The sequence below is a fragment of the Pseudomonas sp. Irchel s3h14 genome (assembly GCF_900187425.1).
GTDB lineage: Bacteria > Pseudomonadota > Gammaproteobacteria > Pseudomonadales > Pseudomonadaceae > Aquipseudomonas.
On sequence record NZ_FYDJ01000008.1, the window covers coordinates 1 to 56321 of the forward strand.

General features: G+C 59.6%; 56 protein-coding genes and 1 pseudogene (1 of these 57 running past the window's edge). 26 read left to right on the top strand and 31 right to left on the bottom strand.

Features of this window, described 5'->3' with window-relative positions:
• Positions 1 to 324: 324 nt before the first annotated feature.
• Both CKW16_RS16935 and CKW16_RS16940 read left to right on the top strand, forming a co-directional pair.
• The gene (locus CKW16_RS16935) at positions 325 to 1299 is read left to right on the top strand and encodes a D-glycerate dehydrogenase (RefSeq protein ID WP_095129385.1); all 975 of its coding nucleotides are present in this window, start codon (positions 325 to 327) and stop codon (positions 1297 to 1299) included.
• Between the two features lie 140 nt (positions 1300 to 1439).
• Positions 1440 to 1949, top strand: coding sequence for a DUF2165 family protein (locus CKW16_RS16940; protein ID WP_095129386.1), 510 nt, complete (start codon positions 1440 to 1442; stop codon positions 1947 to 1949).
• 27 nt (positions 1950 to 1976) lie between these two features.
• Here CKW16_RS16940 and CKW16_RS16945 read toward each other — a convergent pair whose 3' ends face one another.
• On the bottom strand, positions 1977 to 2879 hold the full coding sequence (locus CKW16_RS16945; RefSeq protein ID WP_095129387.1) for a DMT family transporter: 903 nt from the start codon (positions 2877 to 2879) through the stop codon (positions 1977 to 1979).
• 137 nt (positions 2880 to 3016) lie between these two features.
• On the opposite strand from CKW16_RS16945, the gene CKW16_RS16950 reads away from it, so the two are divergent.
• Complete coding sequence (locus tag CKW16_RS16950; RefSeq protein ID WP_095129388.1) at positions 3017 to 3892, top strand: AraC family transcriptional regulator; 876 nt, start codon at positions 3017 to 3019, stop codon at positions 3890 to 3892.
• Positions 3893 to 4022: 130 nt separating this feature from the next.
• Here CKW16_RS16950 and CKW16_RS16955 read toward each other — a convergent pair whose 3' ends face one another.
• From CKW16_RS16955 to CKW16_RS16980, 6 genes are all read right to left on the bottom strand, one after another.
• The gene (locus tag CKW16_RS16955) at positions 4023 to 6449 is read right to left on the bottom strand and encodes a TonB-dependent receptor (RefSeq protein WP_095129389.1); all 2427 of its coding nucleotides are present in this window, start codon (positions 6447 to 6449) and stop codon (positions 4023 to 4025) included.
• Between the two features lie 265 nt (positions 6450 to 6714).
• Positions 6715 to 7704, bottom strand: coding sequence for a FecR family protein (locus CKW16_RS16960; RefSeq protein WP_095129390.1), 990 nt, complete (start codon positions 7702 to 7704; stop codon positions 6715 to 6717).
• Positions 7701 to 8264 carry an RNA polymerase sigma factor gene (locus CKW16_RS16965; protein WP_095129391.1) on the bottom strand — a complete coding sequence of 188 codons (564 nt, stop codon included), beginning with the start codon at positions 8262 to 8264 and terminating at the stop codon, positions 7701 to 7703. Before CKW16_RS16965 ends, CKW16_RS16960 begins: the two co-directional genes overlap by 4 nt.
• Before the next feature lie 4 nt (positions 8265 to 8268).
• Positions 8269 to 8595, bottom strand: a complete 327-nt coding sequence (locus CKW16_RS16970; protein WP_095129392.1) for a DUF3325 domain-containing protein — start codon at positions 8593 to 8595, stop codon at positions 8269 to 8271.
• Positions 8596 to 10176 (bottom strand): PepSY domain-containing protein, encoded by a 1581-nt coding sequence (locus CKW16_RS16975; protein ID WP_095129393.1) that lies wholly within the window; start codon positions 10174 to 10176, stop codon positions 8596 to 8598.
• Positions 10173 to 10478 carry a DUF3649 domain-containing protein gene (locus tag CKW16_RS16980; protein ID WP_095129394.1) on the bottom strand — a complete coding sequence of 102 codons (306 nt, stop codon included), beginning with the start codon at positions 10476 to 10478 and terminating at the stop codon, positions 10173 to 10175. The genes CKW16_RS16975 and CKW16_RS16980 overlap by 4 nt, the downstream gene beginning before the upstream one ends.
• Positions 10479 to 10676: 198 nt before the next feature.
• Between CKW16_RS16980 and CKW16_RS16985 the strand changes: the two genes are divergently transcribed.
• The 3 genes from CKW16_RS16985 (at position 10677) to fecA (ending at position 14652) form a co-directional block, all read left to right on the top strand.
• Positions 10677 to 11165, top strand: a complete 489-nt coding sequence (locus tag CKW16_RS16985; RefSeq protein ID WP_095129561.1) for a sigma-70 family RNA polymerase sigma factor — start codon at positions 10677 to 10679, stop codon at positions 11163 to 11165.
• Between the two features lie 8 nt (positions 11166 to 11173).
• A complete protein-coding gene (locus CKW16_RS16990; protein WP_095129395.1) occupies positions 11174 to 12112 on the top strand; it encodes a FecR domain-containing protein in 939 nt (312 codons plus the stop codon).
• 206 nt (positions 12113 to 12318) lie between these two features.
• Positions 12319 to 14652 (top strand): TonB-dependent Fe(3+) dicitrate receptor FecA, encoded by a 2334-nt coding sequence (gene fecA, locus CKW16_RS16995; protein WP_095129396.1) that lies wholly within the window; start codon positions 12319 to 12321, stop codon positions 14650 to 14652.
• A 76-nt stretch (positions 14653 to 14728) separates the two neighbouring features.
• Here fecA and CKW16_RS17000 read toward each other — a convergent pair whose 3' ends face one another.
• Both CKW16_RS17000 and CKW16_RS17005 read right to left on the bottom strand, forming a co-directional pair.
• Positions 14729 to 15136 (bottom strand): HPF/RaiA family ribosome-associated protein, encoded by a 408-nt coding sequence (locus CKW16_RS17000; protein WP_008150614.1) that lies wholly within the window; start codon positions 15134 to 15136, stop codon positions 14729 to 14731.
• Positions 15137 to 15349: 213 nt separating this feature from the next.
• Positions 15350 to 16297 carry a LysR substrate-binding domain-containing protein gene (locus tag CKW16_RS17005; protein ID WP_046053185.1) on the bottom strand — a complete coding sequence of 316 codons (948 nt, stop codon included), beginning with the start codon at positions 16295 to 16297 and terminating at the stop codon, positions 15350 to 15352.
• Positions 16298 to 16432: 135 nt separating this feature from the next.
• Between CKW16_RS17005 and CKW16_RS17010 the strand changes: the two genes are divergently transcribed.
• The 3 genes from CKW16_RS17010 to CKW16_RS17020 all read left to right on the top strand — a co-directional run bounded on the left by CKW16_RS17010 (position 16433) and on the right by CKW16_RS17020 (position 19872).
• On the top strand, positions 16433 to 17809 hold the full coding sequence (locus CKW16_RS17010) for an L-serine ammonia-lyase (protein ID WP_095129397.1): 1377 nt from the start codon (positions 16433 to 16435) through the stop codon (positions 17807 to 17809).
• A gap of 59 nt (positions 17810 to 17868) precedes the next feature.
• Entirely contained in the window at positions 17869 to 19170 is a 1302-nt protein-coding gene (locus CKW16_RS17015; protein ID WP_095129398.1) for a serine/threonine transporter, read from the top strand.
• Between the two features lie 384 nt (positions 19171 to 19554).
• Complete coding sequence (locus CKW16_RS17020; RefSeq protein WP_008150633.1) at positions 19555 to 19872, top strand: DUF3509 domain-containing protein; 318 nt, start codon at positions 19555 to 19557, stop codon at positions 19870 to 19872.
• Here the strand turns inward: CKW16_RS17020 and CKW16_RS17025 are convergent.
• Positions 19869 to 20369, bottom strand: coding sequence for a phosphate-starvation-inducible protein PsiE (locus CKW16_RS17025; RefSeq protein WP_095129399.1), 501 nt, complete (start codon positions 20367 to 20369; stop codon positions 19869 to 19871). The two genes, CKW16_RS17020 and CKW16_RS17025, sit on opposite strands and share 4 nt — an antisense overlap.
• A gap of 278 nt (positions 20370 to 20647) precedes the next feature.
• Here CKW16_RS17025 and CKW16_RS17030 point away from each other — a divergent pair.
• Positions 20648 to 20902, top strand: a pseudogene (locus tag CKW16_RS17030) (YebG family protein); the annotation flags it as partial.
• A 162-nt stretch (positions 20903 to 21064) separates the two neighbouring features.
• Here the strand turns inward: CKW16_RS17030 and CKW16_RS17035 are convergent.
• From CKW16_RS17035 to CKW16_RS17050, 4 genes are all read right to left on the bottom strand, one after another.
• Positions 21065 to 22174 (bottom strand): dihydrolipoamide acetyltransferase family protein, encoded by a 1110-nt coding sequence (locus CKW16_RS17035; RefSeq protein WP_095129400.1) that lies wholly within the window; start codon positions 22172 to 22174, stop codon positions 21065 to 21067.
• Positions 22175 to 22190: 16 nt separating this feature from the next.
• On the bottom strand, positions 22191 to 23177 hold the full coding sequence (locus CKW16_RS17040; protein ID WP_095129401.1) for an alpha-ketoacid dehydrogenase subunit beta: 987 nt from the start codon (positions 23175 to 23177) through the stop codon (positions 22191 to 22193).
• The gene (gene pdhA / locus CKW16_RS17045; RefSeq protein WP_095129402.1) at positions 23170 to 24264 is read right to left on the bottom strand and encodes a pyruvate dehydrogenase (acetyl-transferring) E1 component subunit alpha; all 1095 of its coding nucleotides are present in this window, start codon (positions 24262 to 24264) and stop codon (positions 23170 to 23172) included. Before pdhA ends, CKW16_RS17040 begins: the two co-directional genes overlap by 8 nt.
• A gap of 115 nt (positions 24265 to 24379) precedes the next feature.
• Entirely contained in the window at positions 24380 to 25399 is a 1020-nt protein-coding gene (locus CKW16_RS17050) for a Glu/Leu/Phe/Val dehydrogenase dimerization domain-containing protein (RefSeq protein ID WP_095129403.1), read from the bottom strand.
• A gap of 183 nt (positions 25400 to 25582) precedes the next feature.
• Here CKW16_RS17050 and CKW16_RS17055 point away from each other — a divergent pair, with 183 nt between their 5' ends.
• Positions 25583 to 26386 carry a SirB1 family protein gene (locus tag CKW16_RS17055; protein WP_095129404.1) on the top strand — a complete coding sequence of 268 codons (804 nt, stop codon included), beginning with the start codon at positions 25583 to 25585 and terminating at the stop codon, positions 26384 to 26386.
• 120 nt (positions 26387 to 26506) lie between these two features.
• Here CKW16_RS17055 and maiA read toward each other — a convergent pair whose 3' ends face one another.
• Genes maiA through hmgA form a run of 3 tightly spaced genes read right to left on the bottom strand, consistent with a single transcriptional unit; the run spans position 26507 to position 29767 of the window.
• Entirely contained in the window at positions 26507 to 27142 is a 636-nt protein-coding gene (gene maiA, locus CKW16_RS17060) for a maleylacetoacetate isomerase (RefSeq protein WP_095129405.1), read from the bottom strand.
• 12 nt (positions 27143 to 27154) lie between these two features.
• Positions 27155 to 28459 (bottom strand): fumarylacetoacetase, encoded by a 1305-nt coding sequence (fahA, locus tag CKW16_RS17065; protein ID WP_095129406.1) that lies wholly within the window; start codon positions 28457 to 28459, stop codon positions 27155 to 27157.
• Positions 28460 to 28462: 3 nt separating this feature from the next.
• Positions 28463 to 29767 carry a homogentisate 1,2-dioxygenase gene (gene hmgA, locus CKW16_RS17070; protein WP_095129407.1) on the bottom strand — a complete coding sequence of 435 codons (1305 nt, stop codon included), beginning with the start codon at positions 29765 to 29767 and terminating at the stop codon, positions 28463 to 28465.
• A 164-nt stretch (positions 29768 to 29931) separates the two neighbouring features.
• Between hmgA and CKW16_RS17075 the strand changes: the two genes are divergently transcribed.
• Positions 29932 to 30732, top strand: coding sequence for an IclR family transcriptional regulator (locus CKW16_RS17075; RefSeq protein WP_095129408.1), 801 nt, complete (start codon positions 29932 to 29934; stop codon positions 30730 to 30732).
• Between the two features lie 10 nt (positions 30733 to 30742).
• Here the strand turns inward: CKW16_RS17075 and CKW16_RS17080 are convergent, their stop codons facing one another.
• From CKW16_RS17080 to CKW16_RS17090, 3 genes are all read right to left on the bottom strand, one after another.
• Positions 30743 to 33298 (bottom strand): LuxR C-terminal-related transcriptional regulator, encoded by a 2556-nt coding sequence (locus CKW16_RS17080; protein ID WP_095129409.1) that lies wholly within the window; start codon positions 33296 to 33298, stop codon positions 30743 to 30745.
• A gap of 140 nt (positions 33299 to 33438) precedes the next feature.
• Complete coding sequence (locus CKW16_RS17085; RefSeq protein ID WP_095129410.1) at positions 33439 to 34806, bottom strand: DUF1329 domain-containing protein; 1368 nt, start codon at positions 34804 to 34806, stop codon at positions 33439 to 33441.
• A 23-nt stretch (positions 34807 to 34829) separates the two neighbouring features.
• Entirely contained in the window at positions 34830 to 36623 is a 1794-nt protein-coding gene (locus tag CKW16_RS17090; RefSeq protein ID WP_095129411.1) for a DUF1302 domain-containing protein, read from the bottom strand.
• A 667-nt stretch (positions 36624 to 37290) separates the two neighbouring features.
• Between CKW16_RS17090 and CKW16_RS17095 the strand changes: the two genes are divergently transcribed.
• Positions 37291 to 38058 carry an N-acetylmuramoyl-L-alanine amidase gene (locus CKW16_RS17095; protein ID WP_095129412.1) on the top strand — a complete coding sequence of 256 codons (768 nt, stop codon included), beginning with the start codon at positions 37291 to 37293 and terminating at the stop codon, positions 38056 to 38058.
• Positions 38059 to 38134: 76 nt separating this feature from the next.
• On the opposite strand, the gene CKW16_RS17100 is transcribed toward CKW16_RS17095, so the two are convergent.
• The 5 genes from CKW16_RS17100 to CKW16_RS17120 form a co-directional block, all read right to left on the bottom strand.
• The gene (locus tag CKW16_RS17100) at positions 38135 to 39046 is read right to left on the bottom strand and encodes an SDR family oxidoreductase (RefSeq protein ID WP_046052916.1); all 912 of its coding nucleotides are present in this window, start codon (positions 39044 to 39046) and stop codon (positions 38135 to 38137) included.
• Between the two features lie 112 nt (positions 39047 to 39158).
• Positions 39159 to 40061, bottom strand: coding sequence for an alpha/beta fold hydrolase (locus tag CKW16_RS17105; RefSeq protein WP_095129413.1), 903 nt, complete (start codon positions 40059 to 40061; stop codon positions 39159 to 39161).
• A complete protein-coding gene (locus CKW16_RS17110; RefSeq protein ID WP_095129414.1) occupies positions 40061 to 40843 on the bottom strand; it encodes a class II aldolase/adducin family protein in 783 nt (260 codons plus the stop codon). The genes CKW16_RS17105 and CKW16_RS17110 overlap by 1 nt, the downstream gene beginning before the upstream one ends.
• A 131-nt stretch (positions 40844 to 40974) precedes the next feature.
• Positions 40975 to 41661: an LrgB family protein gene (locus CKW16_RS17115; protein WP_095129415.1), complete on the bottom strand. Its 687-nt coding sequence runs from the start codon at positions 41659 to 41661 to the stop codon at positions 40975 to 40977.
• Positions 41651 to 42037, bottom strand: a complete 387-nt coding sequence (locus tag CKW16_RS17120; protein ID WP_095129416.1) for a CidA/LrgA family protein — start codon at positions 42035 to 42037, stop codon at positions 41651 to 41653. The genes CKW16_RS17115 and CKW16_RS17120 overlap by 11 nt, the downstream gene beginning before the upstream one ends.
• 96 nt (positions 42038 to 42133) lie before the next feature.
• Here CKW16_RS17120 and CKW16_RS17125 point away from each other — a divergent pair, with 96 nt between their 5' ends.
• Positions 42134 to 43030, top strand: a complete 897-nt coding sequence (locus CKW16_RS17125; protein ID WP_095129417.1) for a LysR family transcriptional regulator — start codon at positions 42134 to 42136, stop codon at positions 43028 to 43030.
• On the opposite strand, the gene CKW16_RS17130 is transcribed toward CKW16_RS17125, so the two are convergent.
• The gene (locus CKW16_RS17130) at positions 43011 to 43466 is read right to left on the bottom strand and encodes a flavodoxin (RefSeq protein WP_095129418.1); all 456 of its coding nucleotides are present in this window, start codon (positions 43464 to 43466) and stop codon (positions 43011 to 43013) included. The genes CKW16_RS17125 and CKW16_RS17130 overlap by 20 nt on opposite strands.
• 154 nt (positions 43467 to 43620) lie before the next feature.
• Between CKW16_RS17130 and CKW16_RS17135 the strand changes: the two genes are divergently transcribed.
• Positions 43621 to 44097 (top strand): PAS domain-containing protein, encoded by a 477-nt coding sequence (locus CKW16_RS17135; RefSeq protein ID WP_095129419.1) that lies wholly within the window; start codon positions 43621 to 43623, stop codon positions 44095 to 44097.
• A 54-nt stretch (positions 44098 to 44151) separates the two neighbouring features.
• The gene (locus CKW16_RS17140) at positions 44152 to 44757 is read left to right on the top strand and encodes a hypothetical protein (protein ID WP_095129420.1); all 606 of its coding nucleotides are present in this window, start codon (positions 44152 to 44154) and stop codon (positions 44755 to 44757) included.
• 1 nt (position 44758) lies between these two features.
• On the opposite strand, the gene CKW16_RS17145 is transcribed toward CKW16_RS17140, so the two are convergent.
• Positions 44759 to 45718 (bottom strand): MerR family transcriptional regulator, encoded by a 960-nt coding sequence (locus CKW16_RS17145; RefSeq protein WP_095129421.1) that lies wholly within the window; start codon positions 45716 to 45718, stop codon positions 44759 to 44761.
• Between the two features lie 211 nt (positions 45719 to 45929).
• Between CKW16_RS17145 and CKW16_RS17150 the strand changes: the two genes are divergently transcribed.
• The 7 genes from CKW16_RS17150 to CKW16_RS17180 all read left to right on the top strand — a co-directional run bounded on the left by CKW16_RS17150 (position 45930) and on the right by CKW16_RS17180 (position 50411).
• Positions 45930 to 46508 (top strand): antibiotic biosynthesis monooxygenase, encoded by a 579-nt coding sequence (locus CKW16_RS17150; RefSeq protein ID WP_095129422.1) that lies wholly within the window; start codon positions 45930 to 45932, stop codon positions 46506 to 46508.
• Between the two features lie 151 nt (positions 46509 to 46659).
• Positions 46660 to 47370, top strand: a complete 711-nt coding sequence (gene folM, locus CKW16_RS17155) for a dihydromonapterin reductase (RefSeq protein WP_095129423.1) — start codon at positions 46660 to 46662, stop codon at positions 47368 to 47370.
• Positions 47371 to 47392: 22 nt separating this feature from the next.
• A complete protein-coding gene (gene folE / locus CKW16_RS17160; protein ID WP_095129424.1) occupies positions 47393 to 47968 on the top strand; it encodes a GTP cyclohydrolase I FolE in 576 nt (191 codons plus the stop codon).
• Positions 47969 to 47970: 2 nt separating this feature from the next.
• Complete coding sequence (folX, locus tag CKW16_RS17165) at positions 47971 to 48342, top strand: dihydroneopterin triphosphate 2'-epimerase (protein ID WP_008150698.1); 372 nt, start codon at positions 47971 to 47973, stop codon at positions 48340 to 48342.
• A 67-nt stretch (positions 48343 to 48409) separates the two neighbouring features.
• Positions 48410 to 48706: a DUF1244 domain-containing protein gene (locus CKW16_RS17170; RefSeq protein WP_095129425.1), complete on the top strand. Its 297-nt coding sequence runs from the start codon at positions 48410 to 48412 to the stop codon at positions 48704 to 48706.
• Complete coding sequence (locus CKW16_RS17175) at positions 48699 to 49037, top strand: HopJ type III effector protein (protein WP_095129426.1); 339 nt, start codon at positions 48699 to 48701, stop codon at positions 49035 to 49037. Before CKW16_RS17170 ends, CKW16_RS17175 begins: the two co-directional genes overlap by 8 nt.
• Before the next feature lie 123 nt (positions 49038 to 49160).
• On the top strand, positions 49161 to 50411 hold the full coding sequence (locus CKW16_RS17180; protein ID WP_095129427.1) for an aspartate aminotransferase family protein: 1251 nt from the start codon (positions 49161 to 49163) through the stop codon (positions 50409 to 50411).
• 67 nt (positions 50412 to 50478) lie between these two features.
• Here CKW16_RS17180 and trxB read toward each other — a convergent pair whose 3' ends face one another.
• Complete coding sequence (gene trxB, locus CKW16_RS17185) at positions 50479 to 51435, bottom strand: thioredoxin-disulfide reductase (protein ID WP_008150707.1); 957 nt, start codon at positions 51433 to 51435, stop codon at positions 50479 to 50481.
• 315 nt (positions 51436 to 51750) lie between these two features.
• On the opposite strand from trxB, the gene cysZ reads away from it, so the two are divergent.
• Both cysZ and CKW16_RS17200 read left to right on the top strand, forming a co-directional pair.
• Positions 51751 to 52503 carry a sulfate transporter CysZ gene (gene cysZ, locus CKW16_RS17195; RefSeq protein ID WP_095129429.1) on the top strand — a complete coding sequence of 251 codons (753 nt, stop codon included), beginning with the start codon at positions 51751 to 51753 and terminating at the stop codon, positions 52501 to 52503.
• A gap of 40 nt (positions 52504 to 52543) precedes the next feature.
• Positions 52544 to 53767 (top strand): glycosyltransferase family 1 protein, encoded by a 1224-nt coding sequence (locus CKW16_RS17200; protein ID WP_095129430.1) that lies wholly within the window; start codon positions 52544 to 52546, stop codon positions 53765 to 53767.
• Here CKW16_RS17200 and CKW16_RS17205 read toward each other — a convergent pair.
• From CKW16_RS17205 to CKW16_RS17215, 3 genes are all read right to left on the bottom strand, one after another.
• Complete coding sequence (locus CKW16_RS17205) at positions 53736 to 54839, bottom strand: NADH:flavin oxidoreductase (RefSeq protein WP_095129431.1); 1104 nt, start codon at positions 54837 to 54839, stop codon at positions 53736 to 53738. The two genes, CKW16_RS17200 and CKW16_RS17205, sit on opposite strands and share 32 nt — an antisense overlap.
• Before the next feature lie 207 nt (positions 54840 to 55046).
• Positions 55047 to 55529 (bottom strand): glutathione peroxidase, encoded by a 483-nt coding sequence (locus CKW16_RS17210; protein WP_095129432.1) that lies wholly within the window; start codon positions 55527 to 55529, stop codon positions 55047 to 55049.
• Between the two features lie 125 nt (positions 55530 to 55654).
• Positions 55655 to 56140: a peptidylprolyl isomerase gene (locus CKW16_RS17215; protein ID WP_007901600.1), complete on the bottom strand. Its 486-nt coding sequence runs from the start codon at positions 56138 to 56140 to the stop codon at positions 55655 to 55657.
• Here CKW16_RS17215 and CKW16_RS17220 point away from each other — a divergent pair.
• Positions 56109 to 56321: the 5' portion of a DUF3565 domain-containing protein gene (locus CKW16_RS17220; protein WP_095129562.1), read on the top strand. The gene runs 126 nt beyond the window's last position; only the first 213 of its 339 coding nucleotides appear in the window; it begins with the start codon at positions 56109 to 56111; its stop codon lies off the right edge, out of view. The genes CKW16_RS17215 and CKW16_RS17220 overlap by 32 nt on opposite strands.

Below are 56321 nucleotides of genomic sequence, written 5' to 3' on the forward strand. Positions count from 1 at the left end.
GGAGTACTCGGACACGGAACTGGAAGCTCGCAGATGCGGTGTATTTAAACCCGGAACGCCCTGAAATTAGGGGCGCAACGGGCTAACAACTGTAGGAGCAAGGCGACAGGTACCTTGACACGTACCGGTTTGAAAAAAAAGTGAGTCGCCGTAAGGGCGAAACCCTAAGTGGCCGTTACCGCAGAAACGGATATACACCCGATCAACCACCAACATGGTCGGCCCAAAGGCCGCCAAGGACAAAAGAGCCCAACGGCCTCGCCCAAATCCAAAGAAGAATGTTAGCGTGCTTGGCATTCTCCAAGCCCGACGAGCCCTCACCCCATGAAAAAGACCGTCCTCGCCTTCAGCCGCGTCACCCCCGAAATGGTCGAACGCCTGAAACAAGACTTCGACGTCATCGTCCCGAACCCGAAAAACGGCGACATCAACGCCCAATTCAACGAAGCCCTGCCGCATGCTCACGGCCTGATCGGCGTCGGTCGCAAACTCGGTCGCGCACAACTGGAGAACGCCGCCAAACTCGAAGTCGTTTCCAGCGTCTCGGTCGGCTACGACAACTACGACGTCGCCTACTTCAACGAACGCGGGATCATGCTCACCAACACCCCCGACGTCCTCACCGAAAGCACCGCCGACCTGGCCTTCGCCCTGCTCATGAGCAGCGCCCGCCGCGTCGCCGAACTGGACGCCTGGACCAAGGCCGGCCAGTGGCAAGCCACCGTCGGCGCGCCATTGTTCGGTTGCGATGTGCACGGCAAAACCCTGGGCATCGTCGGCATGGGCAACATCGGCGCGGCCATTGCCCGTCGCGGGCGGCTGGGCTTCAACATGCCGATCCTCTACAGCGGCAACAGCCGCAAGGCCGAGCTGGAGCAAGAGCTCGGTGCACAGTTCCGCAGCCTTGATCAACTGCTGGCCGAAGCCGATTTTGTCTGCCTGGTGGTACCGCTCAGCGAAAAAACCAGACACCTGATCAGCCATCGCGAACTGGCGTTGATGAAGCCAAGCGCGATTCTGGTGAACATTGCCCGCGGTCCGGTGGTGGACGAACCTGCCCTGATCGAAGCCCTGCAAAACAACCGGATTCGCGGCGCCGGGCTGGACGTTTATGAGAAAGAACCGCTGGCCGAGTCACCCCTGTTCCAACTGAAAAACGCGGTGACATTGCCGCACATCGGCTCGGCGACTCATGAAACCCGCGAAGCCATGGCCAACCGTGCCTTGGCTAACTTGCGCAGCGCCTTGCTGGGAGAGCGACCGCAAGATCTGGTGAACCCACACGTCTGGAAAGGCTAACTAAAACGGGCAGGCGTTTTAATCGCCTGCCCGTGATCTACACACTTTGCAATTCAGTTCACTGCTACAAAAAATACACTCACTATAGACTCCCCTTACTTAGCCAACCCTACGAACCTAAGTTATGGAGAGCACCTACATTGAACGACCTTACAACAGACAAACTCATTAGATACAGCAAAGTAATTCTAATGGCTTACATAAGCTTCTTTGGCTTAATGGTGATGTACAGCAACTTTACCGACTACCCGTCCAATTACGAATACGTCAGCCATATTCTCAGCATGGACACCACCCGAGAAAACCTGAACCTGAGCTACAGAGCAATCACTTCACCGATACTCCACCACCGCATTTATTGGTTCATCATCACTCTGGAAGTTGTTTACACGGCTTTCTGCTTGCTGGGCACTTACCATCTTTATCGAAACATCAATGCACCTGCCGCCGTTTTTCACGAAGCGAAGAAGTTTGCGATCGTCGGACTATTGATCGGATTTTTTGTCTACTACATCTGCCTGCAAGTGATCGGCACCGAATGGTTCAACATGGATGAATCTGCAATCTGGAACGCCAAGGATTGGGCTCGGCACATCGTGGACTTCATGTTTCCACTGCTGATTTACATCGCGCTCAAAATCGAACGCTGAAGTTTCAGCGCTCGATTACCCAGACCTTCACGCCAGCTTGCCGCTCCCCTGCACCATCGGCGCCCTGGGCTTACGAAACACCAGCACATTGCCCAGCATCACCAGTACCAAACCCATCAATGCGGGCGCGGTCCATTGGTAGCCTTCGGCAAACGCCGACACGTTCAGCGCCACGACGGGGAACAGTACGGTGCAATAGGCTGCGCGCTCCGGCCCCATCCGCCCGACCAACGTCAGGTAGGCAGTGAAACCGATCACCGAACCCGGAATCACCAGGTACAGCAGAGAGCCGATGTAGCGCGCATTCCATTCCATGTCGAACGGAATGCCTTTGACCAGGCACCACGCCGACAGCATGGCCGCGCCATAGGCCATGCCCCAGGCGTTGGTGGTCAGCGGTTTCAGTCCCGCCTTCTGCTGCAAACTCGACAGCATATTACCGGCCGAGAAGCACAGGGTGCCGAGCAACGCCAAGCCCAGCCCGAGCAAGGTTTGTGGGCTCGCGGTGTGGCCCGCCACCTCAGGCCAGAACAACAGGCCAAGCCCAAGCAGCCCCAGCGCACCGCCCATCAGCACATTGCGAGCGACTTTCTGCCCGAAGAACACGCGTGCATTGAGTGCGTTCCACAATGTGGCCGTGGAAAACACCACCGCGACCAGACCACTGGGAATCCACTGGCTGGCGGTCAGAAAACACATGAAATTGATGCAGAACAGGCACAGCCCCTGCGCCAGGCAAATCAGATGCCCGCGACGGTTCATCACTTGCAGGCGGCGACTCAGCAGCAGCATGACGAACAGCACCAACGCCGCGAGACCGAAGCGATAGACGATCGACACCGGAATCGCCACCACGCCCAGTTGCCATTTCAAGGCAATCCAGGTGGTGCCCCAGATCAGCACGGTCAGCAAATACAACGACAGGTTCATGGCAAAGCTCCTCAATAGGGGCTCAGTGTCCTGCGCCAAGCCTCGTCGCGCTTGCATAAACTTGCGCTTTTGTCGGGCCACAGGCTGGCAGCCGAACGGCTACGGAGTAGGATGCAAGGCGTCGGAGAGAAGCCATCATGCCTGCACTGGAAACCCTGCAAGTCTTTCAAGCCCTCAACCGCTCGCCCAATGCTCGCCTCGAGCACAGCGCCGAGCTCGGTGACGGCATGGCTGCAGCCTTGTGGAGCAATCATCACGACGCCCAGGATTACGAAGCGCCGAGTCATCACACCCTGTCCTGCTACATCGCCGGCGGCACCGGGACCTTTCGCCGCGACCAGCCCGGCACCAAGGGCGGCCCCGACAAGCTGTGCATCCTGCCGGCCGAGCATCAATCGGGCTGGGTGATCAACGGCGACATTCGTCTGGCCCATGTGTATTTCAGTCCCGAACAATTCGCCCTCGGCTGCGTCACGCTGCTGGACCGCGAACCTCGCGAACTGCAGTTGCGCGAAGCCACCTTTCTGGACGACCCGGCACAAGCCCGGCGCTTTCGGCAAATGCTCACACTCAACTGGGACGAACCCGGCGATCGCGTGCTCACCAGCAGCCTGGCCCATGAAATGCTCAGCCACGTTTTACTCGGCCAGGTCGGGATGCGTGAGGGGTTGCGGCTCAAGGGTGGATTGGCTGCGCATCAGCGGCGGCAGTTGGTGGAGTTCATCGACAACCAATTGGCCGAGGCCATCAGCCTGGGGCAGTTGGCTGCTTTGTGTGCGCTATCCGAATACCACTTTGCGCGGATGTTTCGCGAGAGCTTTGGGTTGCCGCCGCATCAGTATGTGCTGTCGCGGCGACTGAGCCGGGCGCGGGAGTTGTTGCGTTCGTCGTCGCAGCCGTTGGGGGAAATTGCATTGGCGTGCGGGTTTGCCAGTGCGAGTCATTTCACCAATCGGTTTCGTCAGGCGTTGGGGGGAACGCCCGGCGAATATCGGCAGGCGTTTTTGCGGTAGGCCCGAAGATTATCGGTGCCTGGGATGCCGCCATCGCGAGCAAGCTCGGCTCCCACAAGGATAGATGTCGTTCACTCGATCCCCTGTAGGAGCCGAGCTTGCTCGCGATGAACGATGACTCGGTTTCCAATCAGAATTCCAGCGTGCTTGAAAGCGACACCTGCCGCGAATCCCCCATCGACACAAAGAACCGGCTCGCCGCCGAGGTGTAGTAGGTGCGGTCAAACAGGTTCTTCACGTTGAGCTGGAACTTGACCTTCTGCCCTTCGACTTTGGTGTCGTACGTGGCGAACGCATCGGCCACGGTGTAGCTCGGCAGGTCGAAATCGTTCACAGCATTACCCGCTCGCTCACCGACATACCGCGCCCCCGCGCCGACCCGCAGCTGATCGCCACCGACGATGGTGCCGAAGTCATAAACCGCCGACAGCGAACCACTATTCTTCGCTACGTTTTGCAGTTTTTTGCCTTTGTAGGTCGGGTCTTCGGTGACTTCGGCATCGGTGTAGGCATAGCTGCCGATCATGCTCCAGCGATCACTCAACTGACCACTCAGGTCCACTTCCAGACCACGGGAACGCACTTCGCCGGCGGCGCTGTAGATCGTGACCGGACCTTCGGAGTTGGCCACCAGCACGTTGCGTTTTTTGATATCGAACAGCGCGACGTTACCGGTGACGCGGCCCGGCATGTCGAGCTTGGCGCCGATTTCCCAGGACTTGGCTTCTTCCGGCGCGACGCTGCCGTCCAGCACGGTGCTGCTGCCGCTCAACGGCGCGATGGTCGAGTTGGGTTTGAACGACTCGGTGTAGCTGCCGTAGAACGACAGTTCATCGGTGTAGCGATACACCAGGCCGGCGCGAGGCACCCACTTCTGGCCGTTGCTGTCGGTGTTGGCCTGGAACGGCACGCCTTTGCCGGCGTACTGGTCGTATTCCTGGAAGCGCGCGCCAGCGACGAAAATCCATTGATCGGTCAGGTGGATCGAGTCTTGGAGGAATACCGAATCGCTGCGCAGTTTATCGGTCTGCGCACTGTCGGCCGGGCTGACGGTGGTGCCGGCGACTTCGCGGCCGTAGACCGGGTTGACGTAACTGAAGGTGCTCAGGCTTTTCTGGCGGATCAGGTCTTCGCGGTAGATCTTGCGGTATTCGTCATCAACGCCGAACACCAGGTCGTGCTTCATCCCCGCGAGCTGGACATTGCCTTCAAGGCTGGCGGTGGTGAAGCGGTCGGTGCTGATCGCGTTCTGGGTGCCGTCCATGCTGCGGGTCAACGTGCCCTTCTTGGTGTCGATGGCGGTGATGCGCACCTGGCTGGCGTCGTAGGTTTCGCGGTTCCAGCTGTAGCCGAAGTGGGCTTTCCAATTGTCGTTGAGCTCGTGATCGGCCTCGAAGTGATACAGGTCCGAGCGGCCTTCCATGTTGTTGAACGGCTCGTCGAGACGACGCTCGCGGGAGATGTCCAGCGGATGATTGTCACGCGGATCGATGATCGTGCCACGGTCGAACGGGGTCAGAAACTCGCGGTGTTCGTAGGAGAACAGCAGCTTGGTGCTTTCACCGAACCAGGCTAGGGACGGTGCTACCAATGTCTCGCGATGGGTGCCGAAATTGCGCCAGTAGTCTTCGTCTTCGTGGTCCAGCACCATGCGATAGGCCAACCCGGATTCGCCGAGCGCGCCGGTGCTGTCTAGGCCGCCACCACTGCCGTTTTTGCCGTCGCCATAGGTCGAGCCACGCAGGGTCAGGGCGTTGTACTGCTCAAGCTCGGGCTTTTTGCTGACCATATTCACCACGCCGCCCGGGTCCTGGATGCCGTAAAGCAAGGAGGCCGGGCCCTTGAGGACTTCGACCCGGTCCACGGTCGCATTCATGCCACGGCCCTGCACGATCGGCATGCCGTCGCGCATGATCGAGCCGTTGCGGTTGTCGCCGAAGCCGCGAGTCATCACCGAGTCCTGAGTGCTCGCCAATGTGTTGCCTTGAGTAATGCCGCTGACGTTGGCCAGCGCATCATCCAGATTGCGCGGCGCCTGATCGCGAATGACCTGTGCCGGAACCACGTTGACGGTCTGGGGGATTTCCTGGAGCAAGGCCGATGAGCGCATCACCGAACTGGTGGGCGGTGGTTGATAGCTCATGGATTGATCGGCCACCGAGGTGATGGTGGTCGCGCCCAGGTTCAAGGCGCCATCGGTAGGCAACGGCTCCAGCACCAACGTGTGGCCGTCGGTACGGCGGAAGGTAAAACCCGAACCGCTGAGCAAACGCTGCATTGCTTGCTCGGCACTCATCTGTCCGCTGAGCGCTGGAGCGTTGATGCCGTAAGGCGCCTCATCGGTGTAGACCACGCTGATGCCAGTGATCCGGCTGAAGTCGCTCAAGGCCTGGGGCAGCGGTTTGGCGGCCATTGCGAAGCTGAACTGCGCACTCTGTCGGGCACTGCCGGCCTCAGCCGCCACCACACTCAACGGCAGCAATGCCAACGCCGAAAAGCTCAGGGCACACGTACCCAACCATTGTTTGACCGAACCCGATTTCGCCCTGGACTTCATTGCTCATGACCTGTGTAGAACCGCTACGGATGCGAATGACTCGCAGTTTCAGTCACTACACGGATGGCGTCGGTATTTACCTCACCAGAATTCTGAAAATATTTTCAAAACACCTCGATCGTTCCCACGCTCTGCGTGGGAATGCCGCCATGGACGCTCTGCGTCCGCAGTTGATGTGACGCAGAGCGTCACGGGATGCATTCCCACGCAGAGCGTGGGAACGATCAGTTGGAAGAATGTGGTGTTTGATCTGACGCCATCCGCCTCAACGCAAAATAATCAGATGCCCCAGAACCTGGTGCTGCTCAAATCCCAAGACTCCCTGCAACGAACTCAACACCGCTTGCGGGTCCTTGCTTGGAAAGCTGCCACTGACTCGCCGCGCCGCGAGTTCATCGTTGAGCAGCACAATCCGTCCCGGGTAATAACGCCCAAGGTCTTGCACCACGTCGGCAAGCGTCGCCTTGTAATAATTGAGCCAACCCTGACGCCATGCCAATTGCGCTTCGCTGTCGACCGCGTGGAGTTTTTCCGCCGCCCCCTCGCCATAGGCCACCTGCTGGCCAGCGGTGAGGATTTGTTGTGGGGCGTGCTTGTCCGCCGTCACACCAACCCGCCCGGACAACACCGTAACCTGCGCGCCGTGCGGTTGCAGACGCACTTCGAACTGAGTCCCCAGCACCCGCGCCTGACCCTTTTCAGCGTCCACCACAAACGGCTCGCCGGTGTGGGTCACGCTGAAAAATCCGGCGCCGCGCCGCAGCTGAACGTGCCGCTCGCCACGACTGAAATCCACCGCAATCGCGCTGTCAGCATCCAGCGTGACTTGCGACTGATCCGCCAGCGTGACAGTGCGAATCTCACCCGACGCCGACACATAGTCCGCGCCCAGATCATCAACCCAGCGCGACGGTTGCCAGCCAGCACCGAAGCCGATCATCAGCACCAGACACGCGGCCATCGCCAACGCCCCGGACCAACGCCGAACGCTGGTACGGCGCGAGCGATTCATGGCGTTGAGGTAACCCTGCAAGGCAAACGCGTCTTCATCGGCCAGTGTTCGGGCCGGTGTTTCGGTCAACTCCCACACCACTTGCGCCTGGGCGTAAGCCTCTGCATGGGCAGGGTCGGCCTGTAGCCAATGGCTGAAGGTGGCCTGATCGCCGCTGCTGGGCTGGTCATGCAACAGACTCAGCCAGGCGAAGGCCGCCTGCTCCTGAGCGGGCGTCGGGGTGACGCGTTCGGTGTTGTTCACGGTGCTTTCCCTGGCGTGCGCGGTTCGGGTTCCCGCAGGCTGGCCTTGCAAGCCTCGAGGGCGCGCATCATATGTTTTTCCACAGCGCTTTGGGACAAACCCATGGCCTTGGCGATTTCGGCGTATTTACGCCCGTGAATACGGTTGAGCAAAAAAATCTGCCGCGTGCGCTCCGGCAGCGCGCGCAACGCCGCTTCGACGTGACGCAAGTCGTTGCCCGCCTCCAACGCTGCTTGCGGTTCGCTGCCGTGGCTGTCCGGTTGGTCCGGCATCCAGCCCTCGTTGACCCGCACCCGCGTGCCTTCGCTGCGCAAATGGTCGATGGCGATGTTGCCGGCGCAGCGCAACAGGTAAGTGCTGAGCTCTTCGACCTGCACCAGCGGCCGACGCCAGAAACGCAGGAACAAGTCCTGCACCAGGTCCGCGGCCGTCGCTCGACAACCGACACGACGGCTCACCAGCGCTTCCATTTGCGAACGCTGGGAAAGGAACACCTGCAGGAAATGCGCACGCGCACCGCGATGTTCATCGTCATGGGATTCCGGGGGGCTGGTGATCATCAGGTCAGCCCTGCGCAAACGCGGCGACGGGGCTGGCGAGCACGCTCAACCCGGCCAACGCCAAGGCCAGGCGCGGGCGATACGGCATCAACAACACCAGCACCAGAGCGCTGAGCATCAACACTGCAAACCACTCCACCAATCCAAGGCCCCAACCCGTCGACGACACCGCAGCCCACAGCGATAACGCCAGCAACAGCCAGCCACCAAGTTTCATCCCCTGGCGGCGACGGGCCGAGGGCTTGCGCCCCAACAGTTCGGCGTGATGCCGATCCATGGATAAACACAGCGCGGTGAAACCGCCGTAGCACAGCAGCAAGGCCAAGAACATTCAGTGCGCCTCTTGCGCAAGCGCTATCGATTTCGCCCGCGGCCGGGTGACGATTCCAGCCTGCCCCGCGCGCTGCATTTTCCACGCAGCCCACGCGAAAAACAGACCACTGCCCAGGCACGTCAGATCGAAACCGGCCATGACCCAATCACCCTGCATCAGGGTCACGCCCAAGTGATTAGGCGTGGTCAGCGCGTTCAGCAGCGGCACCGCACAGAACAGCAACGCCGCCAGCGCCAACTGTTCGACCCACGCGGCGCGACCACGGCGAACCGTGGCGTGCAACACACTCAAGCCCCAGACAATGAAGAAGCTGTTCACTTCCCAATCCGCCCGACCGGCCATCCCGACCGGCAACAATCGATTGACCCAGAAGAACGCCGCCACTGCGACCATCAACCCCGACATGCTGGCGATGTTCAGGACTTCCACCAGTCGCAATTCAAACGGCATCACACCGCTCTTCGCATGCTTGAGCTGACGCTTGCCGAGCCAGATCACCAGCCCGGTACCGATCATCGCAGTGCCCGCCAAACCACAAATGAAGTACAGCCAGCGCAACACCGGACCGGCGAAATGGCCCATGTGCAAGCCATAGAAACTGCCGGCAATCGCCATGGGCAGTGCTTGCTTCGGCGTTGTGCTGAGTAGCTGCCCGGTCAAGCCGTTGAATGTCAACGCGCTACCAAAGTCGTGGACCACTTGGTCGGCGCCGTCACGCGCAAGAATGACCGAGGCATTCGCATCGCCTGGATTGTTCACCGTCAGCCGCCCGGCCCGCCCGCCCGACCATTGCTCGCTGGCCCGTTCCAGCAGCGGTGCCAACGGTGCCAACTGGCCCGGTTCACCGGCAAGTTCGGGGACACTGGAAGCAGGAAACACCTCATCGTAAAACGTATCGAAGTCACCGCCATAAGAGGCGACGATGCTCGCCGGCATCACCATCGACATGAAAATCACCAGGCTGCTGTAAGTGATCATCAAATGAAATGGCAACACCAGAACGCCCACCGCGTTGTGCCCGTCGAGCCAGGAGCGCTGACCCTTGCGCGGGCGGAAGGTGAAGAAGTCCTTGAAGATTTTCTTGTGGGTGATGATCCCGCTGATCAGCGCGACGAACATCACCATCGCTGCGATGGTCGACAGCCAGCGCCCCCACGGATAGGGCATCTGCAGCTGAAAGTGGAAGCGGTAAAAGAACTCGCCACCGCGTGTGTCCCGGCCCTGCACTTCTGCGCCGGTTTGCGGGTCGAGGAGTTTTTCGGTGAATTGACCACGCGTGCCGGGCTTGGCCGGTGCTTGCTGCCACCTCACCGACAGTCCGGGTTCGCGAGCATCCGGTAAATCGATGAGCCATCGCGAGGCACCCGCGGCGTGCTGCTCGAGATAATGTTGGGCCAGGGTCAGACTGGCTTCGGAGGACACTGCACGGGCGGGAATTTCCGGTTGCATCCAGTGGCTGATCTCATCCTTGAAATAGGCGAGCGTGCCGGTCAGGAAAATCGCGAACAGCAGCCAGCCGAAGATCAACCCGGCCCAGGTGTGCAGCCAGGCCATGGCCTGTCGAAAGCCCTCTTTCATGAGTGGCCCATCCAGTAGGCCAGCCCCGACACCGCCGCCAAAACCACGCTCGGCACGATCAATCCGAACCAGGCTTGCCACGCACTGCGACAGGCAAAGCACCAGAGTACGGCGACCAGATAGACCAGAAACGAGGTCATCATCCCGGTGACCACCGCTTCGCCGCGAGCCATGGGCAGCCACATCGTCAGGCTGACACTGGCCAATGCTGCGACGAGGTACCCCCCCAGCACGGCGGCCAGCACTCGAGAAGTGACGGCCAGTCGGTAGGAAACGGGGAGCGCGGTGATTTTGCCTTTCATGTTTCGACCTTGAAACGGGTGAGGCCTCGTGAACGCCACGGGACCAACAAGGCCGCAATATTAATGATAAATATTCTCATATGCAAAAGAGTCCGATGAGATCGTCAATACAGTCGATTGCCGGATACGGGTACCCACCACTACAATGCGAACAATTCTTGTTCTCTAAAGCATCCGAATGCGCTCGGAGTGGTCCCGTTGCAGCCAGCCAATACCGTCGAAGTCCTCTACCACGCCCATCACAACTGGCTCACAGGTTGGTTGCGGCGCAAGCTCGGCTGCCCGGACAACGCCGCGGATTTGGCCCAAGACACCTTCATGCGGGTGCTGACTGCACGGGAAACACCGCAGATCATCGAGCCGCGAGCCTTCCTGACGACGATCGCCAAGCGCGTGCTGTTCAACCATTACCGCCGTCAGGATCTGGAACATGCCTACCTCGATGCGTTGGCGCAGATGCCGGAAGTCGTGGCGCCGTCAGAGGAAGAACGGGCAATCATCCTGCAAACCCTGATGGAGCTGGACCAGTTGCTCGATGGCCTGCCGCGCCTGGTCAAGCGCGCGTTTCTGCTGGCGCAGGTCGATGGCCTGACTTATCCACAGATCGCCGCCGAGCTGGGGATTTCCATCGCCACGGTCAAACGTCATCTGAACAAAGCGGCCATGCGCTGCTATTTCGCCCTGTGAATAACTCAATGAACACCCCCCCAAACTTTTCATCCCAGGTCGCCGAACAGGCGGTGCATTGGTTGATGGAAATGCAGCAAGGGTCGTTGACCCCACGCCAGCAACTCGCCTGGCAGCGATGGCACGATGCGCACAGTGAACATCAACGGGCTTGGGAACATATCCAGCGGGTCAATCAGCGCTTGCGCGGTTTGTCTTCGCCATTGGCCCACGCCGCCCTCAACGCGCCAAAATCCGCCAGCCGTCGTCAGGCGCTGAAACTGCTGCTGATTCTCGGTGCCGGTTGCGCAGTCACGTGGGGGATGCGTGAGCACAACCCACTGCCCCCGTTATTGGCCGATTACCGCAGCCCGGTCGGCCAGCGACGCAAGGTGCCGCTCGGTGATGGCAATCAGTTACAGCTCAATACCGCCAGCGCCGTGGATGTGCGCGTTGGAGGTCAACAACGGCTGATCCGCTTGCTCGAAGGCGAGATGCTGCTCACTGCCGCCCAAGCGTTTGAGGTTCATACCGCCCAAGGCCTGTTGAAGACTCAAGGGGCGCGTATGAACGTGCGGCAGTTTGCCGATCACACCCAGGTTGCGGTGTTCGAAGGCAGCGTTGAACTGACGCCCGACGGTGGTTCACCGCTGATACTGCAAAGCGCCCGACAGTTGAGCTTTGGCGCAAAAGGCATCGCAAACGCTGTGCCGCTGGACGCCAACAGCGGCGCCTGGGTCGACGGCATGCTGGTGGCCGCGCACATGCGCCTCGGCGATTTCCTCGACGAACTCGGTCGCTATCGCCGCGGGCAACTCAATTGCGATGCGAAGGTCGCGGATTTGCTGATCTCCGGGACGTATCCACTGGATGACAGCGAACGGATTCTTGAACTGCTGGAAATCAGCATGCCGGTGAAAGTGAAGCGGTTTACCCGGTATTGGGTGAGCGTTGAGGCACGTGCGTAAGTATCGTAATGATCGTTCCCACGCTCTGCGTGGGAATGCAGCCCGTGACGCTCCGCGTCACATCCAGAGTCGAACGCGGAGCGTCCGTTGAGGCATTCCCACGCAGAGCGTGGGAACGATAATTTAAAACCAGTGAGCCGTTTTTCAGATCTGGCGTGACAGAGAAGGAAAGCCACCTTGATTCCACCTTCTCAGGATCGTCGTCCATGCAACCCACCCGCCTCACCCCGCTGGCCCGCACCTTGCGCCAACTCTTGCTGGGCGCCAGCCTGAGTTTCGGCGCTGTAGCGCTGGCACACGCTGCTGACGCCAAGCCGTATCACATCGCACCGTCCTCGCTGGAAAACGCCCTCAACCGGTTCGGCCGTGAAGCCGGTGTGCTGATTTCCTTTGGCTCGCAAGTTACCAGCGGTGTGCAGAGTCGCGGTCTGGAAGGCAACTACACCCCCGAGCAAGGTTTGAACGCCTTGCTCGAAGGCACCGGCCTGCAAGCCCGCGCCGAAGGTGACAATGCCTTCAGCCTGCAACCGGTGGGCGATACCGCGTTGGAACTGGACACGTCCAAAGTCGTTGGCGACTGGCTCGGCGATGCGGCGCAAATCAACGTCTTCGAGCATCCCGGCGCGCGTGACGTGATCCGCCGTGAAGAGTTCGAACGCCAGGGCGCGACTCAGGCCAAGGACGTGCTTAACCGCATTCCCGGCGTGAATGCGCCGGACAATAACGGCACCGGCAGCCATGACATGGCGCTGAACTTCGGCATTCGTGGGCTCAATCCGCGGCTGGCCTCACGCTCGACGGTATTGATGGATGGCATTCCGGTGCCCTTCGCACCTTATGGTCAACCGCAGTTGTCGTTTGCACCGATCAGCATGGGCAACATGGACGCGGTGGACGTGGTGCGCGGCGGCGGTGCCGTACGTTACGGGCCGCAGAACGTCGGCGGCGTGGTCAACTTCGTGACCCGGGCGATTCCCGATGAGCCGACGGTCAAGGGTGGCTTTCAGACCGAAACCAGCCCTTCCTCCAGCCACGACGGGTTCAAGACCACCGGCAACCTGCTGGCCGGCGGCACTGCCGACAACGGTCTGGGCGGTGCGCTGTTGTATTCCGGCACGCGCGGTGGCGACTGGCGTGAACACAGCGACACCGAAATCGACGACCTGATCCTCAAGGGTAAATACCAGCTCGACGACGCCAACAGCTTCAACGCGATGGCCCAGTATTACGAAGGCAAGGCCGACATGCCCGGAGGCCTGAACGTCGCCGATTACGACGCAAATCCTTACCAGTCGACGCGTCCGAAAGACCAGTTCTGGGGCCGACGGACGATGTTCAACGTCGGCTATCGCTATCAGGAAGATCGCCGGGAATTCACCGCCAATACCTTCTTCACCAAGACGTTGCGTAGCGGCTATCTGGATCAGGGCACCTTCCTCTCGCTGTCGCCTCGCGAGTATTGGGTGCGCGGCCTGGAAACCCGTTTTGCCCAGGGCTTCGATGTCGGCGCGACCAGCCATGAAGTGGGCGTCGGCTATCGCTACATCAACGAAGCCGGCCACGAATTGCGCTATCGCACGCCGATCGCCAGCAACGAATACCCGACCACCGACAGCCGCAACGACCGCGACACCCGTGGCGGCACCGAGGCCAATGCGTTCTTCGTCGACGACCGGATCGACATCGGCAAGTGGACCTTCACCCCGGGCATCCGCTACGAGATGATCGAATCGCAACAAACCAACAACCTGACAAACGTGAAGTACAAGGGCGACTACAACACGGCGCTGCCGGCGTTGAACGTGCTCTATCACGTGACCGACACCTGGAACCTCTACGCCAATACCGAAGGCTCGTTCGGCAGCGTGCAATACAGCCAGATGCCTAATCGGGTGACCAGTGGTGAAGTGAAACCGGAGAAGGCGCGTACCTGGGAACTGGGCACCCGTTATGACAATGGTGCGCTGCGGGCAGAGATCGGCGCGTTCCTGATCAACTTCGACAACCAGTACGAAAGCAACCAGACCAACGACTCGGTGATCGCCCGTGGCGAGACTCGTCATCAGGGTATCGAAACCAGCGTCAACTATGCCCTCGATGATTTGAGCCCTTCATTGGCTGGTTTCGATGTTTATGCCACTTACGCCTATGTGGACGCGACCATCCGCGAAGACGGGCCGAACAAGGGCAATCGTGTGCCCTTCTCCTCGAAACACAAAGGCACGATTGGCGTGGGTTATACCGAAGGCGCGTGGAAGCTGAACCTGGACAGCAGCTATCAGAGCGACCAGTTTGCCGACAACGCCAATACCTCGGCTGAAAGTGCTGATGGCAGCACCGGCAAGATTCCTGGGTACATGCTGTTCAGCAGCCGCGCGGCGTATGACTTCGGGCCGAAGTTATCAGACTTGAATGTAGCGGTGGGGGTGAAGAACATCTTCAACCATCAGTACTTTACCCGTTCGTTTGATGACAACAACAAGGGTAAGTATGTGGGGGAGCCAAGGACGGTTTATGTGCAGACGTCTGTAGCGTTCTGACTTCAGCCCAAACCAAAACGGGCCTGCATAAGCAGACCCGTTTGTCAGTGGTGGAAGGTAAAAATCGAATCAAATATCAGCCATTTTGCGCAGCCTGTTCGTTCTCGAGAAACTCGTCTTCCAGCAGCGCATCGGCTGCGACTCTCTCGAACGGCACCACAGCGGCACGTGGTTTGCCCCGCAGTTTGCCGAACAGGTGCTCAAGCGCATGTTCAAGTTTTTCAGCCGCACCGTCGATCGCCAGTTCCAGGTTTGCGGCTTTATGAGTGACAGAAATCGGTTGGTGGCCTTTTGGCCGCGCTTCCAGCTGACAGCGCATGTCATGGGGACCGGGCTTGTCGCCGTTCTCGTCCCGCAGATGAACCTCGACGCGTGTCAGGTCCTCTTCATAACGTTCGAGCGTGCTCTCAATGGTAGTACGTACCCACTCCTCCAGTCGGATGCTGCTTTGAATATGGTTATCGCTGTTGACTTGGATTTGCATAGTTCATCCCTTATTTCAGCTAGCTCGCGAGAGGCCCTTCGGCTGGCCCTTGGGCGTCATCACCGTGACCTCTGACTTACACAATCGGTCTGCTCGCAGAACAATTCAACCCCTAAAAAAAGATAAATTTTCATACGCAAAAAAAGCCGGACAAGGAGCAAAAGCGCTGTTAAGGTCGGGAGTTGGGTCGCCTGACTCTTTTGTCACAATTGCTCACATCTGCCGCTCCGCCAGTGGGTGCAGGCTTCGAAATATCCCCGCCTCTTCCACCAGCCAGTCATGCACCGCACGCACGCCCGGATGGCTCAACGCCCCTGGCGCATAGAGCAGCACGTAACGCTTGTGATTGGGCACCGCCAAGCCAAACGGCACGATCAACGTCCCCCGCTCCAACTCATCGTTAAGCAACGTTCGTCGCGCAATCGCCACGCCCATTCCGGCAATCGCCGCTTCGATGGTCAGGTGATTGCGATTGAAGGTGTGCCCACGCCGCACGTCCGCGCCTTCGAAGCCGATTGCGTTGAGGTAGAACTCCCACTCTGCATACTCGTAGCTGCCGCGCCAGGCGGTAATGTCGTGCAGCAACGGGAAATGCATCAGGTCCGACGGACCATGCAGAGGCGGCCGGCCACGCAGCAGGCTTGGGGCACAGACCGGGAATATCTGTTCGTCGAGCAAGGTTGTGGATAACAAACCGGGATAGCTGCCGTCATTCAGGTCGATGGCTAAATCGAAGTCGCCTTCGTGCAATGGCACGCTGCTGTCCTCGGCCACCAGCCGTAATTGAATGTCCGGAAAGCGCTGCTGCAAACGCGGCAACCTTGGGGTCAACCATTTGCTCAGGAACGATGGGATCGAGCGCACCCGTAAAATCCCGCTGATCATTCCGGCGTCCAGTCGTCGCAATTCCGCATCAATGCTGCCGTAAGCCTCGTTGACCGTGATGGCCAGTCGCTGGCCCTCGGCGCTCAGTTCCACACCGCGAGCGCGACGGTGGAAAAGTCGAAACCCAAGCCGTTCTTCCAGCTGTCGGATTTGCTGACTGACCGCACCCGGCGTGATGTGCAGCTCTTCGGCGCATCGGGTGAACGACAAGTGCCGCGCGGCACAGGAAAACACGTGCAGCCAGACGTAAGTCTGGGCGTGCAATTGGCGACTCATTGTTTAGTCCTGCTAAAGGCTGTCTTAGGAAGTTTCGTTGGTCACGTAGGACCGAGGTAGGCAGTATCGCCGACATTGCGCTTGTCCTACAAAAATGGCAGCGATTTCTCTTCCATTGCTTGTATAGGCTTTAGCATGGCTATCAGTGTTTTCGATCTCTTTAAAGTCGGCATCGGTCCGTCCAGTTCCCATACCGTCGGCCCGATGCGCGCCGCCGCGACCTTCGCCCAAGCCCTGATTGACCAACAATTGCTGGCCGACGTACGGCGCGTAGAAATCCGACTTTATGGCTCGCTGTCGGCGACCGGCGTCGGTCACGCCACCGACCGCGCCTGTGTCATGGGCCTGATGGGCGAGTGGCCGGACAGCATCGATCCCACGTCCATCGACAGCCGAATCCAGACCCTGCGCGAAACCGGTGAACTGTCCCTTGCCGGCAAATCGACCATCGCCTTCAACTGGCAACGCGATCTCCTGCTGCTCGACGAGAGCCTGCCCTACCACCCCAATGCGATGTCTCTGACAGCCTTTGGCGAAACTGGTGAGCTATCGGAGCAAACGTACTACTCGATTGGCGGCGGTTTCATCATCGAAGCAGCCGAAGCCGAGTCCGGCATCGCGCCCACCAGCGATGTGGTGCTGCCGTACGATTTCTCCAGCGCCGCCGAATTACTCAAGCTCTGCAACCTGCACGGCCTGCGCGTTTCCGAGTTGATGATGGCCAATGAACTGGCCTGGCGCAGCGAAGCCGAAATCCGTCAGGGCCTGCTGCACATTTGGTCGGTGATGCGCGAATGCGTCGAGCAAGGCCTGCGTCACGAAGGCATCCTGCCCGGCGGTCTGAATGTTCCCCGTCGCGCGGCGAAACTGCACCGCAGCCTGCTGGAAATCGGCAAGCCGAATGTCATCACCTCCACGCTGTCGGCAATGGAGTGGGTGAACCTGTTTGCCCTCGCCGTGAACGAAGAAAACGCAGCGGGCGGGCGCATGGTCACGGCGCCGACCAACGGCGCGGCGGGGATCATTCCGGCGGTGCTGCACTACTACATGAAATTCAATCCGGACGCGTCGGACGATGACGTGGTGGCGTTCTTTTTGGGCGCTGCGGCTGTAGGCATTCTCTGCAAGAAAAACGCCTCTATCTCCGGTGCCGAAGTTGGCTGTCAGGGCGAAGTCGGCTCCGCCTGCGCCATGGCCGCTGCCGGTCTGGCGGACATACTCGGCGCCACGCCCGAGCAACTGGAAAACGCCGCCGAAATCGGCCTGGAACACAACCTCGGCCTGACCTGCGACCCGGTCGGCGGTCTGGTGCAGGTGCCGTGCATCGAGCGCAACGCAATTGCTGCCGTGAAGGCGATCAACGCCACGCAAATGGCCCTGCGCGGCGACGGCAAACACTTCATTTCCCTGGACCGGGTGATCCGCACCATGCGCGATACCGGCGCCGACATGCACGACAAATACAAAGAGACTTCACGGGGCGGCCTGGCTGTTAGCTGGGTGGAGTGCTGAGGAGCACTCCCTGACCGTCCGCACGTGAGCCCGAGCAATAACAATAACGAGGCCAAACGATGACCGATGTACGTACACCTGCTGCCGATAATCCTGCTGTAGACCTGACACGCAATAGCGAAATAACCCACAAAGGCTGGAGTAAACACGACACCACCTGGATGCTTGGCCTTTATGGCACGGCCATCGGCGCCGGCACGCTATTCCTGCCGATCAACGCCGGCGTGGGCGGTTTCTGGCCGCTGCTGATCCTGGCAGTACTGGCGTTTCCGATGACCTTCTTCGCCCACCGAGGCCTGACCCGCTTCGTGCTGTCCGGGCGCTCCGGGGACATCACCGAAGTGGTGGAAGAACACTTCGGCATCGGTGCCGGCAAGCTGATCACGCTGCTGTATTTCTTCGCGATCTTCCCGATTCTGCTGGTGTACAGCGTGGCGCTGACCAACACCTTGAGCAGCTTCATGGAGCATCAGTTGCACATCGCCCCGCCACCGCGGGCGATTCTGTCGCTGGCGCTGATCCTCGGTCTGATGGCCATCGTCCGTTGCGGTCAGGGTGTCATCGTCAAATGCATGAGCGTGCTGGTTTATCCGTTTGTTGCAGCCTTGCTGCTGCTCGGTTTGAGCCTGATCCCGAACTGGAATGGAGCGTTCTTTGCCACCGACAGTGAAGGCATGCCGATGCCCCTGTTCTTCAAGACCTTGTGGCTGGCAATCCCGGTGATGGTGTTCTCGTTCAACCATTCGCCGATCATCTCCGCCTTCTCCGTCGATCAGAAACAGCGTTACGGCGAGCAGGCCGAACGCAAAAGCAGCGGCATCCTCGCCATCGCCCACGCGATGATGGTGGTGACGGTGATGTTCTTCTGCTTCAGCTGCGTGCTGGCGCTGTCCCCGGCTGATTTGGCGGCGGCGAAGGCGCAGAACATCTCGATCCTGTCGTACCTGGCCAACCACTTCCAGACCCCGGTCATCGCATACGCTGCGCCGCTGATTGCGCTGGTGGCGATCACCAAGTCCTTCCTCGGCCATTACATCGGCGCCAGCGAAGGCTTTCAGGGGCTGATCGTGAAAAGCCTGCGCGGCCGTGGCCGGGTGATGTCGGCGAGCTGGCTGAACCGTGTGACCGCGCTGTTCATGATCCTCAGCTGCTGGGCCGTGGCGACGTTCAACCCGAGCATCCTCGGCATGATCGAAACCCTCGGCGGGCCAATCATCGCGTGCCTGCTGTTCCTGATGCCGATGTACGCCATCCGCCGCGTGCCGGCCTTGCGCCAGTACTCGGGTCAGGCCTCGAACGTGTTCGTGGTGTTGATCGGTTTGATTGCACTGTCTGCGATCATCTACTCATTCATGCCCTGAAACGGGCAGGCAAAAAGAAGGCGGGCTGTAGCAGCTGGCGAAGCCTGCGTTCGGCTGCGCAGCAGTCGCCAACCTGAAAACTCGGTTTTACTGAGGCACTGCATCGCCTGATTTCACGACTGCTGCGCAGCCGAACGCAGGCTTCGCCAGCTGCTACACGGATTGCGTTGGGGCTTGAATACTTAGCATTAGCCACGGCGCCCGCCTCTGTTTTGCCGAGATCATTGTTCGACAGTTTTCCCGGCATGGCCCTTGCTAAGTCCTATCTGAGGCAAAAGGACGTTTGAAAACCTCAGCGAGCGACGTGCCGGTGGTCTGGTGTTGCGAACTAATCCCGATCACGGCGGGTCAACAACTGCACGTTCAATCAGGCGGTAACGCATCATGGACAACCCTTTTCAGCTCATTACCGATGCTTTTGCAGCGGATTATCAGATCAACCTGAGCATTCAGGGTCTGGATGGCAGCATCATGCTGACCCTGTCCAACAGCGGTCACGTGGTCGCCAAACGGATGATCAGCGCCGAACAACGCAATGACCCCCAGCGCCTCAAACGCCTGGTGCAAAGCATTCAGTTCGGGATTGCTATCGAACAGGGCCACAGCGCCGTGGCCATCCTAGAAGCCATGACCGACGGCGACAATCACAACCTGCCGCCGCCACGCGTCAAGGGCCACAGCCGGCCGGCCATGAGGCTTTAAATCTCGCCCTTCTCGACTTCGGGATGCTCACCGGAACCCGCACCGATCTTGCGTTGCGGGTGTTCGATCTTCACCGAAGGGAATTGCGACGAAGCGTAACGCACCACCAGAATCGCAAACGCCAGCAGCAGAATCCCGCCGCACAGGTAGATGATGCCAATATCCGGCGGGTTGTGGTGCGAGACGTTGGAGATCAGCAGCCGCGTCAGCGCAGTGATCGCCACGTAGATCAGGAAACGCACCGGCATGTGATTGGTCTTGAAATAAATCCCGACCATCGCCCCCAGTTCCAGGTAGATGAACAGCAGCAAGATGTCATCGATCTTGATGTGCCCTTCTTCGATCATCCCCAGAAATTCCATCACCGCCGCCCACGCGGTGACGGCACCGATGGCGAACAGTGCCAGGTAGTGGAAGGACTCGACGAACAGGTTGCCCAGGGACTCGGCCAGTTGGTGCACGTTCTGCCGCAGGTTCTCGGCCCAGTTGATTTTCACGATGATTCTTCCTTAGCTCGGTTCGAGCGGATGATGCGGGTTTGACGTGACGGTTGTTCTGCATGCAGAAAAAAGGCCAGAGGCGCCTGCCACATGATGGCGAGGTGCTCTAAAACACGCTCCGTGGCGTTTGGTCGCACCTGCACCTCACAAACCCTGATTTCGGTCTACATTAAAAAGCCACTACCCAAAGCGCAGGGATTCGCTTATCCTTTTCGCTGTATATAAATACAGTGGTCGAATAAGACAACTTAATGTGAAGGCATGTGAGGTGGTGAATGGCCGTCGAAGTGGTATACCGCAGCAGCCGAGATCTGGAGCGCTTGTTCATGGATAAAGCCGAAGCTGACCGTCATGACAAAATGCTCGAACTGGCCGAGTTGCTGGCTGAAGTGTTGCAAAAAGCCGTTCCGTCCCTGACCGAGCAGCAAGTGGAAGAAGCCGGGATCTACATGGCGAAGAACCGCGATGTGTTCGCCAAGGCGTTCAAGAGCCAGCCGGACGCGTTGTCCGAATTGCTCAATGCGCCGGCTGAAGTCGTTGAAAAGGCTGCACCCGTTGAGGCACCTGCACCTGTTGAAGTCGCTGAGCCGACCAAGCCGGCCAAAGCCCCCAAGGCTGCCAAGTAAGCAACGCCCGAATTGAATAGGCCCTGAGTCAAATGACTCAGGGCCTTTTTCATGCCTGCGAAAAACCTAAGCTTCGGGTTGCTCCAGCGCCTCGACCAGCGCCTTGAAGAAACGCGCCGCCTCGCCGCCCGTCACCACGCGATGGTCGAAGGTCAGGGACAGCGGCAGGACCGGATGCACCACCACCGCGCCATCGACCGCCACCGGTTCGTCGCGGATCGCGCCAGCGGCGAGGATCGCCACTTGCGGCGGCACCACCACCGGGTTGGCGTAACGACCAAACAAGGTACCGAAATTCGACAACGTCAGGGTCGCCCCCATCATTTCCTTGGGCGGAATCGATCGCGCCTGCACGTCGGCCCTTAATCGCATGACACCTTCCTTCAACTCAGCCGGGGTGCGATGACCGACATCGCGCAGCACTGGCACGAACAAGCCGTCCGGGGTGTCCACGGCGATGCCCAGATCAAGCCGTTCGTGTTGTTTGAGCGACAGGTTTTTGCCGTCGAAGGCGCTGTTGAGCACCGGTTCCACGGCGCACGCGGCCGCCATCGCTTTGGCGAGACGAATCAGCGGTTCGCGGGCCTGCCCCCAGCGATGCAGGTCGGCGTCACCGAAAATCGTCACGGGCACGACTTCGGCGTGGGACCGGGCCATGTTCAGCGCAATGCTGCGCCGAACACCGCGCAACCGTTCGCCGCCGAAGCGATCCAGTTCAGTTTGAGCCGCGTTTTCCACATCCGTGCGGGTGATCAGCCCCTCGTGGCCAGAGCCCGTCAACCCGCTCAAGTCCACGCCGAGCTGCCGAGCCAGTTGCCGCACGGCCGGTGTGGCGCGAGTCGCCAGGTGTTCTCGGGTCGAGGGGGCTGCCCCGATGAAAAACGAGTCCTCCTGACTGCTGCCGCCACCTTCGAGTCGCCCCACTACGGTGCCCGCATCGGCTTCGCCTTCGTAACCGAGCAAGGGTTCACCGACGTGAATAATGTCGCCCTCGCCGCCGTGGAGTTTTGCCACCACGCCGTCGTAGGGGGCGGGGATATCCACCAGCGCCTTGGCGGTTTCTACCGACACCAGCAGTTGATCGGCCTTGACGGTATCGCCGACCGCGACGTGCCAGCGGACGATTTCCGCCTCCTGCAAACCCTCGCCCAGATCTGGCAGTTTGAAATATTTCATCGCAGCCTCCTTGGGTTCAGGCGAAGTGCAGAACGTTGTCGCAGGCCTGAAGAATGTCCTCGACGTTCGGCATGTAGAGCGATTCCAGTCGATACAGCGGCGGTGGAATGTCCGGCGCGGTAACTCGCTGGATCGGTGCCTGCAAGTCCAGCAACACCCGCTCGTAGAGACTCGCGGCGATTTCCGCACCGACGCCGCAGGAGCGCGGCGCTTCATGAACGATCACGCAACGACCGGTCTTGCGCACCGATGCTTCCAGCGTGTCGAGGTCCAGCGGCTTGATACTTGCGACATCGATCACCTCCGCCGAGACGCCCCGCTCGGCCAATGCGGTGGCGGCTTGCAGGGTTTCCATCACGCTGGCGCCCCAGCTGATCAAAGTGATGTCGCTGCCTTCGCGCAGGGTGAAACAGCTGTCCAGCGGCAGGCGTTTACCGTCATCCACCAGCGTTTGCGGGTTCATGCGATAGAGCCGGGTCGGCTCGAGAAACACTACCGGGTCCGGGTCATCGATGGCCGCCAGCAACAAACCATAAGCCCGGGCCGGCGATGACGGAATTACCACCCGCAGACCTGGAATGTGCGCGAACAATGCTTCAGTGCTTTCGCTGTGATGTTCCGGCGCGCGAATCCCTGCGCCCATCGGCGTGCGCATCACCATCGGGCAGGTGATCCGCCCGCGCGTGCGATTGCGCATGCGGCTGGCGTGGGACACCAGGTGTTCCATGGCGGCGTAGATGAAACCCATGAACTGGATTTCCACCACCGGTTTCAGGCCCTGCGCGGCCATGCCGACCACCAGTCCACCGAGCATGGTTTCAGCCAGCGGCGAGTCAATTACTCGCTTGAAGCCGAAGCTGTCACGCAACCCTTGAGTGGCGCGAAACACGCCGCCGTTCACTCCGACATCTTCACCGAGGACGATGACGTTCTCGTCTTCGCTCATCGCCCGATGCAGCGCGAGATTCACTGCGTCCAGCAACGTGACTTTGCCGTTACTCATGGCTCGAATCTCCCGCGCGGCGCGCCGCCCGTTCGAGCAACTCTTCACGCTGCCCGGCGAGGGACTCCGGCCATCGGGCGTAGACGTGATCCATGATCGATTCGGGCGCCTGAATACCCGCCGCTTCGAAGTTATCCACAGCACGCTGCACCAAGCCCTGGCATTCGCTGATCAGCGTCTGTTCGCGGCCTTCGTCCCACACGCCCTGGCCGACCATGAAACGTTGCAGGCGTTTGATCGGTTCTTCGAGCCAGGCCTGCTTGACCTCGTCCGCCGGCCGGTAGCGTGTGGCATCGTCGGCGGTGGTGTGGTCGCCGAGGCGATAGCTCAGGCATTCCAGCAACACCGGGCCTTTACCGTGACGCGCCCGTTCAAGGGCTGCTTGTACTCGGTCGTAAACCGCGAGCATGTCATTGCCGTCGACCTGCTCTCCATGGAACCCGGCACCGATCGCCTTCTGTGCCAGCGTCGGGGCGCCGCACTGAATCCGTCGTGGCACCGAGATCGCCCATTGGTTGTTATTGACCACGAACACCACCGGCAACTGCCAGGCACCGGCGACGTTGAGGGCTTCGAGGAAATCGCCTTTGCTGGTGGCGCCGTCGCCGCAGGTGGTGACGGCGACCCGATGTTCGCCGCGAATTTTGAATGCACTGGCAACGCCGCAAGCATGCAAGGCCTGGGTGGCAATCGGCACACAGATCGGAAAGTCCTGAACCGCCGCCGGTTCGGCAAAGTCGCTGCCGCGCTCGTCGCCGCCCCAGTACAGGAGGATTTCCTCCATGCGCACCCCTCGCATCAACTGCACGGCGGTGTCACGGTAATACGGAATCAGCACGTCTTCGGTGTGCATCACGCTGCCGACGGCGACGCCGATAGCTTCCTGGCCCAACGTCGGCGCATAAGTGCCGATGCGCCCGGTGCGTTGCAGGGCGACGGCTTTCTGATCGAAAAGGCGGGTCAGGACCATCTGCCGATAGAGGCGCGTCAACAGATTGAAATCGTCGGCCCAAGAGGGAAGTTCGCCGAGCAATTGACCTTCGGGGGATAAAAAACGGGTGTAAGGCAGCTCAACCTTGTGAGGCATCACAGGGGCTCCTGGCACGCCGCGTCAGCGTGCGTCAGTCAAGCCTGACGCTTGTGGCGCCAGGCCTTGGGAGCGAGTCTGCCGGATAGGCCCTCACTCCTTCATCGGTTCAAGCTCATCGATACAGCACTTTCTCCGCCAACTCGTCAGCCACTCGGGCCGGCGAGCGTTTTTCCGCTTGGGCATGGGCGAAGACTTCGGTCAGCCGAGAGCTGATTTTCGACAGGTGTGCGGTGATGGTCGACAGCTCTTCGCCGCGATGTTTGAGCGAAACGTAGATCAGCCCGCCGGAATTGATCACGTAATCCGGCGCATACAGAATGCCTCGCCGCTCCAATTGATCAGCGACTTCCAGATGGGTCAGTTGGTTGTTCGCCGAGCCGGCCACCGCCGCGCAGCGCAATTGCGTCACGCTGTGGCTGTTGAGCACGCCACCGAGGCCGCAGGGCGCGAGAATGTCGCATGGGGTGCTGAGCAGCGCTTCGTTGGCGATCGGGTGAGCGCCGAGTTGCTCCATGGCCAATTGCACTTTGCCGTGATCGATGTCGCTGACCAGCAGTTCGGCACCGGCGGCGTGCAGTTGTTCGGCGAGGGCATAGCCAACGTTGCCGAGCCCTTGAATCGCCACTCGCAGGCCTTCGAGGTTATCGCTGCCCAGTCGGGCCATGGCGGTGGCACGAATGCCGGTGAACACGCCCATCGCCGCGTGCGGTGCAGGGTCGCCCGCGGCGGTGGTGCTGGTGACGTGCTGGGTCTGTTGGGCGATGCAATCCATGTCCGCCACCGAGGTGCCACTGTCGATGGCGGTGATGTAGCGGCCGTCGAGCTGATTGATGCAACGCCCGAAGGCTTCGAATAGCGCGGCGCGGTTTTCCACATGAACCGGGCGAACAATCACCGCAACGCCGCCGCCCTGGGCCAGGCCGGCCAACGCCGCCTTGTAACTCATGCCTTGGGCAAGGCGCACCGCATCCTCGACAGCGGACTCGTCGCTCGGATAGGCAAGGTAACGACACCCGCCCAGGGCAGGCCCCAGACGGCTGTTATGAATGGCAATGACCGCCTTCAACCCGGTGACCGAGTCAACGCTCAGATGCAGGGATTCAAGGCGAGTGCTTTGCATGAGAGCGAACATCGTAGGGCTCCCGAATTGCTACTTGTAGTCGCCAGTATAGGCTTGCGCCCGAAAATTGCAGAAGCGCACGGGAATAAGCGCCGCCGCCATGCAGACTTTCGGACATAACCTGAAACCACCTATGTTCGGCACTGGACGAATGCCGGAGACGGGGCTAAAACGAGGCATTACCCGGAGATTCTGATGACCCCCCGCCAACGTTTTTTCGACTGTCTGCAACGTTCACCGCCCGCGCTGTTCGAGGCGGCGCTGTGGATTGCCGCCGAACACGACAGTGAGGTCAATCCCGAGGCGGTGCTGAACGATTTCAAGGACCTGCAACAACGGGTCAGTTATGGCTTGCCGATGTTGCCGGTCAGCGAGTTGGCCCAACCGTTGTTACGGCGTATGAATGACCTGGGATTCGCTCAGGACGATTCCACGCCATTGCGTCCGCAAGTCGCGCTGGTCAATAAAGTGCTGGAACGCAAACGTGGGCAGCCACTAAGTCTGGGATTGATTGCCCTGGAACTGGCCAAAGGTCTGGAAATCCCCATGGTTGGTGTCAACTTCCCCGGGCATTTCCTGCTACGGGTACCGGGCGCCGATCACTTGCTCGACCCATGCGGCGGGCGTCGTTTGTACCCCAACGACTGTCGGGAATTGCTGCAACGCCAGTACGGCCCGAACCTGAAGCTTGGCGCCGAGCATTTGCTCACCGCCGAGCCGGTGCAAATGCTGCAGCGGCTGTCGCGCAACCTGCGTCAGTTACACCTTTCCAACGATGACTACATCGGCGCCCTGATCGACGCCGAACGTGTGCTGGAACTGGGCAACGCCAGTGCCTCCGACTACCTGGCCCGGGCCAGCCTCTATCAACGACTGGATTGCCCGAACGCCGAGCGCTTCGACCTGGAGCATGCCCTGCTGCTCAGTGACGATCCGATCCAGCGGATTCGCCTGACTGAGCGATTAGGGCACCTGCCGCCCAATTCAATCGTCCACTAACCACACATCCCCTTGTGGGAGCGGGCTTGCTCGCGAAAGCGATGTGTCAGCTGCATTGATGTTGACTGACCCACCCTCTTCGCGAGCAAGCCCGCTCCCACATTGGTTCGGTGTGAGGCTTTACGGTGTGTCTGGCTGATTCGCCGGATGCGCCTTGATGAATGCCGGATGCGTCGCCGCCAACGCCGCCACTCGACGAATCCGCGGATACGCCTCAAGTGAAATGCCGAAGCGCTCGGCCGCGTACAACTGCGGGATCAGGTAAACATCCGCCAGCCCAGGCGTCGGACCAAAGCAATAACCCTCATCGCCGATCAACTGCTCCACCGTCGCCAACCCTTGGCTGATCCAGTGCCCGATCCATTCCACCACCTGCGGTTCATCGTGGCCCAACTGACGCAGTTTGTTGAGCACGCTGACGTTGTGCAGCGGATGCACGTCGCAACCAATCACCGCCGCCACACCACGCTCATGGGCGCGGGCAGCGAAGTCTTTGGAGAGCAGCGGCACCTGTGGATAACGTTCCTCCAGGTATTCGATGATCGCCGGCGACTGGATCAACAGCTCACCTTCGTCAGTGCGCAAGGCCGGTACTCGGCCTTGCGCATTGATGCTCAGATACGGCGGCTGTCGATGTTCGCCACCTGGCGGTGCGATCAGATTGATCGGCAGCGCCTGGTAATCCAGCCCCTTGAGCGCCAACGCGATACGCACCCGAAAGGACGAAGTCGAACGGTAATAGGTATAGAGCTCCATGACCCGATCCTCTTAGCGTGCCGGCAGCACTTTGCCTCGGCATTCGCCGAAACCGATGGAGGCAAAACCCTCGCGGTTGCAACGGGCGCGCAGGATGATTTCGTCGCCGTCCTCAAGGAACTTACGCACCTCGCCAGACGCGAGTTCGATCGGCTTTTTACCGCCCTCGGTAATTTCCAGCAGGCTACCGAACTGACCGTTTTCCGGGCCCGACAAGGTGCCCGAACCGAACAGGTCACCGGCCTGCAACTGGCAGCCGTTGACGCTGTGGTGCGCGACCATTTGCGCCACGGTCCAGTACATATGTTTGGTGTTGCTGAGGGTCAGGCGATGGGCCGGCAGTTTTTGCTCGCGCAGGCCTTCGGTGAGCAGCAGCACTTCCAGTTCGATGTCGAAACCACCGGCGGCTTGATCACGCTTGTCGAACAGGTACGGCAGCGGCTGCGGATCGCCTTCCGGACGTGCCGGCTGAGCACGACGGAACGGTTCCAGCGCTTCGGCCGTCACGACCCACGGCGAGATGCTGGTGATAAAGCTTTTCGACAGGAACGGCCCCAGCGGCTGGTATTCCCAAGCCTGAATGTCGCGCGCTGACCAGTCGTTGAGCAGGCAGAAACCGGCGATGTGATCGGCGGCGTCACCGATGGCGATCGAGTCGCCCATCTCGTTGCCCTGACCGATCCAGATGCCCAGTTCCAGCTCATAGTCCAGACGTGCGCACGGACCAAAAGTTGGCTCGGTCTGGCCGGCTGGCAACGTCTGGCCTTTCGGACGGCGAACATCGGTGCCCGACGGGCGAATGGTCGAAGCGCGGCCGTGATAACCAATCGGCACGTACTTATAGTTCGGCAGCAACGGGTTGTCCGGACGGAACAGTTTGCCGACGTTCTGCGCGTGCTCGATGCCGACGTAGAAGTCGGTGTAATCGTTGATTTTCGCTGGCAGGTGCATCTCGCAATTCGCCGCCAGTGGCAGCAGTTTTGCGCCTTGGGCTTCAATCTTGCCGTGCAGCGTGCTGCCTTCTTTGAACAGTTCCAGCAGGCGTTCGCGCAGGGCAACGCGAGCGTCACGACCCAGCTCGAAGAACGCGTTCAACTGACCGCCACGGGTGGCTTCGACTGCAGTTTTTGCGACGCCATCGAACAGGCCGGCATCGAGTGCAGCTTCCAGATCAAAGATATGTTCGCCAATGGCCACGCCACTGCGCGGTGCCGAACCCTTCACGCTGAACACGCCCAGCGGCAGGTTCTGCAGAGGGAAATCAGCATGGCCGTTGGCGGAGGCAACCCAGCTACGAGTGATGGAAGTCTGAGTCATGGGTTATCTCCGGGTCGGGTCGAAAGTGGCGGGCAGCGTGGCCCAGCAGGCATCGTAGTTGATTTGCAGTTGCGGGCAATCCAGGGCGAAACGGCTCGGGCGCAGCACCTGGCTGGTCTCGAACATGAAGGCCATGGTGTTGTCGATTTTCGCTGGCGCAAGTTCGGCGTTGATCGCCTTGGTGCAGGTTTCGCCATCCGGCCCGTGGGCGCTCATGCAACTGTGCAAGGACGCACCGCCGGGCACGAAGCCTTCGGCCTTGGCGTCGTACTCGCCCTTGATCAGGCCCATGAATTCGTTCATCAGATTGCGATGGAACCACGGTGGACGGAAGGTTTTCTCGGCGACCATCCAGCGTGGCGGGAAGATCACGAAGTCCAGATTGGCCAGACCGTGGACGCTGGTCGGCGACGTCAGGACGGTGAAGATCGACGGATCCGGGTGATCGAAACTGACCGTGCCGATGGTGTTGAAGCGGCGCAGGTCATATTTGTACGGCACGTTATTGCCGTGCCAGGCGACCACGTTCAGCGGCGAATGATCGAGCTCGCAGCCCCACAACTGGCCGAGGAATTTCTGTATCAGGGTGGTCGGTTGCTTGAGGTTTTCGTAATGCGCAACCGGGGTCAGGAAGTCCCGTGCGTTGGCCAGGCCGTTGCTGCCGATCGGTCCGAGGTCCGGCAGACGCAGCGGCGCGCCATGGTTCTCGGCAATGTAACCGCGAGCTTGCGGGTCGAGCAGTTCGACGCGGAATTTCAGACCGCGTGGCAGTACGGCGATTTCCAGCGGTTCCAGTTCAAGCACGCCCAATTCGGTCGCAATGCGCAAGCGTCCCAACTCGGGCACCAGCAACAGTTCGCCGTCAGCGTTGAAAAACACGCGCTCCATGGAGCGGTTGGCCCGGTAGCTGTAGATGCTGATCCCGGCCGGTTTTTCCGCGCCCGAGTTGGCGGCCATGCTCACCAGCCCGTCGATGAAATCGGTTGGCTCGCTCGGGATGTCCAGCGGATTCCAGCGCAGCCGATTGGGGGTCACTTCACCCAATGGGCCGCCGGTCAGTTGCCGATCCAGTTTGACGAACGCCGGGTGATTGGCCGACGGCTGAATGCGGTACATCCAGGTGCGCCGCGCTTCACTGCGAGCCATGGTGAACGCCGTGCCGGAGAACAATTCGGTGTAGAGACCGTAAGGCGCTTTTTGCGGGGAGTTCTGGCCGACGGGCAGTGCGCCGGGCAACGCTTCGCTGCTGAATTCGTTGCCGAAGCCGGACTGATAAGCCAGCTCGGGCGCCGTTGAATCGAGGTTCATGGAGCCTCCTGAACAGGGAGTAGGCATGGCCCGTTGCTCCGTTGAAGAGGTCTCGGCACGCCTGGGTTATTTTTATCGTAATTCGATTACGCTTAACGTAATTTGATTGGTATTGACCGTCAAGCTATAAAGACGCCCATTCGTCCCGGGATCAGACCGCCTCCATGGAAACGCCGCGCAGCAACGATAAACAGAAAGTCCGCTCGGCCGAGGTCGGCACCGACATCCTCAAGGCCCTGGCCGAGTTATCGCCATCGACTTCATTGTCGCGCCTGGCCGAACACGTGCAGATGCCGGCGAGCAAGGTTCACCGCTATTTGCAGGCGCTGATTGCCAGCGGTTTTGCTGAACAGAATGCGGCCACCAACCATTACGGTCTGGGGCGCGAAGCCTTGCGCGTCGGACTCGCCGCACTCAACAATATGGACGTGCTGAAAGTCGGCGCCCTGCCCCTGGCCGAATTGCGTGACGATCTGAATGAAACCTGCTTTATAGCGGTGTGGGGCAACCAGGGCGCGACGGTGGTTCACATCGAGCCGGCGGTGCGCGCGGTGACGGTGGTGACTCAGTTGGGTTCGGTGTTGCCGTTGCTCAGTTCTTCAACAGGGCTGGTGTTCGGCGCCTATCTGCCGAAGCGTGAAACCGTGGACTTGCGTGAGCAAGAATTGCAGAGCGGTTCAACCCATGCGCTGGCGGATGATCAGGCCTATAAGGCGTTGTGCGAACAGATCCGCGAACGCGGTCTGCATCATGTGCATGGTTTGCTGATGCCGGGGGTCGATGCGTTGTCGGCGCCGGTGTTCAATGCTGTCGGGAATGTTGCGGCGGTGATGACCATTGTCGGCCCGACTTCATTGTTTCACGCCGATGAAAACGGCCCGGCGGCGCAGCGATTGCTGGCGGCGACGCGGGCCGTTAGTTGGCGGATGGGGTATCAATCGACGATCCCGAGCGACAAAACATAAATGCGCTGATTTATCCCAGCAGCCCCATCCCCTTGGCCTTCGCGACAGCCTGGGTCCTGCGTTCAACGCCTAACTTCCCGTGAATGCGCCGGGCATGCGTTTTGACGGTGTGTAGCGAAATGAACAGCTGTTCGGCTATTTGTTGATTGGAATTACCCAGCGCAATCAACTTGAGCACTTCAACTTCGCGCTGACTGAGCGGGTTGTTATCACCCGCATGCTCAATGCTTTCATGACAAGGTTCGGCAACGCCCAGAGCCGGCATCAAATCCGGCTGACGCAGTTGCAGTTCACGAAGAGCCTGCCGAACGCCACAGCGATCGACCAGCTTCAAGCCCCCGAGTAAAGACGCCTTGGCGCCAACCGAATCGCCGTTCAGCCATGCAACTTCAGCCCCAGCGAACAGCATTTCGACCTCCAGTGCCTGCATGGCCGACCGTTGCGACTGTTCGAGCACGAGTGTGAGTTGGCTCATCGGGTCTTTGGCCCGGTGCAGATAAACCTGCGCCAACACCAGCAAGTATTCAATTCGCGCGATCAACATCAATGTCGCCGGCGGTGCCTGCCGCGCCAGCGGCCCACGGTAGTGGCGCAATACCCGGCTGAGCGCTTCATGGACCAGTTCGGGGCGGCCCTGCTGTAGCCAGATTTGACTGCTGATTTGCAACAGGACACCGCGGTAAACGGTGTCGGGAATCTGTCGCTGCTGCATCAAGCGTTCGGCGTCGCGCAGATGGACAAACGCTTGAGCATAGTCGCGCTGATTGGCCGCCACCTGAGCCAAGCCGAGGAAACCATAAAGCACCCGTTTGTCGTGGCTGCGCAGACAGATCTGCAGCCCGGCTTCGAAATACTCGGCGGCCTGCGCATCCCGGCCCTGACACAAACTCAAACGCCCACGGTGCAAGGCAATTCGCCCGAGCAGGGGCTCGGCGATCTGCTGCTGTTGAGTGAGCATGCCATGGATATTGGCGAGCAAACTATCGGCACGTTGAGGTGCCCCGCGTTGCTCCAGTAATTGCGCGTGATCGAGTTCCAGCAGCCCTTCGAACACCAGCGAGCCTTGTGCTCGCGCCAGGCACAACGCATCGCGGTTGATCGCCTGCGCCACATCGAGCTCACCCCGCAGCAAGGCCTGTTGCGTCAAACCCGACAGGCACATCAAGCGCACAGGCCAGAGGTCAGGACCGAGCACGGTCAGCGCCTCGAGAAAGTGCGCGCGTGAACCCTCCATGCGCCCCTGCAAATGCAGTAGCCAGCCTTGCTGGGCCTGCCAGCGTGCAATCAATTGCCGCTGAAGGAACGCCGACGGCTGAGGGGTGAATCGAGACAGATGTTCGATGCAATCGGCCGCCTGCTCGAATCGTCCGGCAAACAGCAAGGCTGCGGTGATCAACCCGACCAGTTGCGACGACCCGAGCATCAGCTCCTCGCCCTGTTGCTCATGCAAACGCAACAACAGCACGACCGTCTGTTCCTCGAACAGGTGCTCGAAACTGAAATGCTGCAACAGGCTGACCGCGACCTCGAACTCTTCAGCCAGCAGCGCTTGTTCGAAGGCGGCTTTCCAATCGAGTTCGGCGGCAAACCACTGGCAGGCACGACGATGCCAGGAACGTCCCGCCGGCCATTGCTCATCGCGCATCAACTGAGTGAGCGGTGGGAAAATCTGCAGCCAGTCTGCGGATTCCTTCCACGGTTCGATAAAACAGCCCAACTCCTGCAGCGTCCTCAAACATTGCGCACCCTCACCCGCGCCAAACAGGTGATCGCACAGCCTTGCATTGAATCGCGGTAAATGGGCGAGTACGCGCCAGGCTTCCGTCAGCTCCGGGGTCAGCGTGGTGAACAGCTCGTGCTCCAGGTAATCGAGCAAGGTGTTCGTTCGGCCTTGTAGCGTGTTGTTGTGTGACCAGTCGCATTTTTGCAGCAGCGCAATCCGTACGCCAGCGCACCAGCCACCACTGCGCTGGATGATCTTGCCGGCGACAGTATTGGCCTCGGCCGGTGCCAAATGTCGCAACAGCCGGGCGATCTCACTTTGATTGAAAGCCAGCGTGGAGTGCTCGCACTCATACAATTCATCATCAAGCAGCAAGCGTGGCCAGTTGCATTGCGGCCGACGGCGGGTGCCCAGCCACCAGGTCAGCATCGGGCTGCTGACCGCCAGCATGCGATCCAGCAGCAGGTCTAATTCGGGGTTCGGGACGCGGCAATAGTCATCGAGAAACAGCCAGGTTGGCGTCTGCAATAGTGACAGATACCCCAGCAACTCGGATTCACCTGACGTAGCCAGCCCCAGCGTCTCTGCCAGACGATGACGAAAATCCATCGCGCTCAACACCGTGCCAGACAATGGCAACCAGAGCGCGCGGCACTGCGGCGGGGCCTGCAACAGGCATTCGGCGAGCAGCGCTGTCTTGCCACTGCCGGCCGGCGCGCAGAGTAATTTCACCCGGGCCGTGGAGCCCAGTAACGGCTCGGTCAAGCGAGCCCGTGACTGGTGATGAGAGGACAGACGGGGCAGGAATCCAGAACGGTCCAGACACGGGATCATGGCGGTCATTGCGGCGTGCCTTTTTATAATTGTCCGGCAACCCTAGCCCTCTCTAACCCGCTTGTTGAGAAGTATTCAGCACGCTGATTGGCAGCCATAAAAAAGGCGACCACCCGGTCGCCTTTTGTACTGCCAATGTATCAAAACCCTTACCGAACGCCCTCGGCGCGCAGGGCCGATGGGGTGTAGTCGGCGGCCTTGGCTTCGAAGCCAAATTCGAAACTGTGCTTCTCTTCGTTCTTCATTCCCAGGGCAATGTATCGGCCGGCAATGATGTCGTAGAGCGCTTCGAGGGTGTAGGCCGGAGTCTGGTGATCGTAGTAGTACTGAGCGTGACCCTCGGCCACTCGCCACAGCTGACCGCGACCGTCGTAATGGTCTGCCAGCGCCACTTGCCAGCTGTCTTCGTCGAGGTACATGTGGCGTTTGGCGTAGATGTGCCGCTCGCTCGGTTTGACCGTACCGATCACTTCCCAGACCCGGTGCAACTCATAACGGGTCAGGTCCTGATTGATGTGCCCGGCTTTCACAATGTCATCGTACTTGAGGCTCGGCGAGTCGAGTTTGTAGCTGTTGTAAGGGATGTACATTTCCTTCTTGCCGACCAGTTTCCAGTCGTAGCGATCCGGTGCGCCGGAGAACATGTCGAAGTTGTCGGACGTGCGCAGACCGTCAGCGGCAGTACCCGGCCCGTCATAAGCCACTTGCGGTGCGCGACGCACACGGCGTTGGCCGGCGTTGTAGATCCAAGCCAGACGCGGCTCTTTCACCTGATCGAGGGTTTCGTGCACCAGCAGCACGTTACCCGCCAGACGCGCAGGTGCCGTTACCGATTGCTTGAAGAAAGTCAGCACGTTGGCGGCTTTTTCCGGGTCCAGTTCCTTCATCAATTGTGGTACGGCGATCTCTTCCTCGAAGCGGATCGGCGTGTAGCTGCCGTTCGTTTGCGGGGTCACCTGAGTGATGATGCGTCGCAGGTTGCCGCCGTGATAGCGGGTGATGTGGTTCCACAGCACCTCGACGCCGGCCTTCGGAATCGGGAAGGCGTAGTAGCGGTTGCCGGTGAAGTTGGCCAGACCGTTACCGTCGTTGATGCTGTTCACATTCAGCGCGCTGCGCTTGGCCGACTCGTAGATTTCCGGCGGCAGGGCCACGGTGCGATGGGTCGGGTAGACCGGGATCTTGTAGGTTTCCGGGTAGCGTTTGAACATCGCCACCTGACCTTCCGACAACTTGTCTTTGTACTTGTCGACCGTCGCGGCCGTGATGGTAAACAGTGGCTTCTCGCTGGCGAACGGGTCAGCCAGGAAACCTTTACTGTCCACTGCGCCAGCGTTTTTCGGGATGCCGCCAGTCCAGGCCGGGATCGAGCCATCGGCGTTGCCGGCCTTCTCGGCGCCCAGCGGCGTGAGGCTGGTGCCAAGCTTGTTGGCTTCTTCAGGCGAGACCGCCGCCATCACGTTGGCAGCCAGCAGACTCAAGGCCAGGGCGCCGCATTGCAGAATCATCTTGCGCATTAAAATCATCCTTCTCAGCCAGATCAGAAGTTCACGCCAAAGCTCAGCGCCAGGAAGTCGCGGTCTTCCAGGGTGTTGTAGTCACCGCCGAAGAAATCGGTGTAACTGAGGCTCGCGGTATAGGTGTTGCGGTAGTCGGCATCGACGCCGACGCTGACCGCCTTGGCGCCTTCGTTGAACAGCCCGTTGGGGCCGTAGCCGGCAACGTCGTGGGACCAGGACAGGTTGGGCTTGAGGTTGATCCCGCCGATCACGTTGGCGTAATCGAGAATCGCCCGGGCGCGGTAGCCCCAGGAGGTCGAGGTGACGAAGCCGTCGGTATCGCCGCGAAAACCGTACTGGCCATAGACAGAGTCACGGCCGTAGCGCAATTCGGATCGCGACTCCAGGCCACCGACGTGCACCACCGCCGCTTCGCCAACCAGGGTCAGCCGTTGGGCGCCCAGCACTTGGTCGAAGAAGTGGGTCAGGGTGCTCTGGACCTGCGTCACTTCCTTGCGGCGGTAGCCTTTGTTGTCGGCACCTGGCGTGGTCGCGATAGGCGATGCGGCGCCGCCTGCGATCGGGTTGAGCAAGGCCAGGGTCAGGTCGTTGGTGTTGACTTGCACCGGAGCGTTGGGGCGATAGCTGATCTCGCCGGTCCACGCCGTGCCGGTAGGCAAGGTGGTGGAAAAGCTCGCGCCGTAAAGACGAATGTCTTCCGGGTATTCAAGGTAATACTGACCGCGTCCGAGCATCACACTCTGAGCCAGTGCCGACCCGGTACCGGGCGCGATTCTGTTGGCGGCACCGACGATGGCCGGGATCCGTGCCAGCGTTGTCAGGCCGGCAGTGGTGGTGCCGACCGTCGGGCTACGGCTGTGATAGTTCATGAAGTACAGACCGTACTCGGTGTCATCGCCGAGCCAGCGCAGCGCTGTCCCCCACTGCCCGGAGTCGCGGGCATCGCGGTCACCACTGCGCTGGACGATCACACCTTCCTTACTGACTTCGAAGCCTTGGCCAAACGCTGCAGCGATCGGTTGCAACGGTGCAATCGCCGGGCTGGCAACCGTGTAATTCTTGTTGCAGCCGTCAGCCACCACGTCGTTGCCGAAGAAGGTGCCGCAGTTGTCGACGACGGTCTGGTCCCACTCCAGTTGATAGAAACCTTCCACCGAGAGTTGGTCGGTCAGGCTTTGGGAGGCGAACAGCATGTTCACCGGAATCAGACCTTCCTTGATTTCGGCGCCAGGACGGCGGAACGCTGAAACGTCGATCGGGTTGATGCTGTTGATCGAGTTGCCGATGAAGGTACTTTCACCCCAACTCACCACCTGCTTGCCGGCGCGCACAGTGCCCGGCAACTCGGCGATGGAATAGTTGTGATAGACGAAGGCGTCGAGCAACTGCGCCCCGGAGGACTTGGCACCTTCTTTACGACCACTGTCACTGATCGGTTTGAACTCACGGTCCTCGTCCTTGAGTTCGAAGTCGTACCAGTACTTGCCACGCACGAACACACCGGTGTCACCGTACTTCAATTCAAGGTCATGAATACCCTTGAAGATCTTGGAGAAGGTTTCGCCCTTCTTGAAGTTCAGCCGCCCGTCATCCCCGGTCGAAGACTGGCCGGTCCCACCATTGACGATGCCCACCAGAGATTTGTCGGCATCGCGCATGCCCCAGCTCGCGCCGACGGACAGCGAAGAGTCAAAAGTCCCCTCGATTTCCCCGATGTTGAATGAAACAGCCTGCGCCTGGGCGCAGCAACCCAAGGCAACCGCAGCGGCGAGCGCTTGCGGCGTGAAGATGGCGCGCATTGTTGTTTTTGTCATGCGTCTTCCCCGGTGAGTGACAGAAGGCCCCACCCTACTGCCGCACGTTGGGAGCGATAAGCGCACCAAGGAGGTATTCGCGATGTACCTCCAAAGGATGAATACCCGCATGGGACGGCGTTTTGCGCAGGTCATGGATGGGCTGGATGGGGGGTTATCAACGCAGCGCATGGCGTGTGGGCGGGGCTTGGGGCGACTGTTACTCATGCTGCAACAGTTCATGTCATGAATCGCTATTTTTCCTTTTGGCTCAGGGCCTTATTCTTGCCGGGCTTTCACGGCAAACGGCCGGAAAGCAGGAAGCAATGGCGGTGTCTAGTCCACGCCATTAGCGACAGATTTCGGATGAATTGAAGATTTTCGACTCATCGCCCCGTGTTCACTGACGTTGATTTATTGCTCCTTGATCAATCGTCTTACTTTGGCCGCTGCGTTTGCAGCGGCCTTTTTTATGGGCGGTGGTTTTGTGACGATGGTGAAGAGTTGAATGAAGTAAAAGTTGGTACCAACTACTTAATCCAATCTAATTTTTTTACCTACACACCTATCGGAAAGCGACTACATAGTTCTGTAATCACGCGAAGCGCCCTCGCGATTAAGGTTAAAAACAAGTCAGCCGTTCTTTTGCACGCTGACTCTTACCTAATTAATTGCGAGCAATCTTTTCATGAAACCTATTGACCACAACAAGTACCGCGCCACTAAAAGTTTAAACACCCGCGTACGTCTGCTGATCTTTCACTACACAGCCGGTAACTTCTCCAGTTCGGTCAATGCACTCACCGGCCCGAATGTCAGCGCCCACTATCTGGTTCCCGACATTACCGATCCGAGCTACTTGAAAGCAGGTTATACCGGGCAGGAAGTTTTCAATCTCGTCGACGAAACCAAGCGCGCGTGGCACGCGGGAGTGAGTCACTGGGGCAATCGAAGCAATCTGAACGACACGTCTATCGGCGTTGAAATCGTCAACCTTGCAACGTTTAGCCAAGGGGTTTTCAACTTTCCGCCGTATCAGCCAGAACAAATTGCCGCCATTGAAGAGCTGGCGCTGAACATCCTTGAACGCTACCCGGATATCAGCCCGACCCTTGTTCTGGGACACTCGGATATTGCGGTCGGCCGCAAGAGTGACCCAGGGCCGAAATTCCCCTGGCATGCCCTTTACTTGAAAGGCGTCGGTGCCTGGTTCGACGATGCCACCCGAGACACCTATCTGCAGCAATACTGCGAGACCGGCATTCCAGCCCGAAGCGAATTGCTCAAACTGTTCAAGACTTACGGGTATGACGTTTCCGGCGCGTCAACTGAACAAGGCTTCACACACCTTGTTCGGGCTTTTCAGTTGCACTTTCGCCCGGAAACTTACGACGGCATCATGGATGCGCAAACAGCAGCGAATCTGGCGGCATTGGTTCACAAGTATTTTCCTTGATCGCCGCTGCAAACCAGATTTCGGTACCGAATATTAAGAACCAGCAAGGTCAAGAACGATGACCTTGCTGGCTTCATTAAATCGAATACTTCTGCAAATTCGCCATCATTTCCTTCAGCGCTTCAAGGTTGTCCTGCGGATGCGCCGCTCCTTCGAAATCGCAGATCTGCTGCCAATGCGCCGCCACATCTTCGGGGGAGAAACCAACCCGAGGATCAAATCCCGCGCCGAGACTTCGTTCCCAGCGCACCTTGCCCATCCAGCCGCCACCGACTTCAAACAGCCCGGAGGTTTCCTGGCAGTTCTCACTGGCGAGGTACACCACCAGCGGGCTGACCAGTTCCGGTTTGAGTTGTTCAAAGACTTGCGGCGGGATCAGGCCTTCGGTCATGCGGGTGCCGCCGGTGGGGGCGATGGCGTTGACCAGGATGTTGTTCTTGCGGCCTTCGATGGCCAGGGTGCGGGTCAGGCCGTAGAGGCCGAGTTTGGCCATGCCGTAGTTGGACTGACCGAAGTTGCCGTAAATGCCCGAGGTCGAAGCGGTGAAGATGACGCGGCCGTAGTTTTGCTCGCGCAGGTGCGGCCAGGCGGCGCGGGTGACTTTGTAGGCGCCTTCGACGTGGACGCGGTAAACCAGGTCCCAGTCGCCGTCTTCCATTTTGTGGAAGGTTTTGTCCCGCAGGATCCCGGCGTTGTTGACCACTACATCGACACGACCGAAGGTGTCCAAGGCGTTCTGAACGATTTTGTCGCCGTCGGTGACGGAGTCATGGTTGGCCTCGGCGATGCCACCGGCCTCGCGGATTTCGGCCACTACCCGATCGGCTGCCGAAGCGTTTGCACCTTCGCCCTGAGCCGAGCCGCCGAGATCGTTGACCAGCACTTTGGCGCCCTGTTTGGCGAACAGCAGCGCGTGGGCCCGGCCCAGGCCGCCGCCTGCACCCGTGATGATCACGACTTTATCTTCGAAACGCACAGACTCATTCATTGGGGGGACTCCAGCAGGCCAGGGGACAATGAGTCCGAGTGTCAGGCACGGCGATGCGGGTCACAATGAACTGGGGTGAGGCTGAATGGTGCGCGATAAGGCAGGGGGATAATCAGGAACAGGCGGCCTTGCGCGGCGGTGAAACCAGCTGATCGCGAAACTCCAGATAGTGCTTGAGTACCTGCCCCGGCGCCTCGGTTTGCGGGTAGTGGCCAATTCCGGGCAACAAGACCGTGTCCGGGTTCGGGATCAGTTCCCGATAGCGCTCGACCATGTGCGCGCCCGAGATCGGATCGACCTCACCATCGATCACCCGCAACGGTACTTCACCACGCTGCATCGCGCTGACCCAACGCTCGCGCTGGGCACGCCGCTCAGGGATGTAGGCGATCAATTTGTGAATGATCCGTGGCCCTTGATTGCTCTCGATCAAGCTCCAGAAATCATCCATCTCGCTCTCGGTGGGGCGACTTTGCGGACCGAAGATCTGCCGGAAACTCTTCACCAGACGGTCACGGGAAAAGGCTCGCCCGATCATCCAGCCCAAGGGGCTGAGCAGGAGTTTTTGCATCAGGATCGGGCGATGGGTTTCGGGAAAGAGGCCGCCATTAAGGAACACACAACTGGCGATATGGATGCGTGCTTCGTAATGCCGGGCCAACAGTTCCTGGGCCACGCTGTCACCATAATCGTGGGCCAACAGGTGCACCGGCTGCTCGACCTTCACGTGCGCCAGCAAAGCCTGTTGCAGATCGGCCTGCTCCAGCAGGCTGTATTCGTGGTCCACCGGTTTGGCTGAGTCACCAAAGCCGAGCATGTCGCAGGCAATCACCCGATAGCGCTGGGTCAGCGGCTGCCACAGGAAATGCCAGTCCCAACTGGCGGTCGGGAAGCCATGAATGAGCAACAGTGGCTCACCCTGCCCCGCAGTCCAGTAACGGATGGTCTGGCCACGGAATACGAACGTCTGGCCGCGTTTGCGCCAGACACACAAGGGGATCTCGGCGAGTGCCATTAAAGTTTATAACCCGCATCTTGTTTATCGAGTTTGCGCAGCAGCGCTGGCCAGGCCAGTGCGCCGCCCATCCCTTGAGCACTTTTGGTGACGCCGGCGATCATTGCCTTCGCGCCTGCCAGAATCTGCGGCTCGATGGCGATCAACTCGGCGCCACCGTTCTGCGCCAGCACCTGGATATCGCAGGCGCGCTGGAAGGTAAACATCATCAGGAACGTGTCGGCGATGGTCGCGCCGCAGGTCAGCAGACCGTGGTTGTGCAGCATCAGGAAATTGTTTTCGCCGAGGTCGGCTTGCAGTCGCGCTTTCTCTTCATGGTTAAGCGCAACACCTTCGTAGGCGTGATAAGCCAGGCTGGACAAGACAAACAATGATTGTTGGCTGATCGGCAAAATGCCTTGTTTCTGCGCCGACACCGCGACACCCGCCGCCGTATGGGTGTGCAGCACGCAGACGACATCGTGACGAACCTCGTGCACCGCGCTGTGGATGGTGTAACCCGCCGGATTGATCTCGTAAGGGCTGTCCATCAGCTTGTTGCCGGCCTGATCGACCTTGACCAGGCTGGACGCGGTAATCTCGTGGAACATCAGCCCGAACGGGTTGATCAGAAAGTCTTCGGTACCGGGGACCTTGGCCGAGATGTGGGTAAAAATCAGGTCATCCCAGCCATGCAGGGCGACCAGACGATAGCAGGCGGCAAGATCGACGCGGGTCTGCCACTCGGCGACACTGACCTGGTCTTTGACACTGTGTGGCGATTGGACGGGGGTTACGCTCACGACAAGGAACTCCTGTTCTTATTATTTTGCTCACGTGAACCAGTCTAGTCAGCCTCCGGGGATCGTGTAGTTGCATTGGCAGCCAGCTTGATGGCCTAGCGAGTCAGTACGCCAACGAACGTGGATCCATGTCAAAGTACTGCCGCCAACAAGGGTGCGGCGAACAGATTCAGCAGCCCCGTCAGAACCATGACTAACCCCGCCACCGAGCCCTCTTCACCCCCCACTTTATGCGCCCGACTGACCCCGGCACCGTGCGCGCCGACGCCAAACAAGGCCCCTCGAGCCAAGGCGCTGCGCAGGGGCAACCACTTGAGCAGAATGCCGCCGAGCATCGCCCCGAACACCCCGGTGAACATCACAAACACCGCCGTCAGTTCCGGTACGCCGCCCAGGTCCTGGGCCAGCGGCATGGCAAAAGGCGTGGTGATCGAACGTGGCACCAGCGACATCGTCACCGAACTGTCCAGCGCCAGCGCTTTGGCCAACCCGAACGAACTGCCAATGGACGCCGCGCTGCCCGCCAGCATCCCAAGCAACAACGCCGACCAATGCCGCATCAGCATCTGCCGCTGCTGCCAGATCGGCACTGCAAAAGCGACGGTAACCGGCCCCAGCACCAGCATCAGCCAGTGGGTGTTGCTCGAATATTCCGCGTACGCGGTGTGCAGCGGCACGGCGAGTGCCAACAACAGGGCCGGGACCAGAATCAGTGGCGACAGTACATAGCGCCCAGTGCGACGGTAAATCCAGCGGCTGAATAAATAGGCCAGCAGCGTGAAGGCCAGCCAGAACATCGGCATCAGCTCAAGCTTCACGAGACCTCCTCAACCGCACCACCAGTTCCACGGTAAATGCAGTCACCAGCATCACCATCAGCGTGCTGACGCCGATCACCAGCAAAATTCGCCAACCGTCGCTTCGCAGCAGACCGCCGTAATCGAGCAGGCTCATCAGCGCCGGAATGAAGAACAACAGCATCTCGGCCATCAACAGGCCGGCGCCCATTTGTAGCGCTGCCGGTTTGACCACTCCCAAAGCGAACGCCAGCAGCAACAGCACCATGCCGATGACACCACCGGGAATCGGCCAGGAAAACCACACGGCCATCTGGCAGCCGAGCAGATAGATGGCCAGCAGCACGGCCAATTCGGTCGCCAGTCGAGCCAGGCTTTTTAAGGTTGATGCGTTCATGTCTTCGGTCCTCGCAGGTGCTCATTTTAAGGAGCGGGCTGCCATAGCCGAAGCGAATTGTTAGACTCGAAGCCATTCCAAAATGGAATCAGGCAGATGGAATTCAAACAGCTACGCAGCTTCGTCGAGGTCATGCATCAGGGTGGTTTTACTCAGGCCGCCAAGACCTTGCACATCAGTCAATCGGCGGTGAGCAAGCAGGTCGCTCAGCTGGAACAGAGCCTCGGCACTGCGCTGCTCGAACGGCAGGGTTCGCAGCTGCGCCTGACCGCCGCCGGCAGCGTGGTCCTGCAACGGGCCGAAGGCATGTTGCGGCTGCGCAACGAACTGCTCAGTGAGCTGGATGACTTGAGCCAACTGGCCCGCGGGGAATTGCGTCTGGGTTTGCCGCTACTGGGCAGCGACGCGCTGTTCGCCGGACTGTTCGCCGAGTACCGGCGACGCTATCCCAACATCAGCATTCAATTGCTTGAGGGCGGTAGCCTGAACATCGAACAGGCCGTTTTGAGTGGGGAGCTGGAACTGGGTGGCAGCCTGTTGACGAAGGACCCGCAGTTCGCCTTCCAGCCATTCTGCGATGAACCGCTGGACGCCCTGCTGCCGGCCGATCATCCGCTGGCGTCGAAGACTGTGATTGGTCTGGAGGAGTTGGCCGACACGCCATTCCTGCTGTATCAGCGCAGCTTCGTACTCAACGACCGCTTGCTGCAAGCCTGCCAGCAGCTGGGGTTTACGCCGAAGGAAGGCGGTCGGAGCGGCCAGGCTGACTTTCTTGCAGCGCTGGTGGCCGCCGGTCAAGGTGTGGTGCTGTTGCCGCGCGTGGTGGCTCGCGGGCTGGTGCGGCCAGGCGTGGTGCGCCTGACCTTGAACGCGCCGAGCTATCTACGCTGGGATATCGCCTTCATCTGGCGTCAGGGCGCGTACCTGTCAAAAGCCGCGCAAGCCTGGCTCGCCCTGCTGCGCGAGCGGCCGGTCAGCCCCGCAGAGTGCTGACCAACTCCGCCAGCCAAGGCTCGGCATCGGTTTCCGGCGTCACGCTTTCACTGGCGTCCAGACGCAGCATGGGCAGGACTTCGCGCAGGCCCAGTTCGCCGAACAATTCACGCATTTGCTCGCCACCGCCGCAAAACGTGTCGCCGTAACTCGCATCACCCAGGCCAATCACGGCGCCCGGCAAGCCACGCCAGGCAGCTGGTAACTGGTCGCGAATGGCGAAATACAACGGTTGCAGGTTGTCAGGCAACTCGCCCATGCCGGTGGTCGAGGTCACCGCCAGGAAGGCTTCGGGACCAAAAGCCTGAACATCGGCGAGGGTCGCACGCGGGTTGTGCCAGGTTTCGAAACCCGCAGCTTTTAAAATATTTGCGGCGTGGCGGGCGACTTCTTCAGCCGTGCCGTACACCGAGCCGGAAAGGATGGCGACTTTCATCAATCTGATCCTGAAGCTGAGTAAAAAGACGGGGGATATTAACAGCCGTGACAAAAAAGCTGCGATTGACTCTCAATTAACGCTGCTGACCAGTAGAAAGTTGTCAGTGTTCTTTTAGAATGCATCTCACAATCAAATTGGAAAGGACTCTCCGATGATTAACGCCCAACTGCTGCAAATGGTGATCAACGCTTCCAACGACGGCATCGTGATTGCCGAAAAGGAAGGCGAGCAGGACAACATCCTGATTTACGTCAATCCGGCATTCGAACGCCTGACGGGTTACACCAGCGAAGAAATCCTCTACCAGGATTGCCGTTTTCTTCAGTCAGGGGACCGCGACCAGGAAGCTCTCCCGTTGATTCGCGAGGCGTTGAGCAGTGGCGGTTCCTGCCGGGAAATCCTCAGGAATTATCGCAAGGACGGCACGCCGTTCTGGAACGAGCTGTCCCTATCGACTGTGAATAACCCGGATGACGGACAGACTTATTTCATCGGTGTGCAGAAAGACGTCACCCTTCAGGTCAAGGCGCAGCAGCGAGTCGCGCAGTTGGAGGCGCAATTGGCTAAGGTCCAGACCGAGCTTGCCGCACTAAAAGCGACGAACGGCGAAAACCAAACCAAGAATTGAATGTCATTAACTACAATCACCGGTGACTTTGTAAATTTTTCTGTCGAGCAGATCATGCAACGCGACGCACTCCTGACCCAGGATGAGCTGGATTTTATCCAGAAAATGCAACACAACCCGCAACTCAATGTGCGGGATGCGACGTCGAGCCTGCTCGTCAACGGCGGTTCACAGATTCGTGACCTGCTCACGCGCCTTGCCGCTCATGAGCAAGTCACCATTCAGGCCAACTTCGAAAATCAGCAAATGACCTTCCCGCTGCATTTGGTGGAAGACGAATTTCACGCAATGCATTTACGCCTCGGCGTCCCCAGCATCTATGAAGACGGACCGATGGTCCGGCCATGGCGCCTGGTACTCGAAGAACCGGTAGCGCTGGAAAATGCCAATGGCCAGCCCGGTACCCTGTGGGTGCACGAAGTGTCGTTCAAAGGGGTCTTGCTGGAAGTTCGCAACAGGACCAAACCGCCCAAACATTTCGCCTTGTGGTTCAGCCCGTCTGGCTACGAGCGCATCGCGTTGCGCGGCACCTTCGAGAAAGAAACCGAGAGCGGCTTCTTTGCCTATCAGTTGAATCAGGGTGACAGGGACGAAACCGAGCGTCTGCGCCAATACATCCTCCAGCAACATCGGCTGACGCATCCGGCCATGCATCTCTGATTCAAGTGTCCAGGTTGCCTGCCAGGAACTGTTTCAAACGCTGACGGATGACCATTCCTTCGTTACCCAGACATCCAATCGACGATCCAGCCAGGCTCTCCTGCACCAGATCGGACGCATCCCCCGTCAGCATCAACTGACAATCCAGGCTCAAGGCCAGGCGCTTCAATCGCCGTGGCAACTCGGGCGCAGGCGCGTGATTGGAAACCAGCACCAGCGCCTTCGGTTTGACTCTTTCGCAGACCAAGGCCAATTCATCGAATGGCTGACCGATAGCCAACACTTGAATAGCCGAATCGACACTGCTCAGAAACAGTGCCGTTACCAGCACTTCGAGTTCACGACACTGATCGTTGAGGGCGCAGACAATTACCCGTCGAGGCTGCAGGACACGCACCAGCAGCAGGCGTTGCAACACTCGAGAACGCAAAAAACCATCCAGGAAAAACCACTCGCTGGCCTGACCGAACGTTTCTTGGCGCTGCAGCAATTGCTTCCAGAGTGGAAGCAGAATGTCCTGAAACACGACAGTCAGGGGATAACTGGAAAAGATCTGTCCATAGACCTGCTCCAGTTGAACCTCGTCAAAGGCATTCACAACTGCCTGAACTTGTTGCTGCCATTGCGTGTAGTCAGCTTGCACGAGTTCATTCGGGATGATGTGCGACAGCGCCTGAAGCGGTGCAATCCTGGCCAGGATCTTGCCAACTTTACTGACAGCAACGCCGCGTTCGATCCAGCCAAGGATGCTGTGGACCTGATCGATATCGGTCATGGAATACAGTCGATGCCCACTTTCGGTGCGCGCGGGCTGTATCAGCCCATAGCGGCGTTCCCATGCACGTAGCGTGACCGGGTTGACCCCTGTCAGGCGCGCCACTTCGCGTATCGGAAACAGTTCTTCCTGCTCGAGTGGAAGACAGGGCTGCAATCCAGGAACAACGTCAGTCAGGACAGGCATTTTATAATTCTACGTCCATGTATAAATTGGATCCCATTCTACCTCCCCTCCCCCCATACCATTCAAGATGCTGATGGCGACAAATATCACTGACGTTCCAGGCAGAATCAGGAATAATCCTTGCTTGTTCCAAGACGCAGCCCACCACCCCGGCGCTGCGCCTGGCGAAACTCCCATCCGGAGCGACGCAATTGTCATACGGAGATACACAATGTCTACCTCACCCGTCACGCTGATGGTTGCGCGCCGCGTCGCCGATGGGCGTTATCAAGACCTGATCGCCTGGTTACGCGAAGGCGAACAACTGGCCACCGATTTTCCCGGTTATCTCGGCTCTGGCGTGCTCGCTCCGCCGCCCGACGATGACGAATTCCAGATTATTTTCCGCTTCGCCGACGAGCAGACTTTGCACGCCTGGGAGCATTCCGCCTCGCGCACCGCCTGGCTGGCACGCGGCAGTGACTTGTTTGCCCATCCAACAGAACATCGTGTCAGCGGCATCGAAGGCTGGTTCGGCGCGACCGGCCAGCGCCCACCACGCTGGAAACAGGCCGTGGCGATCTGGTTGGCATTCTTTCCGGTTTCCCTGCTGTTCAACGTTGTCCTCGAGCCGTTGCTGAGCGACATGGGCCTGCTGAGCCGGGTGTTCATCAGTACCTTGTGCCTGACCCCGCTGATGGTCTACTTCTTCATTCCACTGTCGACCCGCCTGCTGGCCAGCTGGCTGAACAGCGCGACACCACGGCCATTGCCCGCTACACCCTCCCCCCAAAATCACCGATCTCTGTAGGAGCGAGGCTTGCCCGCGAATGGGGCAACGCGGTCCGTCTGTCAAACCGCGTCATCGTTCTTCGCGGGCAAGCCTCGCTCCTACAAAGGCCCATAGGTGAACAACTCCTGTCGCTGGTATAGTTTTGCTCTTACCGCGACGCGAGCCGTTCATGACCTCTTTCGTAGCCCCGATCCTCATCACCGGTGCCGGCCAACGTGTTGGCCTGCACTGCGCGCAGCGTTTGCTCGAGGATGGCCAGCCGGTGATCTTCAGCTACCGCAGTGAACGCCCCGGCGTGCAAACCCTGCGCGACCTGGGGGCGACCGCGGTATTTGCCGACTTCTCCACTGAAGCCGGAATCTTCGCGTTCATCAGCGAACTGAAAAACCACACCGACAGCCTGCGGGCGATTGTCCATAACGCCTCCGAATGGCTGGCCGAAACCCCGGACACCGACGCCACTGCCTTCACCCGCATGTTCAACGTCCACATGCTGGCGCCCTACCTGATCAATCTGCATTGTGCCGACTTGCTGCAACGCTCAAGCCCCGCCGACATCGTGCACATCAGCGACGACGTGACCCGCAGGGGCAGCAGCAAGCACATTGGCTACTGCGCCAGCAAAGCCGGGCTCGACAGCCTCACCTTGTCCTTCGCCGCGAAATACGCGCCGACAATCAAGGTCAACGGTATCGCGCCAGCCCTGCTAATGTTCAACCCCGACGACGACGCGGCGTACCGCGCCAAGGCACTGGCCAAGTCCGCGCTGGGTATCGAACCTGGCTGCGAAGTGATCTACCAGAGCCTGCGTTATTTGCTCGACAACCCTTATGTCACCGGCACGACCCTGACCGTCAACGGCGGACGGCACATCAAATAAGCGGCCCCCGCGAGGATGTTCCATGACGTTATCCCTGCCCCAGAACGCCCTGTCCCAGAGCTATCGCGAGATCCTCATCGGCCTCGGTGAAAACCCCGACCGCGAGGGTCTGCAAGACACCCCGGCTCGCGCGGCAAAAGCCATGCAGTACCTCTGCCATGGTTATGAGCAAAGTGTCGAAGAGATCGTCAACGGCGCACTGTTCGCTTCCGACAACGATGAAATGATCATCGTCGACAACATCGAGCTGTACTCGCTCTGCGAACATCACATGCTGCCCTTCATCGGCAAGGCGCATGTGGCTTATATTCCAACGGGCAAGGTGCTGGGCCTGTCGAAGATTGCGCGACTGGTGGACATGTTCGCCCGTCGCCTGCAAATCCAGGAAAACCTCACCCGGCAAATCGCCGAAGCGGTACAGCAAGTGACCGGTGCGGCAGGCGTCGCGGTGGTCATCGAAGCCAAGCACATGTGCATGATGATGCGCGGCGTCGAGAAACAGAATTCGACCATGAACACCTCGGTGATGCTCGGCGCCTTCCGCGATTCGAGCAACACCCGCCAGGAGTTCCTGCAATTGATTGGACGGAGCAAGTAGCAATGCCACAACTTCAACCAGGAACGGCACGCATCCGGGTCAAGAATCTGTGCCTGCGGACCTTCATCGGGATCAACGAGGATGAAATCCTCAACAAGCAGGATGTGCAGATCAACCTGACCATCCTGTATGCCGCTCAGGAAGCGGTGCGTGACAACGACATCGATCACGCGCTGAACTACCGCACCATCACCAAGGCGATCATCGCCCACGTGGAGGGTAATCGCTTCGCCCTGCTCGAGCGCCTGACTCAGGAAATTCTCGATCTGGTCATGGCCAACGAGTCGGTGTTGTACGCCGAAGTCGAAGTCGACAAGCCCCACGCCCTGCGATTCGCCGAGTCGGTGTCTATTACGCTTGCAGCAAGCCGCTGACCGCGTCTGGCGCATTGCTCGTCAGACTTTTATCATCCGCGCACGATTTGATTGCACAGAGCCCGCCATGAACGATCAACAACGCCTGGAACTCGAAGCCGCCGCCTTTCGCCGGCTGGTCGCCCACCTGGACAGCCGCAAGGATGTGCAGAACATCGACCTGATGAACCTCTCCGGTTTCTGCCGTAACTGCTTGTCCAAGTGGTACAAGGCCGCTGCCGACGAACGCCAGATCGAGGTCAGCCTCGATGATGCCCGCGAAGTGGTTTACGGCATGCCGTACGCCGAGTGGAAAGCCCAATACCAGCAAGAAGCCAACGCCGAACAACAAGCGGCGTTCGCCAAAGGAAAACCCAATGAGTGATTTGAACACCCTGCGCGCCAGCCTCAAGAGCGGCGAACACGTTTTTGCCGACACCCTGGCCTTCATCGCCGCCGGCTACGACTATCAGCCTCAGGCTTTCAACAACGGCGGCGTGGAAAACGCAGCCGGGCAGAACGAAGGTTCGTGCAAGACATTGGGTCTGGCGCTGCTGGAAGGCTTGAGTGATGAAGAAGCGCTGTTGGCGTTCGGCGAGCATTACCGTTCGGTGGTGGCCACGCCTGGAGGCAGCGATCACGGCAATATCCGCGCGCTGATTGCTCATGGATTGGCCGGTGTGAAGTTCTCGCAGCAACCGCTGACTCGCCGCTGATTCAACACCTTCCAAACACATCCCGACTTTTAAGATTGACCCGGCAACTTTATTTCGTTTGCCGGGCACCGCTGCTCACGGCTTAGATAAAAAGAAGCATCCCTTCTTCAGAGTCGGTCACCCATGAGCAGCGAAACCATCAGCCAGTCGATCAACATCGTTCATCCGGTCACACTCAGCCACGGCAAAAATGCCGAGGTGTGGGACACCGATGGCAAACGCTACATCGACTTCGTCGGTGGCATCGGTGTACTGAACCTCGGCCATTGCCATCCGCGCATCGTCGAGGCCATTCGCGAACAAGCCACTCGGCTGACCCACTACGCGTTCAACGCCGCCCCGCATGCGCCCTACATCGAACTGATGGATCGTCTCACCGCGTTTATTCCGGTGGACTACCCGGTCAGCGGCATGCTCACCAACAGCGGCGCGGAAGCGGCGGAAAACGCCCTGAAGATCGTCCGTGGCGCCACCGGTCGCACGGCCGTCATCGCCTTCGACGGCGCCTTCCATGGCCGCACCCTCGCCACGCTCAACCTCAACGGCAAAGTCGCGCCCTACAAACAGAAAGTCGGCGTGCTGCCCGGTCCGGTTTTTCACCTGCCCTTCCCGAGCAAGGACAACGGCGTGACCTGCGCCGAGGCATTGAAGGCCATGGACCGGCTGTTCAGCGTCGAGATCGACGTCGATGACGTCGCCTGTTTCATCGTCGAACCGGTGCAGGGCGAATCGGGCTTCCTGACGCTGGACGTAGAGTTCGCCCAGGCGCTGCGCCGCTTCTGTGATGAAAAGAACATCCTGTTGATCGCTGATGAAATCCAGTCCGGCTTCGGTCGCACCGGCCAGCGTTTTGCGTTTTCGCGACTGGGCATTGAGCCGGACCTGATTCTGCTGGGTAAAAGCATCGCCGGCGGCGTGCCGCTGGGTGCGGTGGTCGGGCGCAAGTCGCTGCTCGACACCTTGCCCAAGGGCGGACTGGGCGGCACCTATTCGGGCAATCCCATCGCCTGCGCCGCGGCACTGGCAACCCTGGACGAGATGACCGATGCGAACCTGCACGCCTGGGGCGCGCAACAGGAAGAAGCGATTGTCAGCCGTTACCAATCCTGGCGCACCCGCAAGCTGTCGCCGTATCTGGGCCGCTTGACCGGCGTCGGTGCGATGCGCGGCATCGAGCTGACCAATGCCGACGGCACACCGGCCTCGGCGCAATTGACGCAGCTGCTGGCGCTGGCGCGAGACGCGGGTTTACTGCTGATGCCCAGCGGCAAGTCGCGCCACATCATTCGGCTTTTGGCGCCGTTGACCACTGAGGCTTCGGTGCTGGAGGAAGGGCTGGATATTCTTGAGGCGTGCTTCGCAAAACTGTCCTGACAATATGAATCTGGGCGCACAAAAAAACCGGCCGAGGCCGGTTTTTTTGCTTTCTACAGAATCAGAATCAAGCGTTCTGCAGGTCGTCGAGGTAGCGCTCGGCGTCCAGTGCCGCCATGCAGCCGGCGCCGGCCGAGGTGATGGCCTGACGGTAAACGTGGTCAGCCACGTCACCGGCGGCAAAGATACCTTCGAGGCTGGTGGCAGTGGCGTTGCCGTCACGGCCGCCCTGCACAACCAGGTAGCCGTCTTTCAACGTCAGCTGGCCTTCGAACAGCGAAGTGTTCGGGGTGTGGCCGATGGCGATGAACACGCCGTCAACTGTCAGCTCGTCGAAGCTGCCGTCGTTGTTCTTCAGGCGGGCACCGGTCACGCCCATGTTGTCGCCCAGGACTTCGTCCAGAGTCGAGTTCAGCTTCAAGACGATTTTGCCTTCGGCAACCCGGGCATTCAGCTTGTCGATCAGGATCTTCTCGGCGCGGAAGGTTTCGCGACGGTGGATCAAAGTCACTTTGCTGGCGATGTTGGCCAGGTACAGCGCCTCTTCAACAGCGGTGTTGCCGCCACCGACCACAGCCACTGGCTTGTTGCGGTAGAAGAAACCGTCGCAGGTCGCGCAGGCCGAAACGCCTTTGCCCATGAACGCTTCTTCCGACGGCAGGCCCAGGTAACGAGCGCTGGCGCCGGTCGCGATGATCAGGGCGTCGCAGGTGTAAGTCGCGCTGTCGCCGGTCAGGGTGTACGGCTTGGCAGCGAAGTCCACGGCATTGATGTGATCGAAGACGATTTCGGTTTCAAAGCGCTCGGCGTGCTCTTTCATGCGGTCCATCAGCGCCGGGCCGGTCAGGCCGTGGACGTCGCCAGGCCAGTTATCGACTTCGGTGGTGGTGGTCAGTTGACCGCCGGCTTGCATGCCGGTGATCAGCAGTGGCTTGAGGTTGGCACGGGCGGCATAGACCGCGGCGCTGTAACCGGCAGGGCCGGAACCGAGAATAATCACTCGCGAATGACGGACTTCAGACATGACCTGCTCCTGTTGACCGGCCCGAAACTTCTGGCGCGGAACGCCGGGTTGCCGGCGGGAATAAAAAAGGACCGTTGAAAGCACTTGGGGAAGGCTTGAGCTCGACAGTCCTGTAAAAAGATTGGGTGCAGCGTATCGAGGGGGCGAAGATTAAGGAAATACGGTTTAACAATCCAGCTCATAGGCGGTCTCTATCCGATCACGATGGATACATAGGCGCCTTTGTTACAGTTAATGTCGATGCTGCTACCGCGCTTTCGCCCGTCAGGCAAAGCCGGTAAGGTCGGCGCGTTTCCCCTTTGCTCGGAGCACGTTATGCCCGCCCCCGTTCTGTCCGGCCCGCAATACCTGCGCGAAGGCCTCAAGCTGGTCCTGAGCCCAAGCCTGCGTTTGTTCGTGCTGTTGCCGCTGGTGATCAACCTGGTGCTGTTCGTCGGATTGATCTACCTGGCCAGCCATCAATTCAGCCTGTGGGTCGATACGTTGATGCCGTCCCTGCCCGACTGGCTGAGTTTTCTCAGTTATGTCCTCTGGCCGTTGTTCGTGGTGCTGGTGGTGTTTATGGTGTTTTTCACCTTCACCATGCTGGCCAACATCATCGCTGCGCCCTTTAACGGCTTCCTCGCGGAGAAAGTCGAAGTGGTGGTGCGTGGCACCGACGACTTCCCGTCCTTCAGCTGGGGCGAGCTGATCGAAATGATCCCCCGCACCCTGGCCCGGGAGATGCGCAAGCTCGGCTACTTCCTGCCGCGCGCCATCGGGTTGTTCATTCTCTCGTTCATTCCGGTGCTGAACATCATCGCTGCGCCACTGTGGCTGCTGTTCGGGGTGTGGATGATGGCGATCCAATACATCGACTACCCGGCGGATAACCACAAACTCGGCTGGAACGAGATGCTCGCCTGGCTGCGCGAGAAGCGCTGGCAGAGCATGAGTTTCGGCGGCAGTGTTTATCTGGTGCTGCTGATTCCGGTGGTCAACATCCTGATGATGCCGGCCGCCGTGGCGGGTGCGACCTTGTTCTGGGTACGTGAACGCGGCGCGGAAAACCTGGTGACCCAGCGCTGACCCGGTCACAAATCCATCATCCCACCGTCACACTGACGACATGGCCTCAGCCGACACTGAGGTCATGACGACAGCTCTGCATATCACCCTGATCACCGAAACCTTCCCTCCCGAAATCAACGGAGTGGCCAATACCCTCGGCCGCTTGTACGACGGCTTGCGCGCGCGCGGGCATCAAGTGGAGTTGGTGCGACCGCGTCAGGGTTGCGATCAGCAGTTGGGCAGCGATGATGCGTTGTTGCTGTGTCGAGGCTGGCCGCTGCCGGGTTATCCGGGCTTGCAATGGGGTCAGTCGTCGATGCACAAGCTGCTGCGGCGCTGGAAGCGTCATCGGCCGGACGTGCTGTACATCGCCACGGAAGGACCGCTGGGATTGTCCGCGTTACGCGCGGCGCGGCGTTTGGGGATTTCCGTGGTCAGCGGCTTTCACACAAATTTCCAGCAGTATTCCAGCCAGTATGGGCTTGGACTGCTGACGCGATTGCTGACCCATTACCTGCGCTGGTTTCACAATCGTTCGACGCTAACCCTGGTGCCAAGCGTGAGCCAAAGAATGGAACTGGAGCGCCGGCATTTCGAGCGCCTGGCATTGCTGTCGCGTGGGGTCGACAGCCAGTTGTTTCACCCGACCAAGCGGCTGACGTCGCTACGCGAACAGTGGGGGTTGGCCGACAGTGACATTGCCGTCATCCACGTAGGTCGTCTGGCACCGGAGAAAAATCTTGGCTTGCTCAAGCGCAGTTTCGAAAGGCTGCGTACGACTTATCCACAGAAAAACCTGAAGTTGATCGTGATCGGCGACGGCCCGCAACGAGTGGTCCTGGAGAAAGAACTGCCCGAGGCGATTTTCTGTGGCTCACAACGCGGCGAAGCCTTGGCCAGTCACTATGCCTCGGGGGATGTGTTTCTGTTTCCAAGCCTGACCGAGACTTTCGGCAACGTGGTGCTTGAGGCACTGGCTTCGGGTTTGGGTGTGGTGGCCTACGATCAAGCGGCGGCGGCTCAGCACATCCGCCATGGCTACAACGGCGTACTGGCGATGCCGGGGGACGAAGAGGCGTTCTGCGATGCAGCGTGTTGGCTGCTGGAGGAGCGCGAAACCTTGCGCTGCATACGGCTTAATGCGCGTCAGCATGCGAGTCGCCAGGGCTGGGCCGCGATTATCGAGCAATTTGAAGGGCAGTTGCGCGGGGCCTGTCAGACCCCGCTTGCCCCAGGTATTGAGCCTCGGCTTAAACCAGGGTCATCAACGCCTCACGGCTGAACGGCAGGATGTCTTCTTCACGGCCGTCACGCACTTTTTGCGCCCAGTCCGGGTCCACCAGCAACGCACGACCTACTGCCACCAGATCGAATTCATCATTGTTCAAACGCTCCAGCAGTTTTTCCAGACTGGCCGGCTGCGCGATCTTGTCGGTGTTGACCATGAACTGCAGGAACTCGCCATCCAGGCCGACGCTGCCCACGGTGATGGTCGGTTTACCGGTGAGCTTACGGGTCCAGCCGGCCAGGTTCAGCTCGGAACCGTCGAACTCCGGCTCCCAGAAACGGCGCGTCGAGCAGTGGAAAATATCCACGCCGGCGTCGGACAACGGCTTGAGGAATTCGCCCAACGCTTGCGGCGTTTGCACCAGACGCGCGGTGTAATCCTGCTGCTTCCACTGCGAGAAACGGAAGATGATCGGAAAGCCTTCGCCGACCGCTGCACGCACCGCCTGGATCAGTTCAATGGCGAAACGCGAACGGTTAGCCAGGCTGCCGCCGTATTCATCGGTGCGCTGGTTGCTACCTTCCCAGAAGAACTGGTCCACGAGGTAGCCGTGGGCACCGTGAATTTCCACGCCGTCCATGCCGATGCTCTGGGCATCTTTGGCGGCTTGGGCAAACGCGGCGATCACGTCCTGGATATCTTGCTTGCTCATGCCGTGAACCACGACCTGACCGTCCTTCAATTTTTCCGACGGACCATAACCCGGCACGCTGGCGTCCGGCTCGGTGCCGATGCGGCGCACGCTGCCGACATGCCACAGCTGCGGAACGATCTTGCCGCCTTCGGCGTGAACCGCGTCGACCACTTTCTTCCAGCCGGCCAGCGCTGCTTCACCGTAGAAGTGCGGCACGTTCGGGTATCCGTTGGAAGCCTTGTGGCCGACGGTGGTGCCTTCGGTGATGATCAGACCCACACCCGCAGCGGCGCGACGACGGTAGTACTCGATCACTTTGGAATTGGGAACGCCACCCGGCGAAAACGAACGGGTCATCGGCGCCATGACGACGCGGGTCGGCAATTCGAGGGTGCCGAGGTGGAACGGTTTGAACAGGGCTTTGACGGGCATGGGACGCTCCACGGGATATAGACTTTATGACGACGATAATATGGAGAGTCAGCCGCGCTGAACAGCACTATTGATTTTGGTGATTAAGGATCAAAAGACAGAAGCAAAAAGATCGCAGCCTCGTTTCACTCGACAGCTCCTACATGAACCGCCTGGCTGTGTAGGAGCTGTCGAGTGAAACGAGGCTGCGATCTTTTGATCTTTCTTTTAGCTCAGCGCTTTTTCGATCGCCTGGATGACAGCATGATCATCCGGCGCCGTTCGCGGCGAGAACCGCGCCAGCACGCGACCATCCTTGCCCAGCAGGAATTTTTCGAAGTTCCAGGTAATGTCACCGGGAAATTCAGCCCCCTCGCCCGCCAGCAGACGGTACAACTGATGACGATCGTGACCGTTGACTTCCAGCTTGCTGGACAACGGAAAGGTCACGCCATAGTTGAGGCTGCAAAATTCCTGGATCTCTTGCTCGGAGCCCGGTTCCTGACCGGCAAACTGGTTGCACGGCAGGCCCAGCACGCTGAAACCCTGGCCCTTGTATTTCTGGTAGAGGTTTTCCAGCGCCGCGTATTGTGGGGTCAAGCCACATTTGGAGGCGACGTTGACCACAAGCACGACGTGCCCCTTGAGGGGTGCCAGCGGTAGCTCCTGACCATCCAGGGCTGTCAATTTAAGGTCGTGAAAAGCACTCATGACGAACTCCAGATTCCCGTGTTCTTCTCGAAACAGCCACTTGGCGGTGTCACCAGGGACAGCCGCGGACTAAAAAAGGCGCCCCTCGGGCGCCTCTCCAGTTCTCGAAAGCTTAGCGCAGAAAATCAGTGGTGATGGCCACCTTCGCCATGGACGTGACCATGAGCGATTTCTTCCTGGCTGGCGTCGCGGATGTCGATGATCTTGACCTGGAAATTCAGGCGCTGACCGGCCAACGGGTGGTTGCCGTCGACGGTGACATCGTCGCCGTCCAGATCGCGAATGGTGACGATCTGCATCTGGCCGTCCGGAGCGGATGCGTGGAACTGCATGCCCACTTCCAGCTCGTCGACGCCTTCGAACATGCTGCGGCTCAACGTGCTGACCAGTTCGGCAGCGTATTCGCCATAGGCATCTTCAGGTTCTACGGCGACAGTCAGTTCGTCACCGACTGCTTTGCCTTCCAGAGCCTTTTCCAGGCCCGGAATGATGTTACCTGCGCCTTGCAGGTAGACCAGCGGCGCGCCGCCGGCGGAGCTGTCGATGACCTCACCAGCGTCGTTGGTCAGGGTATAGTCGATGGAGACAGCCTTATTGGCGGCGATCAGCATGGGGCGAGACCTTTTGCATAAGAATGAAGAATGGCCAAGTTTAGCGAAGCAATCGCCCGAAAGCGAACACAACCCGGACAGACGGGTGGCGGCGAAAGGCTCGACGGTCACAGGCTTCCATCAGGATGAGGACGGGCACTGGGTAGCCGAGCTTTCCTGCGGTCACACCCAGCACCTGCGC

Coding starts and splice junctions, on each gene's coding strand:
- CKW16_RS16935 (WP_095129385.1), top strand. CDS start 325: ATGAAAAAGACCGTCCTCGCCTTCAGCCGCGTCACCCCCGAAATGGTC.
- CKW16_RS16945 (WP_095129387.1), bottom strand. CDS start 2,879: ATGAACCTGTCGTTGTATTTGCTGACCGTGCTGATCTGGGGCACCACC.
- CKW16_RS16950 (WP_095129388.1), top strand. CDS start 3,017: ATGCCTGCACTGGAAACCCTGCAAGTCTTTCAAGCCCTCAACCGCTCG.
- CKW16_RS16955 (WP_095129389.1), bottom strand. CDS start 6,449: ATGAAGTCCAGGGCGAAATCGGGTTCGGTCAAACAATGGTTGGGTACG.
- CKW16_RS16965 (WP_095129391.1), bottom strand. CDS start 8,264: ATGATCACCAGCCCCCCGGAATCCCATGACGATGAACATCGCGGTGCG.
- CKW16_RS16970 (WP_095129392.1), bottom strand. CDS start 8,595: ATGTTCTTGGCCTTGCTGCTGTGCTACGGCGGTTTCACCGCGCTGTGT.
- CKW16_RS16975 (WP_095129393.1), bottom strand. CDS start 10,176: ATGAAAGAGGGCTTTCGACAGGCCATGGCCTGGCTGCACACCTGGGCC.
- CKW16_RS16980 (WP_095129394.1), bottom strand. CDS start 10,478: ATGAAAGGCAAAATCACCGCGCTCCCCGTTTCCTACCGACTGGCCGTC.
- CKW16_RS16990 (WP_095129395.1), top strand. CDS start 11,174: ATGAACACCCCCCCAAACTTTTCATCCCAGGTCGCCGAACAGGCGGTG.
- fecA (WP_095129396.1), top strand. CDS start 12,319: ATGCAACCCACCCGCCTCACCCCGCTGGCCCGCACCTTGCGCCAACTC.
- CKW16_RS17000 (WP_008150614.1), bottom strand. CDS start 15,136: ATGCAAATCCAAGTCAACAGCGATAACCATATTCAAAGCAGCATCCGA.
- CKW16_RS17005 (WP_046053185.1), bottom strand. CDS start 16,297: ATGAGTCGCCAATTGCACGCCCAGACTTACGTCTGGCTGCACGTGTTT.
- CKW16_RS17010 (WP_095129397.1), top strand. CDS start 16,433: ATGGCTATCAGTGTTTTCGATCTCTTTAAAGTCGGCATCGGTCCGTCC.
- CKW16_RS17015 (WP_095129398.1), top strand. CDS start 17,869: ATGACCGATGTACGTACACCTGCTGCCGATAATCCTGCTGTAGACCTG.
- CKW16_RS17020 (WP_008150633.1), top strand. CDS start 19,555: ATGGACAACCCTTTTCAGCTCATTACCGATGCTTTTGCAGCGGATTAT.
- CKW16_RS17035 (WP_095129400.1), bottom strand. CDS start 22,174: ATGAAATATTTCAAACTGCCAGATCTGGGCGAGGGTTTGCAGGAGGCG.
- CKW16_RS17040 (WP_095129401.1), bottom strand. CDS start 23,177: ATGAGTAACGGCAAAGTCACGTTGCTGGACGCAGTGAATCTCGCGCTG.
- pdhA (WP_095129402.1), bottom strand. CDS start 24,264: ATGCCTCACAAGGTTGAGCTGCCTTACACCCGTTTTTTATCCCCCGAA.
- CKW16_RS17050 (WP_095129403.1), bottom strand. CDS start 25,399: ATGTTCGCTCTCATGCAAAGCACTCGCCTTGAATCCCTGCATCTGAGC.
- CKW16_RS17055 (WP_095129404.1), top strand. CDS start 25,583: ATGACCCCCCGCCAACGTTTTTTCGACTGTCTGCAACGTTCACCGCCC.
- maiA (WP_095129405.1), bottom strand. CDS start 27,142: ATGGAGCTCTATACCTATTACCGTTCGACTTCGTCCTTTCGGGTGCGT.
- fahA (WP_095129406.1), bottom strand. CDS start 28,459: ATGACTCAGACTTCCATCACTCGTAGCTGGGTTGCCTCCGCCAACGGC.
- hmgA (WP_095129407.1), bottom strand. CDS start 29,767: ATGAACCTCGATTCAACGGCGCCCGAGCTGGCTTATCAGTCCGGCTTC.
- CKW16_RS17075 (WP_095129408.1), top strand. CDS start 29,932: ATGGAAACGCCGCGCAGCAACGATAAACAGAAAGTCCGCTCGGCCGAG.
- CKW16_RS17080 (WP_095129409.1), bottom strand. CDS start 33,298: ATGACCGCCATGATCCCGTGTCTGGACCGTTCTGGATTCCTGCCCCGT.
- CKW16_RS17085 (WP_095129410.1), bottom strand. CDS start 34,806: ATGCGCAAGATGATTCTGCAATGCGGCGCCCTGGCCTTGAGTCTGCTG.
- CKW16_RS17090 (WP_095129411.1), bottom strand. CDS start 36,623: ATGACAAAAACAACAATGCGCGCCATCTTCACGCCGCAAGCGCTCGCC.
- CKW16_RS17095 (WP_095129412.1), top strand. CDS start 37,291: ATGAAACCTATTGACCACAACAAGTACCGCGCCACTAAAAGTTTAAAC.
- CKW16_RS17100 (WP_046052916.1), bottom strand. CDS start 39,046: ATGAATGAGTCTGTGCGTTTCGAAGATAAAGTCGTGATCATCACGGGT.
- CKW16_RS17105 (WP_095129413.1), bottom strand. CDS start 40,061: ATGGCACTCGCCGAGATCCCCTTGTGTGTCTGGCGCAAACGCGGCCAG.
- CKW16_RS17120 (WP_095129416.1), bottom strand. CDS start 42,037: ATGAACGCATCAACCTTAAAAAGCCTGGCTCGACTGGCGACCGAATTG.
- CKW16_RS17125 (WP_095129417.1), top strand. CDS start 42,134: ATGGAATTCAAACAGCTACGCAGCTTCGTCGAGGTCATGCATCAGGGT.
- CKW16_RS17130 (WP_095129418.1), bottom strand. CDS start 43,466: ATGAAAGTCGCCATCCTTTCCGGCTCGGTGTACGGCACGGCTGAAGAA.
- CKW16_RS17135 (WP_095129419.1), top strand. CDS start 43,621: ATGATTAACGCCCAACTGCTGCAAATGGTGATCAACGCTTCCAACGAC.
- CKW16_RS17140 (WP_095129420.1), top strand. CDS start 44,152: ATGCAACGCGACGCACTCCTGACCCAGGATGAGCTGGATTTTATCCAG.
- CKW16_RS17145 (WP_095129421.1), bottom strand. CDS start 45,718: ATGCCTGTCCTGACTGACGTTGTTCCTGGATTGCAGCCCTGTCTTCCA.
- CKW16_RS17150 (WP_095129422.1), top strand. CDS start 45,930: ATGTCTACCTCACCCGTCACGCTGATGGTTGCGCGCCGCGTCGCCGAT.
- folM (WP_095129423.1), top strand. CDS start 46,660: ATGACCTCTTTCGTAGCCCCGATCCTCATCACCGGTGCCGGCCAACGT.
- folE (WP_095129424.1), top strand. CDS start 47,393: ATGACGTTATCCCTGCCCCAGAACGCCCTGTCCCAGAGCTATCGCGAG.
- folX (WP_008150698.1), top strand. CDS start 47,971: ATGCCACAACTTCAACCAGGAACGGCACGCATCCGGGTCAAGAATCTG.
- CKW16_RS17170 (WP_095129425.1), top strand. CDS start 48,410: ATGAACGATCAACAACGCCTGGAACTCGAAGCCGCCGCCTTTCGCCGG.
- CKW16_RS17175 (WP_095129426.1), top strand. CDS start 48,699: ATGAGTGATTTGAACACCCTGCGCGCCAGCCTCAAGAGCGGCGAACAC.
- CKW16_RS17180 (WP_095129427.1), top strand. CDS start 49,161: ATGAGCAGCGAAACCATCAGCCAGTCGATCAACATCGTTCATCCGGTC.
- trxB (WP_008150707.1), bottom strand. CDS start 51,435: ATGTCTGAAGTCCGTCATTCGCGAGTGATTATTCTCGGTTCCGGCCCT.
- cysZ (WP_095129429.1), top strand. CDS start 51,751: ATGCCCGCCCCCGTTCTGTCCGGCCCGCAATACCTGCGCGAAGGCCTC.
- CKW16_RS17200 (WP_095129430.1), top strand. CDS start 52,544: ATGGCCTCAGCCGACACTGAGGTCATGACGACAGCTCTGCATATCACC.
- CKW16_RS17205 (WP_095129431.1), bottom strand. CDS start 54,839: ATGCCCGTCAAAGCCCTGTTCAAACCGTTCCACCTCGGCACCCTCGAA.
- CKW16_RS17210 (WP_095129432.1), bottom strand. CDS start 55,529: ATGAGTGCTTTTCACGACCTTAAATTGACAGCCCTGGATGGTCAGGAG.
- CKW16_RS17215 (WP_007901600.1), bottom strand. CDS start 56,140: ATGCTGATCGCCGCCAATAAGGCTGTCTCCATCGACTATACCCTGACC.